The sequence below is a fragment of the Sphingopyxis granuli NBRC 100800 genome (assembly GCF_001591045.1).
Taxonomy (GTDB): domain Bacteria; phylum Pseudomonadota; class Alphaproteobacteria; order Sphingomonadales; family Sphingomonadaceae; genus Sphingopyxis; species Sphingopyxis granuli.
Genome location: NZ_BCUA01000016.1, coordinates 1 through 56,656 on the forward strand (window position 1 = coordinate 1; position 56,656 = coordinate 56,656).

At 63.3% G+C, this 56,656-nt stretch carries 50 protein-coding genes and 4 tRNA genes (1 of these 54 cut by a window edge); 18 read left to right on the forward strand and 36 right to left on the reverse strand.

Features of this window, described 5'->3' with window-relative positions:
- Positions 1-183: 183 nt before the first annotated feature.
- The 5 genes from SGR02S_RS05900 to tkt all read right to left on the reverse strand — a co-directional run bounded on the left by SGR02S_RS05900 (position 184) and on the right by tkt (position 6,183).
- Positions 184-840, reverse strand: coding sequence for an O-methyltransferase (locus tag SGR02S_RS05900; RefSeq protein WP_067106656.1), 657 nt, complete (start codon positions 838-840; stop codon positions 184-186).
- A complete protein-coding gene (locus SGR02S_RS05905) occupies positions 840-1,730 on the reverse strand; it encodes a fructose bisphosphate aldolase (protein ID WP_082796980.1) in 891 nt (296 codons plus the stop codon). Before SGR02S_RS05905 ends, SGR02S_RS05900 begins: the two co-directional genes overlap by 1 nt.
- Positions 1,731-1,805: 75 nt before the next feature.
- On the reverse strand, positions 1,806-3,002 hold the full coding sequence (locus tag SGR02S_RS05910; RefSeq protein WP_067106659.1) for a phosphoglycerate kinase: 1,197 nt from the start codon (positions 3,000-3,002) through the stop codon (positions 1,806-1,808).
- A gap of 166 nt (positions 3,003-3,168) precedes the next feature.
- Positions 3,169-4,176: a type I glyceraldehyde-3-phosphate dehydrogenase gene (gene gap, locus SGR02S_RS05915; RefSeq protein ID WP_067106661.1), complete on the reverse strand. Its 1,008-nt coding sequence runs from the start codon at positions 4,174-4,176 to the stop codon at positions 3,169-3,171.
- A gap of 39 nt (positions 4,177-4,215) precedes the next feature.
- Positions 4,216-6,183: a transketolase gene (gene tkt / locus SGR02S_RS05920; protein WP_067106665.1), complete on the reverse strand. Its 1,968-nt coding sequence runs from the start codon at positions 6,181-6,183 to the stop codon at positions 4,216-4,218.
- A 145-nt stretch (positions 6,184-6,328) separates the two neighbouring features.
- On the opposite strand from tkt, the gene SGR02S_RS05925 reads away from it, so the two are divergent.
- The 4 genes from SGR02S_RS05925 (at position 6,329) to SGR02S_RS05940 (ending at position 8,020) form a co-directional block, all read left to right on the forward strand.
- Positions 6,329-6,538, forward strand: coding sequence for a hypothetical protein (locus SGR02S_RS05925; protein WP_067106668.1), 210 nt, complete (start codon positions 6,329-6,331; stop codon positions 6,536-6,538).
- The gene (locus SGR02S_RS05930) at positions 6,531-6,968 is read left to right on the forward strand and encodes a cell division protein ZapA (protein WP_067106671.1); all 438 of its coding nucleotides are present in this window, start codon (positions 6,531-6,533) and stop codon (positions 6,966-6,968) included. The genes SGR02S_RS05925 and SGR02S_RS05930 overlap by 8 nt, the downstream gene beginning before the upstream one ends.
- A 234-nt stretch (positions 6,969-7,202) precedes the next feature.
- On the forward strand, positions 7,203-7,796 hold the full coding sequence (locus SGR02S_RS05935) for a 5-formyltetrahydrofolate cyclo-ligase (RefSeq protein ID WP_067106675.1): 594 nt from the start codon (positions 7,203-7,205) through the stop codon (positions 7,794-7,796).
- A complete protein-coding gene (locus SGR02S_RS05940) occupies positions 7,793-8,020 on the forward strand; it encodes a DUF2842 domain-containing protein (protein ID WP_067106677.1) in 228 nt (75 codons plus the stop codon). Before SGR02S_RS05935 ends, SGR02S_RS05940 begins: the two co-directional genes overlap by 4 nt.
- Positions 8,021-8,108: 88 nt before the next feature.
- Here SGR02S_RS05940 and SGR02S_RS05945 read toward each other — a convergent pair.
- Together SGR02S_RS05945 and SGR02S_RS05950 are read right to left on the reverse strand one after the other, a co-directional pair.
- Positions 8,109-8,185: transfer RNA gene (locus tag SGR02S_RS05945), tRNA-Asp, on the reverse strand.
- 43 nt (positions 8,186-8,228) lie between these two features.
- Entirely contained in the window at positions 8,229-9,428 is a 1,200-nt protein-coding gene (locus SGR02S_RS05950; protein WP_082796981.1) for an AI-2E family transporter, read from the reverse strand.
- A gap of 284 nt (positions 9,429-9,712) precedes the next feature.
- Here SGR02S_RS05950 and SGR02S_RS05955 point away from each other — a divergent pair, with 284 nt between their 5' ends.
- The 4 genes from SGR02S_RS05955 (at position 9,713) to SGR02S_RS05970 (ending at position 17,443) form a co-directional block, all read left to right on the forward strand.
- On the forward strand, positions 9,713-10,627 hold the full coding sequence (locus SGR02S_RS05955) for a DUF11 domain-containing protein (RefSeq protein WP_255211402.1): 915 nt from the start codon (positions 9,713-9,715) through the stop codon (positions 10,625-10,627).
- A gap of 11 nt (positions 10,628-10,638) precedes the next feature.
- Complete coding sequence (locus SGR02S_RS05960) at positions 10,639-11,100, forward strand: DUF11 domain-containing protein (protein ID WP_156482984.1); 462 nt, start codon at positions 10,639-10,641, stop codon at positions 11,098-11,100.
- A gap of 71 nt (positions 11,101-11,171) precedes the next feature.
- Positions 11,172-12,230 (forward strand): DUF11 domain-containing protein, encoded by a 1,059-nt coding sequence (locus tag SGR02S_RS05965; protein ID WP_067106683.1) that lies wholly within the window; start codon positions 11,172-11,174, stop codon positions 12,228-12,230.
- Positions 12,231-12,295: 65 nt separating this feature from the next.
- Positions 12,296-17,443 (forward strand): DUF11 domain-containing protein, encoded by a 5,148-nt coding sequence (locus SGR02S_RS05970; protein WP_082796982.1) that lies wholly within the window; start codon positions 12,296-12,298, stop codon positions 17,441-17,443.
- Positions 17,444-17,453: 10 nt separating this feature from the next.
- Here the strand turns inward: SGR02S_RS05970 and SGR02S_RS05975 are convergent, their stop codons facing one another.
- The 4 genes from SGR02S_RS05975 to thyA all read right to left on the reverse strand — a co-directional run bounded on the left by SGR02S_RS05975 (position 17,454) and on the right by thyA (position 22,109).
- Positions 17,454-18,752: a dihydrolipoamide acetyltransferase family protein gene (locus SGR02S_RS05975; protein WP_067106685.1), complete on the reverse strand. Its 1,299-nt coding sequence runs from the start codon at positions 18,750-18,752 to the stop codon at positions 17,454-17,456.
- A 5-nt stretch (positions 18,753-18,757) separates the two neighbouring features.
- Positions 18,758-19,762 carry an alpha-ketoacid dehydrogenase subunit beta gene (locus SGR02S_RS05980; protein ID WP_067106780.1) on the reverse strand — a complete coding sequence of 335 codons (1,005 nt, stop codon included), beginning with the start codon at positions 19,760-19,762 and terminating at the stop codon, positions 18,758-18,760.
- Between the two features lie 20 nt (positions 19,763-19,782).
- Positions 19,783-21,078: a thiamine pyrophosphate-dependent enzyme gene (locus tag SGR02S_RS05985; RefSeq protein ID WP_067106688.1), complete on the reverse strand. Its 1,296-nt coding sequence runs from the start codon at positions 21,076-21,078 to the stop codon at positions 19,783-19,785.
- 95 nt (positions 21,079-21,173) lie between these two features.
- The gene (gene thyA, locus SGR02S_RS05990; protein WP_255211401.1) at positions 21,174-22,109 is read right to left on the reverse strand and encodes a thymidylate synthase; all 936 of its coding nucleotides are present in this window, start codon (positions 22,107-22,109) and stop codon (positions 21,174-21,176) included.
- Between the two features lie 134 nt (positions 22,110-22,243).
- Between thyA and SGR02S_RS05995 the strand changes: the two genes are divergently transcribed.
- The gene (locus tag SGR02S_RS05995; protein ID WP_067106690.1) at positions 22,244-22,669 is read left to right on the forward strand and encodes a JAB domain-containing protein; all 426 of its coding nucleotides are present in this window, start codon (positions 22,244-22,246) and stop codon (positions 22,667-22,669) included.
- 97 nt (positions 22,670-22,766) lie between these two features.
- Positions 22,767-22,843, forward strand: a tRNA-Pro gene (locus SGR02S_RS06000).
- Between the two features lie 145 nt (positions 22,844-22,988).
- On the opposite strand, the gene SGR02S_RS06005 is transcribed toward SGR02S_RS06000, so the two are convergent.
- Both SGR02S_RS06005 and SGR02S_RS06010 read right to left on the reverse strand, forming a co-directional pair.
- Positions 22,989-23,609 carry a thermonuclease family protein gene (locus SGR02S_RS06005; RefSeq protein WP_067106692.1) on the reverse strand — a complete coding sequence of 207 codons (621 nt, stop codon included), beginning with the start codon at positions 23,607-23,609 and terminating at the stop codon, positions 22,989-22,991.
- Positions 23,590-24,735, reverse strand: a complete 1,146-nt coding sequence (locus SGR02S_RS06010; RefSeq protein WP_067106693.1) for a tetratricopeptide repeat protein — start codon at positions 24,733-24,735, stop codon at positions 23,590-23,592. Before SGR02S_RS06010 ends, SGR02S_RS06005 begins: the two co-directional genes overlap by 20 nt.
- A gap of 202 nt (positions 24,736-24,937) precedes the next feature.
- Between SGR02S_RS06010 and SGR02S_RS06015 the strand changes: the two genes are divergently transcribed.
- On the forward strand, positions 24,938-26,263 hold the full coding sequence (locus SGR02S_RS06015; RefSeq protein WP_067106694.1) for a HEPN domain-containing protein: 1,326 nt from the start codon (positions 24,938-24,940) through the stop codon (positions 26,261-26,263).
- A 55-nt stretch (positions 26,264-26,318) separates the two neighbouring features.
- Here the strand turns inward: SGR02S_RS06015 and SGR02S_RS06020 are convergent, their stop codons facing one another.
- The 8 genes from SGR02S_RS06020 to SGR02S_RS06050 all read right to left on the reverse strand — a co-directional run bounded on the left by SGR02S_RS06020 (position 26,319) and on the right by SGR02S_RS06050 (position 38,191).
- Positions 26,319-29,381 carry a DEAD/DEAH box helicase gene (locus SGR02S_RS06020; protein ID WP_169799646.1) on the reverse strand — a complete coding sequence of 1,021 codons (3,063 nt, stop codon included), beginning with the start codon at positions 29,379-29,381 and terminating at the stop codon, positions 26,319-26,321.
- A 46-nt stretch (positions 29,382-29,427) separates the two neighbouring features.
- A complete protein-coding gene (locus tag SGR02S_RS06025; RefSeq protein WP_156482985.1) occupies positions 29,428-30,243 on the reverse strand; it encodes a Hachiman antiphage defense system protein HamA in 816 nt (271 codons plus the stop codon).
- 256 nt (positions 30,244-30,499) lie between these two features.
- A complete protein-coding gene (locus SGR02S_RS06030; RefSeq protein WP_067106697.1) occupies positions 30,500-31,702 on the reverse strand; it encodes a GIY-YIG nuclease family protein in 1,203 nt (400 codons plus the stop codon).
- Positions 31,695-33,767: a DEAD/DEAH box helicase gene (locus SGR02S_RS06035; protein WP_067106699.1), complete on the reverse strand. Its 2,073-nt coding sequence runs from the start codon at positions 33,765-33,767 to the stop codon at positions 31,695-31,697. Before SGR02S_RS06035 ends, SGR02S_RS06030 begins: the two co-directional genes overlap by 8 nt.
- Positions 33,764-34,111, reverse strand: coding sequence for a hypothetical protein (locus SGR02S_RS06040; protein ID WP_067106703.1), 348 nt, complete (start codon positions 34,109-34,111; stop codon positions 33,764-33,766). The genes SGR02S_RS06035 and SGR02S_RS06040 overlap by 4 nt, the downstream gene beginning before the upstream one ends.
- Positions 34,108-36,954 (reverse strand): class I SAM-dependent DNA methyltransferase, encoded by a 2,847-nt coding sequence (locus SGR02S_RS06045; RefSeq protein ID WP_067106706.1) that lies wholly within the window; start codon positions 36,952-36,954, stop codon positions 34,108-34,110. Before SGR02S_RS06045 ends, SGR02S_RS06040 begins: the two co-directional genes overlap by 4 nt.
- A gap of 125 nt (positions 36,955-37,079) precedes the next feature.
- Entirely contained in the window at positions 37,080-37,505 is a 426-nt protein-coding gene (locus tag SGR02S_RS19990; protein WP_156482986.1) for a hypothetical protein, read from the reverse strand.
- An 11-nt stretch (positions 37,506-37,516) separates the two neighbouring features.
- Positions 37,517-38,191: a hypothetical protein gene (locus tag SGR02S_RS06050; protein WP_156482987.1), complete on the reverse strand. Its 675-nt coding sequence runs from the start codon at positions 38,189-38,191 to the stop codon at positions 37,517-37,519.
- A gap of 340 nt (positions 38,192-38,531) precedes the next feature.
- On the opposite strand from SGR02S_RS06050, the gene SGR02S_RS06055 reads away from it, so the two are divergent.
- The gene (locus tag SGR02S_RS06055; protein ID WP_067106712.1) at positions 38,532-38,825 is read left to right on the forward strand and encodes a DUF7673 family protein; all 294 of its coding nucleotides are present in this window, start codon (positions 38,532-38,534) and stop codon (positions 38,823-38,825) included.
- Between the two features lie 29 nt (positions 38,826-38,854).
- Here the strand turns inward: SGR02S_RS06055 and SGR02S_RS06060 are convergent, their stop codons facing one another.
- The 8 genes from SGR02S_RS06060 to SGR02S_RS06090 all read right to left on the reverse strand — a co-directional run bounded on the left by SGR02S_RS06060 (position 38,855) and on the right by SGR02S_RS06090 (position 47,478).
- Positions 38,855-39,619: a hypothetical protein gene (locus tag SGR02S_RS06060; RefSeq protein WP_067106714.1), complete on the reverse strand. Its 765-nt coding sequence runs from the start codon at positions 39,617-39,619 to the stop codon at positions 38,855-38,857.
- Between the two features lie 87 nt (positions 39,620-39,706).
- Entirely contained in the window at positions 39,707-40,216 is a 510-nt protein-coding gene (locus SGR02S_RS06065; protein ID WP_067106716.1) for a hypothetical protein, read from the reverse strand.
- An 87-nt stretch (positions 40,217-40,303) separates the two neighbouring features.
- Positions 40,304-41,182: a 3'-5' exonuclease gene (locus SGR02S_RS06070; protein ID WP_067106718.1), complete on the reverse strand. Its 879-nt coding sequence runs from the start codon at positions 41,180-41,182 to the stop codon at positions 40,304-40,306.
- A gap of 117 nt (positions 41,183-41,299) precedes the next feature.
- The gene (locus SGR02S_RS06075) at positions 41,300-43,207 is read right to left on the reverse strand and encodes a hypothetical protein (protein WP_156482988.1); all 1,908 of its coding nucleotides are present in this window, start codon (positions 43,205-43,207) and stop codon (positions 41,300-41,302) included.
- On the reverse strand, positions 43,198-43,350 hold the full coding sequence (locus tag SGR02S_RS19995; RefSeq protein ID WP_156482989.1) for a hypothetical protein: 153 nt from the start codon (positions 43,348-43,350) through the stop codon (positions 43,198-43,200). The genes SGR02S_RS06075 and SGR02S_RS19995 overlap by 10 nt, the downstream gene beginning before the upstream one ends.
- Positions 43,343-44,332, reverse strand: a complete 990-nt coding sequence (locus tag SGR02S_RS20000) for a hypothetical protein (RefSeq protein ID WP_169799647.1) — start codon at positions 44,330-44,332, stop codon at positions 43,343-43,345. Before SGR02S_RS20000 ends, SGR02S_RS19995 begins: the two co-directional genes overlap by 8 nt.
- The gene (locus SGR02S_RS06085; protein ID WP_156482991.1) at positions 44,332-46,296 is read right to left on the reverse strand and encodes a site-specific integrase; all 1,965 of its coding nucleotides are present in this window, start codon (positions 46,294-46,296) and stop codon (positions 44,332-44,334) included. The genes SGR02S_RS20000 and SGR02S_RS06085 overlap by 1 nt, the downstream gene beginning before the upstream one ends.
- 306 nt (positions 46,297-46,602) lie before the next feature.
- On the reverse strand, positions 46,603-47,478 hold the full coding sequence (locus tag SGR02S_RS06090; protein WP_067106726.1) for an N-formylglutamate amidohydrolase: 876 nt from the start codon (positions 47,476-47,478) through the stop codon (positions 46,603-46,605).
- Positions 47,479-47,614: 136 nt separating this feature from the next.
- On the opposite strand from SGR02S_RS06090, the gene cpdR reads away from it, so the two are divergent.
- Complete coding sequence (gene cpdR / locus SGR02S_RS06095; protein ID WP_067106729.1) at positions 47,615-47,992, forward strand: cell cycle two-component system response regulator CpdR; 378 nt, start codon at positions 47,615-47,617, stop codon at positions 47,990-47,992.
- Positions 47,993-48,065: 73 nt separating this feature from the next.
- Positions 48,066-48,140, forward strand: a tRNA-Val gene (locus tag SGR02S_RS06100).
- Between the two features lie 54 nt (positions 48,141-48,194).
- Here SGR02S_RS06100 and SGR02S_RS06105 read toward each other — a convergent pair.
- The gene (locus SGR02S_RS06105) at positions 48,195-48,983 is read right to left on the reverse strand and encodes an SDR family oxidoreductase (RefSeq protein WP_067106732.1); all 789 of its coding nucleotides are present in this window, start codon (positions 48,981-48,983) and stop codon (positions 48,195-48,197) included.
- A gap of 115 nt (positions 48,984-49,098) precedes the next feature.
- On the opposite strand from SGR02S_RS06105, the gene SGR02S_RS06110 reads away from it, so the two are divergent.
- The gene (locus SGR02S_RS06110) at positions 49,099-49,965 is read left to right on the forward strand and encodes an alpha/beta fold hydrolase (protein ID WP_067106735.1); all 867 of its coding nucleotides are present in this window, start codon (positions 49,099-49,101) and stop codon (positions 49,963-49,965) included.
- A 45-nt stretch (positions 49,966-50,010) separates the two neighbouring features.
- Positions 50,011-50,754, forward strand: coding sequence for an energy transducer TonB (locus tag SGR02S_RS06115; protein WP_067106737.1), 744 nt, complete (start codon positions 50,011-50,013; stop codon positions 50,752-50,754).
- Between the two features lie 15 nt (positions 50,755-50,769).
- Here SGR02S_RS06115 and SGR02S_RS06120 read toward each other — a convergent pair.
- Positions 50,770-50,862: transfer RNA gene (locus tag SGR02S_RS06120), tRNA-Ser, on the reverse strand.
- A 246-nt stretch (positions 50,863-51,108) separates the two neighbouring features.
- On the opposite strand from SGR02S_RS06120, the gene SGR02S_RS06125 reads away from it, so the two are divergent.
- Positions 51,109-51,882, forward strand: coding sequence for a DUF1134 domain-containing protein (locus SGR02S_RS06125; RefSeq protein WP_082796983.1), 774 nt, complete (start codon positions 51,109-51,111; stop codon positions 51,880-51,882).
- A 372-nt stretch (positions 51,883-52,254) separates the two neighbouring features.
- Here SGR02S_RS06125 and SGR02S_RS06130 read toward each other — a convergent pair whose 3' ends face one another.
- The 5 genes from SGR02S_RS06130 to petA all read right to left on the reverse strand — a co-directional run bounded on the left by SGR02S_RS06130 (position 52,255) and on the right by petA (position 56,249).
- Positions 52,255-52,827, reverse strand: coding sequence for a nucleotidyltransferase family protein (locus tag SGR02S_RS06130; protein ID WP_067106739.1), 573 nt, complete (start codon positions 52,825-52,827; stop codon positions 52,255-52,257).
- A gap of 145 nt (positions 52,828-52,972) precedes the next feature.
- The gene (locus tag SGR02S_RS06135) at positions 52,973-53,527 is read right to left on the reverse strand and encodes an adenine phosphoribosyltransferase (protein ID WP_067106741.1); all 555 of its coding nucleotides are present in this window, start codon (positions 53,525-53,527) and stop codon (positions 52,973-52,975) included.
- A gap of 26 nt (positions 53,528-53,553) precedes the next feature.
- A complete protein-coding gene (locus tag SGR02S_RS06140; RefSeq protein ID WP_067106743.1) occupies positions 53,554-54,366 on the reverse strand; it encodes a cytochrome c1 in 813 nt (270 codons plus the stop codon).
- Positions 54,367-54,397: 31 nt separating this feature from the next.
- Entirely contained in the window at positions 54,398-55,678 is a 1,281-nt protein-coding gene (locus tag SGR02S_RS06145; RefSeq protein ID WP_067106745.1) for a cytochrome b, read from the reverse strand.
- Positions 55,679-55,691: 13 nt separating this feature from the next.
- On the reverse strand, positions 55,692-56,249 hold the full coding sequence (gene petA, locus SGR02S_RS06150; RefSeq protein ID WP_067106747.1) for a ubiquinol-cytochrome c reductase iron-sulfur subunit: 558 nt from the start codon (positions 56,247-56,249) through the stop codon (positions 55,692-55,694).
- Positions 56,250-56,476: 227 nt separating this feature from the next.
- On the opposite strand from petA, the gene SGR02S_RS06155 reads away from it, so the two are divergent.
- Positions 56,477-56,656 carry the 5' end (the start) of a tRNA (cytidine(34)-2'-O)-methyltransferase gene (locus SGR02S_RS06155; protein WP_067106749.1) on the forward strand. 279 nt of this gene lie beyond the right edge of the window, so only the first 180 of its 459 coding nucleotides appear in the window; the start codon lies at positions 56,477-56,479; the stop codon falls past the right edge of the window.

The window sequence follows — 56,656 nt, forward strand, 5'->3', positions numbered from 1 at the left end:
CGTTCCCACGCAGGCAATCGGTCGGAACGTCGGCGCTCGTTCCCCGGCGAAAGCCGGGGTCCAGATGGCATAGCCCTACCTCGCGTGGACCCCGGCTTTCGCCGGGGAACGATGAGTTGCCGAAAGGGGAGAGTTGCCAAGCGGCATCAGCGCGCCCGGGCCCTCGCCTGCTCCGGCGAGACGTCAGCGCACCCTCGCCAGGATGAACCCGTCCCATTTCTTGACGCCGACCGTCTGCACCGCGGTCGCGTCGATGCGCGCGTCGGCGTTCAGCATGTCGAACAGCGCCCGCGTGCCGTCGATCCGCGGATCGCCGCTGTCCGGATCGAGCACACCGCCTTCGCGCACGACATTGTCGACGACGATCGTGGTACCGCTGCGGCCGAGCCGGATCGCTTCGGCGACATAATGGGCGTTGCCCTGCTTGTCGGCGTCGATGAAGACGAAGTCGAACGGCGCCGCGCCGGTCATCGCGGCGAGACTGTCGCTCGCCGGCCCGACGCGGATATCGACCCGATCCGACACCCCCGCACGATCGAGATTTGCGCGCGCGACGCGGGCGTGCGCCTCCTCGATCTCCAGCGTCACCAGCTCGCCGTCTTCGGGCAGCGCGCGCGCGAGCCAGATCGTCGAATAGCCGCCGAGCGTCCCGATTTCGAGGATGCGGCGGGCGCCCGCGATCTGCGCGAGCAGGAACAGCATCTTGCCCTGCGCCGCCGAAACGTCGATCGGCGGCAGGCCATTGGCCTCGTTGTTCGCAAGCGCAGCGGCGAGCGCGTCGTCATCGCCGAGCAGTTTCCCGGCGATATAGGCATCGACGGCTCGCCAGCTGTCGCTCATCAAGCCACCGAGGCGGCGTGGATTTCGTCGATCGCTCCGCCCAGCGAGGCGTCGAACGCCGCGTCGTCCATCGAGGCGCGCAGGTCTTCGAGCAGCGCGCGGCTGAAGCTCGCGATGATGCCGGGGTTCTTCGCCAGTTCGACGCAGGCTTCGGGGCGCTTGTAGCCGCCCGACAGCGCGACGACGCGCAGCACCTTGGGATGGTCGACGAGCGGCTGGAACAGGCCGGGCTCGGTCGGCAGCGACAGCTTCAGCATCACCGGCGCGCCGTCCCAAGCATCGAGCGCCGCAAGCGTTTCCTGAAGCAGCAGGCGATCCGCCGCGGCACGCTCGGCGCTCTTGATGTTCACTTCGGGCTCGATGATCGGAACCAGGCCGTGCGCCGCGATGCGCTTTGCCTCGGCGAACTGCTGCTCGACGATCGCCTTGACGCCCGCCGGGTTGGCGAGGTTGATGACGCTGCGCATCTTGGTGCCGAACACCCCCTTGGCGACCGCACGCTGGCACAGCGCGTCGAGATCGGGCATCGGCTTCATCATCTGGACGCCATCGGCCTCGGCCTCCAGTCCCTTGTCAACCTTCAGGAACGGCACCACGCCGCGCTCCCACAGCAGCGCCGGCACCGGCTTGCCGCCGGCCTCGCCGTCCATCGTGCGTTCGAACAGGATCGCGCCGATCACCTTGCCGCCGCCGAAGCAGGGCGCGGTGACGATGCGGCTGCGCATTGCGTGGATCAGCCCGAACATCTCCTCGTCGTCCGACCAGGCCCCTTCGTCGATGCCATAGCCCTTCAGGGCCTTGGGCGTCGAGCCGCCGCTCTGGTCAAGCGCGGCGATGAATCCCTGACCCGATTTGATCTTGTCCAGCATCTCGGCATTGGCGGCAGTCATGTCATCTCCATTGGGCTGCATAGATTGGGGGAGCGATAGCCCGCGCCCCGACAGGAAGCAAATCGCAGGGCCGCGTCAGACCCTCAGCGCATCGACGCCCGGCAGCGGCTTGCCTTCCATCCATTCGAGGAAGGCGCCGCCGGCGGTCGAGACGAAGGTGAAGTCGTCCGCCACACCCGCGTGATTGAGCGCTGCGACGGTATCGCCGCCGCCGGCGACCGAGGTCAGCGACCCTTCGCGCGTCAGCGCCGCCGCAGTTCGGGCGAGCGCGACCGTCGCGGTGTCGAAAGGCGGCGTCTCGAAGGCGCCGAGCGGCCCGTTCCACACCAGCGTGCGGCAGGTCTTGAGCACATCGCCCAGCGCCTCGATCGCCGCCGGGCCGACGTCGAGGATCATCTCGTCGGCCGCGACCTCGTGGACGTTGACGGTGCGCGTCGGCGGATTGGGCGCGAACTGCTTCGCGACCACCACGTCATAGGGCAGATGGATCGTGCATCCGGCCTTGTCGGCGCTGTCGAAGATGGCGTTGGCGGTTTCGACCAGATCGTGCTCGCACAGCGACTTGCCGACATCGACCCCGCGCGCGGCGAGGAAGGTATTCGCCATGCCGCCGCCGATGATCAGGTGATCGACCCGGCCGACAAGGTTCCGCAGCACGTCGATCTTGGTCGACACCTTGGCGCCGCCGACGACCGCCGCGACGGGATGCGCCGGGTTGCCGAGCGCCGCGTCGAGCGCCTTGAGCTCGGCTTCCATCGCCCGCCCGGCATAGGCCGGCAGGCGATGCGCGATGCCTTCGGTCGAGCCATGGGCACGGTGCGCGGCGGAGAAGGCGTCGTTGACATAGAGGTCGCCCACTTCGGCCAGCGCGTCGGCGAAGGCGGGGTCGTTCTTCTCCTCGCCGGGGTGGAAGCGCGTATTCTCCATCACCGCGACGTCGCCGGGGGCGAGCACCGCGACGCCGGCCTTTGCGCCCTCGCCGATGCAGTCGGGGATGAACATCACCGAATGGCCCAGCACGTCGATCACCGCGTCGATGACGAGGCTCAGCGACTGGGTGGGATTCTTCGCGCCCTTCGGTCGCCCGAAATGCGCGAGCAGCAGCACGATCGCGCCCTTGTCGGACAGCTCGCGGATCGTCGGCATCGCCGCGCGGATGCGCGTGTCGTCGGTGACCGCGCCGTCGGACATCGGGACGTTGAGGTCGACGCGCACCAGCACTTTCTTGCCGGTAACGTCGCCGATGTCGTCGAGGGTTTTGAAGCCGGCCATATTCAACTCCATTCGCCCCGATCGCGTCGAAGCATCTTCGCGTCTCTATATCCCGTCGTTACGAGATCCCGAAGGGGCCGCGGCAATCTCCAGCGGGTGGCTCATGCGCCATGGCTGGAGATTGCTTCGTCGCTGCGCTCCTCGCAATGACGATATGCGAATTGCCTTACAGCAGCCCGGCGATCACGCCCGCAGTATCGACCATGCGGTTCGAGAAGCCCCATTCATTGTCGTACCAGCTGACGACGCGAACCAGCTTGCCTTCGAGCACCGAGGTTTCGAGGCTGTCGACCGTCGAGCTGGCCGGGCAATGATTATAGTCAATCGACACCAGCGGCTCGTCCGAATAGGCGAGGACGCCCTTCAGCGCGCCTTCCGACGCATCCTTGAGGATCTTGTTCACTTCCTCGACGCTCGTGTCGCGGCCCGGCGTGAAGGTCAGGTCGACCAGGCTGACGTTCGGGGTCGGCACGCGGATCGCCGAACCGTCGAGCTTGCCCTTGAGCTCGGGCAGCACCTCAGCAACCGCGCGCGCGGCGCCGGTCGTCGTCGGGATGATCGACATGCCGGCGGCGCGAGCGCGGCGCATGTCGCTGTGGATCTGGTCGAGAATCTTCTGGTCGTTGGTATAGGCGTGGACCGTGGTCATCAGGCCGCGCTCGATCCCCAGCGCCTCGTGAAGCACCTTGGCGACGGGCGCGAGGCAGTTGGTGGTGCAGCTGGCGTTCGACACGATCTTGTGATCGGCGGTCAGCTTGTCATGGTTGACGCCATAGACGACGGTCAGGTCGACGCCCTTGGCGGGGGCCGAGATCAGCACGCGCTTGGCGCCGGCGGCGAGGTGCTTGCCCGCGCTTTCAGCGTCGGTGAAGAAGCCCGTGCATTCGAGCGCGATGTCGACGCCGAGCTCGCCGTGCGGCAGGTTCGCGGGATCGCGTTCCTTGGTCACGCGGATCGCCTTGCCATTGACGATCATCTGATCGCCTTCGGCCTTGACATCGCCCGGGAACGGGCCGTGGACGCTGTCGCGCTTGAACAGCAGCGCATTCGCCTTCGCATCGGCGAGGTCGTTGATCGCGACCAGTTCGAGGCCGCAGTCCGGCCGTTCGAGGATCGCGCGGGCCACCAGGCGGCCGATGCGTCCAAAACCGTTGATTGCGACTTTCACTGCCATGTCGAAACGTCCTTTCTGCGGAAGAGGTCGGGCGGGTCCTTATTGACCGAGCCGGGCCAGGATCTGGGGAGCGATAGCATCGGCGGTCAGGCCGAAATGCCGGTAGAGATCGTCGATCGGCGCCGAAGCGCCGAAGCTGTCGATGCCGAAGCGCAGACCGTCGCGGCCGGTATAGCGTTCCCACCCGAAGGTGGTGCCCGCCTCGATCGAGACGATCAGCGCGTCGCGCGGCAGGACGTCGGCGCGATAGGCGACATCCTGTTCGTCGAACAATTCGGTCGAGACCATCGAAACGACGTCGGCGCCCTGCCCCGCCGCTTCGAGCCGCTCGGCAACGTCGAGCGCAAGCGACACCTCCGAACCCGTCGCGACGAGCACGACGCGGCGCGCCGCCGCTGCGTCGCGCAAACGGTAAGCGCCTTTCAAACAAAGATTTTCGGTGACGTCATGCCGCAACGGCGGCAGGTTCTGGCGGGTCAGCGCGAGCAGCGTCGGGCGATCGTCCTGCGCGAGCGCGATGGCCCAGCATTCGGCGGTCTCCACCGCGTCGGCGGGACGCATGACGAGCAGATTCGGCATCGCGCGCAGCGACTGCAGATGCTCGATCGGCTGGTGTGTCGGACCATCCTCGCCCAGTCCGATGCTGTCGTGCGTCATCACATAGACGACGCGCTGGCGCTGGAGCGCCGACAGGCGGATCGCACCGCGGCAATAATCCGAAAACACCAGGAAGGTGCCGCCATAGGGGATGACGCCGCCGTGCAGCGCCATGCCGTTCATCGCCGCCGCCATGCCGAATTCGCGGATGCCATAATAGATATAGCGGCCCGAATAATCGTCCTTGGTCAACGGCTTGGTCGACGACGTTTTGGTATTGTTCGAACCCGTCAGGTCGGCGCTGCCGCCGACGAGCGCCGCGATATCGGCGGTGAGCGCGGTCAGGGCGTTTTCCGACGCCTTGCGCGTCGCGACCTTCGGCGGTTCGGCCACCAGCGAGTCGAGATAGGTACGGAAGGCGTCGCCCGGCGCGACCTTGCCGCTCAGACGATCCTCGAATTCCTTTTTATTCCCGTTCGTTGCAAGCCGATCATTCCATTCGGCATGAAGCGTCCGGCCACGCGCGCCGAACCCCCGCCACGCTTCGGCGATTTCGGCGGGAATCACGAAGGGCTCGGCCGTCCAGCCGAGATTGGCGCGCGCCGCGGCGATCTCGTCGGCGCCGAGCGGCGATCCGTGCGTCGCCGCGGTGCCCTGCTTGTTCGGGGCGCCGAAACCGATCAGCGTCCGGCAGGCGATCAGCGACGGGCGGCCGTCGGCGATGGCGGCGTCGATCGCGCGGCGGATATCGGCGGGATCGTGCCCGTCGCAGCTTTCGACGTGCCAGCCGGTCGCCGCATAGCGCGCCCGAACATCCTCGCTCGTCGACAGGTCGGTCGAGCCGTCGATGGTGATGCGATTGTCGTCCCACAGCACGATCAGGCGGCCGAGCCCCAGATGCCCGGCCAGGCCGATCGCTTCGTGGTTGATGCCCTCCATCAGGCAGCCGTCGCCGGCGATCACCCAGGTGCGGTGGTCAACCAGCTCGTCGCCGTAGATCGCGTTCAGATGGCGCTCGGCGATCGCCATGCCGACCGCGGTCGCGAGCCCCTGCCCCAGCGGCCCGGTCGTCATCTCGACGCCCGCCAGCTCGAAATTCTCGGGATGTCCCGCGCACGGGCTGTGCAGCTGGCGGAACGCGCGGATTTCGTCGATCGTCGGGTGCGCATAGCCCGCGAGGTGCAACGTCGCATAGGCGAGCATCGAGCCATGCCCCGCCGAAAGAACGAATCGGTCGCGATCGGGCCATGCCGGATCGCTGGGATCGAACTTCAGATAATCCGAATAAAGCACCGTCGCGACATCGGCCATGCCCATCGGCATGCCCGGATGGCCGCTGTTCGCGGCCTGGACGGCGTCCATCGCGAGCGCACGGATCGCGTTGGCGAGCTGACGTTCGGGCAGTGTCATCATTCCCCCGGAGTGGACAGGCTGGTTGCGCGACAGCCCTTTGCGGGGGCAGTGCCCAGAGTCAACCGCTCGCGGCAGAATTTCGCCCGCATTTCGGCGTGGAGAGGCGATTGCACCCCCTTCGCGGCGCTGCTAACCCTTGGTCATGGAACTCGATCTCGACGAATCCAGCCTGGCCATCGGCCGCATCGAGCGGGCGCTGAGCCGGATCGAAAAGGCGCTGGCCGATCGCGAAAGCAGACCGGCCCCCGCCCCCGCACCGTCCGAAACCGCCAGTCAAAGCGCCCTGAAAGCCGAGGTTGCGGCGGTCATCGGCGAACTCGACCGGCTGATCAACGAGGCGAAACATGGCTGACGTCAAGCTCCAGATCGCCGGCCGCCCCTATGACGTGCATTGCGCCGACGGGCAGGAAGAGCGGCTTCACCAGCTCGCGGGGATCGTCGACACCAAGGCGCGCACGATCCAGGGTGGAACCGAGGTCCGCCAGCTGCTGTTCACCGCGCTTCTGCTCGCCGACGAGGCGCACGAGGCGCGGGCCAAGGCCGAAAAGGCCGAACCCCAGTCCGATTCGCTGCGCGCCGCGGTCGCGCTCGCCGAAAGCCGCGAGGCGGCGGCGCGCGACGCCCTGCGCGAAGCCGAGGCGCGCGAGCAGGCGCTGCGCGCCGAACTCGACGCCGCGCGGCAGGCGTCAGCGCCGCCGCCGCGCAACGCCCACGACCGTGCCCTGCTCCAGATCGCCGAGCGGATCGAAGCGCTCGCCGACCGGGCCGAGCGGATGCCCTGACGGAATGGGTTGAGACCGGGCGCCGGCATCCCTAGATAGGGGGCGGCGGGCACTGCCCGGCACGAGCCGCTGCGAATATCCCTGAGGCGATACATCATCCAAGGGAGCTGTCCCTGCCCGGACCCTGGTCCGACGTACATGGCCCCCACCTGACGTTACTGGCGTCAGAGGATTTTCCGGCAAACGACCACGGTGGTCCCGCCACCCACCGCGCAAGAGAGGCTGCGACAGGCGATGACCGACCCGGCCCCCGACCTGGCGCAGCGAAAACAGGAACTGCGCGACAGGCTGCGTTTCCGGCGCCGGCATTTCGCGGCGAATCTCGATCCGATGGCGCGGCTCGCCGCCTTCCGCGCGCTGCCCGCCCCGCTCGCCGAGCGGCTGGCGGAGGAGCCGCTGGTCGGCGGCTATGCGCCGTGGGGCGATGAACCCGACATCCTGCCCGCGCTGGCCGGCATCGCGGCGCGCGGCGCGCTTGCGCTGCCCCATCATGCGGCGCGCGACGCCGCCATGGCGTTCCGGCACTGTCCGAAGGGTGCGGCGCTGGTGCGCGGGCCGTGGGGCTCACCGCAACCGGGCCCCGACACCGAAAGCGCGATCCCGTCGATCCTGTTCGTCCCGCTCGTCGGTTTCGACCGGCACGGCGGCCGCCTCGGGCAGGGCGGCGGGCATTACGACCGCTTCCTTGCGGACCACCCGTCCCTCCCCCGCATCGGCGTCGGATGGTCGGTGCAGGAGGTGGACGCGCTTCCCGTGTCGGCGCTCGACGCGCCGCTCGATGCCATATGGACCGAACAGGAATTCATCCTGTGTGGAGACCGTCTATGACCGCTGCCCCCGATCCCCAGCCAAGCTGGCGCAAGCCCGCCGGAATCGCGCTGATCCTGCTGCTGATCGTCGCCTGGGCGACGATCGTCGTCGCGCTTTCGCCGTGGGTCGGCACTTGGCCGGTGCTGGTGCAGGGCCTGTTCTATCTGGTGGCGGGGATCGTGTGGGTGCTGCCGCTGAAACCGCTACTGCGCTGGATGGAACTCGGCCGCTGGCGCGGATAGATCGAGGCCGAACGGCTTCGGTCGACGACAGCGCAACGGTTTTTCCAGATATTTTCGGGAGGGGCGCCTTCCCGCCTTGGGCAGGGAATGGCGCGAGTGACGGGACTCGAACCCGCGACCTCCGGCGTGACAGGCCGGCGCTCTAACCAACTGAGCTACACCCGCTTGCGCTTGGGAGCCGCGCCAATATGGCCCCCGTCCCGACCTGTCAACCGTCGCTTTCCATCTCGGTGCGATTTAACCGGTCGCGCATCTCCTCCACTGTCGTCAACGTGCCGCGCTCAAACAGGAAACCGGCCAGATCGGGGGTTCCCGTCGACTGCAGTACCGTCTGGAGAATCAGCAGCAGCGGCACCGCGAGTAGCGCGCCCGGCGCCCCCCAGACCCAGCCCCAGAAGCTGAGCGAGACGAGGATTAGCAGCGGATTGACCGTCAGCCGCCGTCCAAGGACCAGCGGCGTGATCAGATTCGCCTCGACCAGATGGACGCCGACGAAGATCAGCGCGGGCAACAGCGCGAATCCGACCGCGTCGAACGTCATCAGCCCGCCCAGCCCGAGCAAAGTCGCAGCGACGATCGGGCCCAGATAGGGTACGAAGTTGCACAACGTGACGATCCCGCCCCACATGAAGGGCGACGGCATGCCCAGCGCCCAAAGCAGCAGCGCGACGACGAGGCCCAGGATCGCGTTGATCATCGTGATCGTCGCCAGATAGTCGGCCGTCGCATCGACGACATTCTGGATCACGCGCGCCGTCTGCATCGCGCCGTCGAAGCTGCCGCGGCGCCGGATCGTTCCCTTGCGCAGCCGTGTCCAGCCGGCGAGGAAGAAAAAGATCACCAGCACCGCGAAGAAGAGCTGGATCGCCGCCGACGGCGCGGCGGAGATGAAATAATCGACCACGGAGGTCGGCGCGGTCGCCGCGACCGCCTGCGACGCCGCTTCGGTCCCGCTCGCGACCGAGGTCAGCGTCCGGTCGACGAACTTCTGCAACGTCGAATAGAAGTCGATCAGCGGCGCGAGATTGCTCTGGATGCGCGGGATCGATTCGGGGAGCCGCGCGAACCAGCCGGTCGCGGGAACGACGATGATCGCCAGCGCGGCGTTCACCAGCATCAGGAAAGCCGACAGCGACAGGAAGGACGCGAGCGCCGAAGGCACGCCGCGCCGTTCGAGCCATTCGAGCAGCGGCACCAGCGCGATGGCGATCACGATCGCGGCGGTCAGCGGCAGGAAGAATTCGGCGCCGGCCTGAAGCGCGAAGGGCAGCCCGAGGCAAAAGGACGCGCCCAATATCAGCGCCAGCGCCGCGAGCAGCCGATCGCGGCGAAAATCGTCGATCTCGATCTGCTGCAGGGGATTGCCGCGCGCCGGGCGCGCGCCCTTCCTCCCCCTGTCCTCGCTCACGTGGGCCTCCTGGTTAACCGCTTCGTCTTAAGCGAGTTTCCCGGACCGCGCCAGCCGGCCGCTGAGGCGAGACGCGAAAAACCATCCTGTCCTGTTTCGAGCCAGAATGCCGCGTCCCTACCGGCAATTTAACCAGAAATTTTCCTTTTTCCGCGATGACCGTCGGCACGGACCAGCCTTCGGAGTCACATATCATGGTAAAAGCGCCTGTGGGGGGCGCGCAGCGACCGCTTCGTACACCCTTCCCTTATTCCCTCGTCCTGCTCGCGGCACTGGCCGTGCCGATGCAGGCCCAGGCCGCCGGCACCCGTGCCGGTTCCACGATCAGCAACACCGCGACCGCCAGTTTCGACAATGGCGGGGGACCGCAGACGATCGATTCGAACAAGGTCGACCTGCGCGTCGACGAACTGCTCGACGTCACCGTCGATTCGAGCGACCCGGGCGACGTCGTCACGACGCCGGGCGCGACCGAGCAGCGGCTCACCTTCTCGGTGACGAACAACGGCAATGGCGAGGAGGCCTTCGTGCTCGGCACGGTCGCCAACGGCGGTGGCGACGATTATGATCCGGCCGTCACCCAGATCTACATCGACAATGGCGACGGCGTCTTCGATGCCGGCACCGATACGCTCTATACGCCGGGCGCGAACGAACCGCTGCTCGACCCCGACGAGAGCGTCATCGTCTTCGTGCTCGCAACGACGCCGGGCACCGTCAGCGATGGCCATCGCGGCATCGTCAGCCTGACCGCGGCCGCCAAGACCGGAACCGGCGCGCCCGGCACCAGCTTCGCCGGCCTGGGCGAAGGCGGCGGCGACGCGGTCGTCGGATCGACCGGCGCCGACGGGCAGGATGCCGGCGCGTTCAAGGTCTCGTCCGCCACCGTGGCGCTGGTGAAGGTCGCCACCGTCGCGGACCCCTTCGGCGGCAGTGAACCGGTTCCCGGCGCCACCATCACCTATGCGATCACCGCCACGGTCAACGGCAGCGGATCGGTCAACGGTCTCGCTATCACCGACACGGTCCCGGCGGACACCAGCTATGTCGCCGGCTCGATCAGGCTGGGCGGCACCGCGCTGTCCGACGCCGCCGACGGCGACGCGGGCGATTATGACGGAACGCGGGTCCATGTGGCGCTGGGCGCCGTCGCCGGGGGCGAAACCCGCACCGTCACCTTCCAGACGAAAATCAACTGATGGAGAAGTCCATGCGCACCGCCATTCTTCTGTTGCTCGCCGCGGGCCTGCCGGGCCAGGCGCTCGCCGCCGACCAGGTCGCGCTGGCCAACAGCGTGTTCGTCGAACGGGTGACCACCGATGCCGCCGGCAAGCAGCGCGTCTCGCTGGAGGAGCCCAAGGTCGTCACGCCCGGCGACCGGCTCGTCTTCGTGCTCGACTATCGCAACGCCAGCGCGCGCCCGGCCGAGCGCTTCGTCGTCACCAATCCGCTCCCCGATGCGATCAGTTTCACCGACGCCGCAAGCAGCCCGCTCGTTTCGGTCGACGGCGGCCGGAACTGGGGACTGCTCGCCGATCTGACGGTCGCGCTGCCCGACGGCAGCCGGCGCGCCGCTCAGCCCGCCGATGTCACGCACATCCGCTGGGCCTTTCAGAAACCCATTCCGGCCGGTGGCGGCGGCAAGCTCATGTTCCGGGGGGTTGTCAAATAACCCCCTGAAACAAACCGCTTAACGGTCGCGGCGGTGGGGACAGCGACCAATCAAGGCCTAGGAGTTCAGCTATGACCAGCAAGCTGACGACCACGGGCGCCTTCGGTTTCGCGGCGATCGCAAGCATCGCCGCCACGCCGGCCCTTGCGGCCGGCACGACCGCGGGCACCCCGATTACCAATATCGCAAGCGTCCAATATCAGGTGGGGGGCGTCGATCAGGGCACCACGACCGCGTCGGACGAGTTCGTCGTCGACCGCAAGATCAACCTGCTCGTCGAAGAGGCCGGCAATGCGACGACCGAAGTTGCGCCGGGAACGACCAGTGCCGTCACCACCTTTCAGCTCACCAATTCATCGAACGAGGTGCTCGACTTCGGCCTGACGGTGACGCAGCCGGCCGGCGGGTCGGCGCCGCACGGCGGCACCGATTCGTTCAACGCGACCAATGTCCGCATCTATCGCGACAGCGCCGGTGGAACCGTCGGCGCCTTCGATCCGTCGGATACGCTCGTCACCTATATCGACGAACTCGCGACCGATACGCCGATCACGCTGTTCGTCGTCGCGGACATCCCCGCCGGGCTTGCGACGGGCGCCAAGGCGGTCGTGCAGTTGCAGGCTACCGCGTTCGAGGGCAATACGCCCGGCACGCAGGGCGGCGCGATCAGCCAGACGACCGGAGCCAACACCGCGGCCAAGGACACGGTGTTCGCCGATACCAGCGGCGTCATCGACGGCAGCCGCGACGGATCGCACAGCGCGGCCGACGACTATACGGTCAAGACCGCGACGTTGACCGTCACCAAATCGAGCCGCGTCATATCCGACCCCTATAATCACGGGACGAATCCGAAGCTGATCCCGGGGGCGACGGTCGAATACTGCATCGCAGTCGCCAACGCGCCGGGCGGTGCGGAGGCGACATCGGTGGCGATCACCGATCCCGTTCCGACGCAACTGACCTTCGTCGCCGATTCGATCCGGCTCGACGGCACGGTCAGCGGCGGCGTCTGCAATGCCGACGGCAACGCGAGCGGCGGCTATTCGGAACCGAACGTGACCGGAACGATCCCGACGATCGCGGCGGGCGACACCCGCACGCTCGTCTTCCGCGCCACGGTCAACTGACGAAAGCAGAGGGGGCGCAGGGGTGCCGGCGCGTCCGGCGCCCCTGCCTTCCCTACGCACCGCCGATGACATCGATCGCGAAATCCCTGAGCCTTGCGGGCGCTCTCGCCGCAGCAGCCATGCTGTGCGCGGCCCCGTCGGCGCGCGCGCAGGATGCCCCGAGAATCATCTCGAACACGGCTTCCGCCCAATGGCATGATGGCATCGGCGATTCCGCACGGATCTCGTCGAACCGGGTCGATATCGCAGTCCGGCCGCGTTCCCCCGAAAAGCCGACGATCGCCACCTATCGCCTGACCGATGGCGGTGGCGGCAGATCGATGCCGCTGATGCCGACGCCGTGCGACGGCGGCGCTTCCAACGGAGCCTCCGCCGCGCGAGGCGGTGCGCATCTGATCCAGGTCGCGGGCGCCTATGCCGGCCTTTCGACCGATCCCGCGGCGCTCGAACAGAGCGGCACCTTCCGCGCCGGCGAATTGCTGGTGGTCGGCGTGACGCTCGCTTCGGCCAATCGCGATCCGGCGCGACGCGATACGCTCCCCGTCGTCCTGGCGCTGGAAAACGGCGACAGCGAGCGCATCACCCTCACCGAAACGGCGCCGGACAGCGGCGAGTTCGTCGGTTTCATCAACACCATCGGCACGCCGCCGGCGATTGCGGCGGGCGACTGCCGCCTGTCGGTCGCGCCCGGCGCCACGATGACGCTGCACATATCCGACCAGGCCGGCGCGGGAATGACCGCGCTCGCGACAATCGATTTCCTCGTCGATCCCTTCGGCATCGTGTTCGACAGCGGCGACGGCGCCCCCGTTGCGGGCGCCCGCGTGACGATCGTCGATGCGACGACCGGCAATCCGGCGCCGGTGTTCGGCGACGACGGCGTGTCCGCCTATCCCTCGTCGGTTGTCACCGGCCAGTCGGTGACCGACGCGGGCGGCACCGTCTATCGCTTTCCCGAAGGCGACTATCGCTTTCCCTTCCTCGCGCCCGGCCGTTATCGCCTGGTCGTCGAGCCGCCGGCGCCCTACGCAGCCCCCTCGGCTTCGAGTCCTGCCGAACTGGCCGGTCTCCGCCGTCCCGATGCGGATCGCCCCTTCACGATCGGCGATGCCAGCTATGGCCGGGCCTTCATCCTCGCCAGCCCCGCGCCGGTCCGGGTCGATATTCCGGTGGACAAGCCCGGCCTGCCGCTGGCGCTGCGCAAGACGACCTCGACCGAAGTCGCGGTTCCCGGCGACATCGTCCAGTATCGCATAGAGGTCGCCAATGGCGACGCGCGGCGCACCACGGGCGCGGTGACGGTCCGCGACACGCTGCCCGCCGGCATGCGCCTGCGGACCGATAACGTCCGCGCCGACGGTGAACGCGTCGAGGCACAGGTTGCGGCGAACGGCCGCGACTTCGCGGTCACGCTGCCCGGCGTCGCGCCCGGCCGTTCGGTGCTGCTGACCTATCTGGCCGAGGTGATCGTCTCGGCGCAGCCGGGACGGGCGCTCAATCGGGCATCGGCGTCCGACAACCGCGGGTCGGCGAGCAATGTCGCGGAGGCCGCGATTGCGATCAAGCGCGACCGGCTGGGCGATCGAATGACGATCATCGGCCGCATCGCCGATGGCGGCTGCGGCGTCGATCCGGGCAAGGCGGCCGGCGTCGCCGGCGTGCGCGTGATGCTGCAGGACGGCAGCTATACCGTCACCGACGAGGACGGCCGCTATCATTTCGAGGGCGTACGCCCCGGCCTTCACGTCGTCCAGATCGACCCGTCGACGCTGCCGCTCGATCGCGAAGCCGTCGATTGCGCGCGCTCGACGCAAAGCGCCGGCAGCCCCATCTCGCGCTTCGTCGAGGGGCGCGGCGGGTCGCTGAAGCGCGCCGACTTCCGCGCCGCTCCCGCCGCCCCGTGGATCGCTCCCCGGACCACGGCCCCCGAAGCGACAGCGATACCCGGCGATGCAGAGGCTGCGGGCGCGCATCGCGACTGGCTGGCTGGCCAGGAACCGGGCATCGCGTGGCTCTTTCCCGCCCCCGATCACAATCCGCGCGCCAAGTCGGTGCGGGCGGCGATCAAGCACCTGCCCGGCCAGAGCGTCGCGCTCCGCATCAACGGCAAGCCCGTCGACCCGCTCGCCTTCGACGGCATGACAAAGTCCGCCGACGGCCGGATCGCGGTCAGCGTCTGGCGCGGGATCGAGATTCGCGAAGGCGACAACAGCCTGACCGCGGAAATCCGCGGTGTTGACGGTGTCATCATCGAAAGGATCGAGCGCAAGGTCCATTATTCGATTACCCCGATGCGCGCGACGCTGGTGCGCGAACGGTCGGTCCTCGTCGCCGACGGCGTCACCCGTCCCGTCATCGCGGTGCGGCTGACCGACCGCGACGGCAAGCCGATCCGCAAGGGGCTGACGGGCGATTTCAGCGTCCCTGCCCCCTATTATCCCGCTGTCGAGGCCGATGCGCAGCAGGCCCGCCAGCTGGCCGGGCTCGAACGGGCGCGCCCGCTGTGGAAAACCGCGGGCGACGACGGCATCGCCTATATCGAGCTCGAACCCACCACCGCCTCGAGCACGCTGACGATCGATTTCGCCTTTCGCGACGACAAGGTCGAGCGCAGGCAGACGCTCGACATGTGGCTCGACCCCGGCGACCGCCCGTGGACCGTAGTCGGCTTCGCCGCCGGAACGCTCGGCTACAATACGCTCGACGACCGCATGGAATCGGTGGCCGAAACGCTCGACGACCTTCACACCGACGCGCGGCTCGCACTCTATGCCAAGGGGCGGGTGCGCGGCAAATGGCTGATGACGCTCGCCTATGACAGCGACAAGGAGCAGGACGACGCGCGCTTCGGCGGCGTGATCGACCCGCGCGCCTATTACACCGTCTACGCCGACCGCAACGAGATGCGCCATGATGCGGCGTCGGTACGCAAGCTCTATCTGCGGCTCGAACGGCCGCAATTCTATGCGATGTTCGGCGATTTCGAGACCGGCATCTCCGATCCGCAGCTCGCGCGCTACAATCGGGCGCTGAACGGCGGCAAGGCCGAGTATCGCGGCCGCACGCTTGCCGCGACCGCTTTCGTCGCCGACACCCCCTACCGCTTTCGCCGCGACGAGATCCAGGGCAACGGCCTTACCGGCCCCTACCCGCTCGGCGCCCGCGATATCCTGCCGAACAGCGAGCGGATCACGATCGAAACGCGCGACCGCCTGCATAGCGAGCGCATTGTTGACAGTGTTACCATGACCCGCCACGTCGATTACGATATCGATTATCTGGCTGGAACGCTGCGGTTCCGTTCCCCCATTCTCAGCCGCTCGTCGAACCTCGATCCCCAATATATCGTCGCCGAATATGAGGTCGACGGCGTCGGCGAGCGCGTGCTCAACGCGGGCGGCCGCGTCAGCTATCGGTCGCGCGACGAAAAGCTGCGCGTCGGCGCAACCTTCATCCACGACGAGGATAGCGACGCCCGCACCGACCTCGGCGGCGTCGATGCGCGCTATCGCCCCGGCGCCGATACCGAGATCCGCGCCGAACTCGCCCTGAGCGACGCCAGCACCCGCGCGGGCGGCAAGGCCGCTCGCGGCACGGCCCGCGCGTGGCTGGTCGAGGCCGAGTATCACAGCAGCCGCGCCGACCTGCTCGCCTACGCCCGCGAGCGCGAGGCGGGATTCGGCACCGGCCAACTCAGCGGCGGAGAGGACGGCACGCGCAAGATCGGAGTCGATGCCCGTCTGCGCGTCGGTTCGGCGCTGTCGATGACGGGAAGCGCGTGGCAGGAAAGCTTCCTCGACGCCGGCACCCGCCGCCGCGCCGCGCGCGCGCTGGTCGAATATGATCGGAGCGCGGGCGGGAGAACGACCGTCGCGCGCGCCGGCCTGACCCATGCCGACGACCGGCTGAGCGACGGCACGCGCAACCGTTCGGACATCGTCCAGTTGGGTGCGACGCAGCGCCTGTTCGAAAAGCGGCTTGAACTCGACGCCCAGACCGAATTCGCGCTCGGCGGCCGGGATGCGAGCGTCGATTTCCCGAGCCGACACCGCCTCGGCGCACGCTTCGCGGTGACGCGCGACGTCAATCTGGTCGGCAGCTACGAGATTGCCGACGGCGACACGGTGAAGGCGCGCACGGCCCGCCTCGGCTTCGATCTGACGCCGTGGGCCGGCGCTCGCCTGCTCGCCGCCGCCAACCAGCAGCAGATCAGCGAATATGGCCCGCGCAGTTTCGCCGCCTATGGTCTGTCGCAGTCGCTGCGGCTCGGTGAGCGCTGGTCGGTCGACATGGCCGTCGACGGCAACCGGACGCTCGGCGGTATCCGAGCGCGCGATGTTATCAATGTAAACACCCCGGTCGCCTCGGGCGGTTTCCTCGGCAATCCAGGCACGCTGACCGAGGATTTCGTCGCGATCAGCAGCGGCGCCACCTATCGCGCCGACCGCTGGACGCTGACCAGCCGCGCCGAATATCGCGACGGCGAACTGGCCAACCGCTATGGCCTGACGCTCGGCGGTCTCCGCCAGCTCGGCGAAGGCCGGGCGCTCGGCGCGCTGCTCAGCTGGACGCGGGCGAGCGGCAGCGGCGCGATGCCGAATACCGAAACGATGCAGTTCGAGGCGAGCTGGGCGCATCGCCCCGCGCATTCGCGCGTGTCGTGGCTCGACAAGGCCGAATATCGGTCGGATCAGGTGCGCGGCGCCGTCGCGGGCCAGCCCGGCCCCGTGGGCAGCGCGCCGCTGATCGTCAGCGGCGACGTGACGAGCCGCCGGCTGCTCAACAGCCTGTCGGTGAACTGGAAGCCGCTTGCCGCTCGCGACGCACGGCAGGCCGACGACCGTATGTGGTACGAACGCGGCGAATTCGGCTTCTTCTGGGGCACGCGCTACAATTTCGACCGGTTCGGCGCCGACGATGTGAAGGGCTGGTCGAACCTGTTCGGCGCCGACCTGCGCCTCAACCTCGGCACGCGGGCCGCGATCGGCGCTTCGGGCACGTTGCGCGTCGGCACCGACGCCAATACCGTCGCCTGGGCCGGCGGTCCGACGCTGACGATTGCGCCGGTTGACAATGTCAACATTACCCTCGGCTATAATTTCGCGGGCTTTCACGACCGCAATTTCGAGGAAGCGCGCTTCGCCCGCTCGGGCGCCTATGCGACCTTCCGGCTGAAATTCGACCAGACGAGCTTCGCGGGGCTCGGCCTGTAGGGCAAGCCTATCAGTCGGCGAACAGCAGCACTGGCGTTTCGACCAGCCGCTTGAGCGCCTGGACGAAGCTCGCGGCGTCCCAGCCGTCGACGACGCGGTGATCGCAGCTGATCGACAGGTTCATCAGCTTGGCGCGGCGGATGTCGTCGCCCCCTTGAGGATTTTTGGCGAACACCGGGCGCTCGACGATCTTGTTGGGGCCGATGATCGCGACCTCGGGCCGGTTGATCACCGGCGTCGTCGCGATGCCGCCGAGCGGGCCGAGCGAGGTGACGGTCAGCGTGCCGCCGGTGAGTTCGTCGACCTTCGCCTTGCCGGTACGCGCGGCTTCGGCCAGGCGGCTGATTTCCGACGCCAATTGCCAGACATTCTTGTCCTGCGCGTCACGGATCACCGGGACCATCAGCCCGGCGTCGGTCTGCGTTGCCATGCCCAGATGCACGGCGCCGTGCCGCGTCACCACGCCCGCTTCGTCGTCGTAGCGCGCGTTGATCATCGGAAATTCGGGAATCGTGCGGCAGATCGCGACGATCAGGAAAGGTAACATCGTCAACTTCGGCCGATTTCCGCGATTTGCGTTCAGATCGGCGCGCATCGCCTCGAGCGCGGTGACGTCCATTTCCTCGACATAGGTGAAATGCGGAATCGCGCGCTTCGCGGCGGCCATATTCTCGGCGATCTTGCGGCGCATGCCGATGACCTTGATCGGTTCGTCGGCGCGGGCGCGCGATGCGCCCGGCGCCTGATAGCCCTGCCCCGCGCCATAGCGCAGATAGGCGTCGAGGTCGGCGTGGCGGATGCGGTCGCCCTCGGCCTGGACCTGCGACAGGTCGACGCCGAGATCGCGCGCGCGTGCGCGAACGGCGGGAGACGCCAGCACCGCCCTGTCCTCTTTCCCGCCCGCGGGAGTGGCCGCGGGCGGACTTGCTTCGGCAACGGCGGGGGGTGCTTCGGCCGAATCCTCGACAGAATCTTCGAAAGTCTCTGCAACTTCTTCTAAAACCGCAACTTCATCGGTCGATTCGCTACTTGAACCATCCGCCGGCGTATCGGACGCTTCCGCGTCGGCATCGGTTTCGATAACCGCGAGCGTCGATCCGATCGGCACCATGTCGCCGACCTCGCCCGCCAGTTCGACGATCACGCCCGACACCGGCGATTCCATTTCGACGGTCGCCTTGTCGGTCATCATGTCGGCAAGCTGCGCATCTTCTTCGATGCGGTCGCCGACACCGACGTGCCAGGCGACGATCTCAGCCTCGGCGATCCCTTCGCCGATATCGGGCAGGCGGAACGAATAGCGGGCCATGGCGGTCAGTCCTTCATCAACTTGTCGAGCGCGGTCGCGATGCGCACCGGGCCGGGGAAATAGGCCCATTCGAGGCTGTGCGGATAGGGCGTGTCGAAACCCGTCACGCGCTCGACCGGCGCCTCGAGATGATAGAAGCAGCGTTCCTGCACCAGCGCGGCGAGTTCGGCGCCGAAGCCCGACGTGCGCGTCGCCTCGTGGATGATCAGGCAGCGTCCGGTCTTCTTCACCGACGCCTCGACCGCCTCGATGTCGAGTGGCAGCAGCGTGCGCAGGTCGATGATCTCGGCGTCGACCCCGATCTCCTCGATGATCGTCTTCGCGACATGGACCATCGCGCCATAGACGAGCACCGTCACCGCCTCGCCCTCGCGTACCGTCGCGGCCTTGCCGAGTTCGATGCGGTAATAATCCTCGGGAACCGCGCTCGCCGCATGCTTCGACCAGGGTTCGACCGGGCGGTCGTAATAGCCGCTGAACGGCCCGTTGTAGATGCGCTTGGGTTCGAGGAAGACGACGGGGTCGTTATCCTCGATCGCCGCGATCAGCAGCCCCTTCGCATCATAGGGATTGGACGGAATCACCGTCTTCACGCCGCAGATATGCGTCATGATGCTTTCGGGCGACTGGCTGTGCGTCTGCCCGCCGAAGATGCCGCCGCCGAACGGCGTGCGCACCGTCATCGGGCAGATATAGTCGTTGGCAGACCGGTAGCGCAGGCGCGCCGCCTCGCTGACCAGCTGGTCGAGACCGGGGTAGATATAGTCGGCGAACTGAATCTCCGGCACCGGCCGCAGGCCATAGGCGCCCATGCCGACCGCGACTCCGATGATGCCGCATTCGTTGATCGGCGTGTCGAAGACGCGGGTCCGGCCATGCTTTTTCTGCAGCCCCGCGGTGGCGCGGAAGACGCCGCCGAAATAGCCGACGTCCTCGCCCATCACGACGGTGGCGGGGTCACGTTCGAGCATGATGTCCATGGCGCTGTTGATCGCTTCGATCATGTTCATGGTCTTCACGGGCGCGCTCATCACTCGGGCTTCCAGTCGGGGCCGAACTTGGCCCGTTGTTCGGCAAGCATCTGTTCGCATTGTTCCTGAAGATGCCAGGGCATGTGCTCGAACACATCCTCGAACATGGTTTCGAAGGGCTGGTGCATGCCGTGCCCCAAAATTCCAAGTTTTTCAGACTGTTTCTGGGACGTCTTTATCAGATCGTCGAGTTCCTGCTTCAACGCTTCGTGACGCTCGCCGTCCCATTCGCCGAGCGTTTCGAGATGCTGGCGCAACCGCATGATCGGATCGCCGAACGGCCAGGCGCTGGCCTCCTGCGCCGCGCGATAGGCATTCGGGTCGTCGGAGGTGCTGTGCCCCTCGGCGCGATAGGTGAAATGTTCGATCAGCGTCGGGCCGTTGTTCGTCCGCGCGCGGTCCGCGGCCCACTGGGTCGCGGCATAGACCGCGAGCGGATCGTTGCCGTCGACACGCAGTCCGGCGATGCCATAGCCGACCGCGCGCGCCGCGAAGGTGGTGCGCTCACCGCCGGCGAAACCCGAAAAGCTGGAGATCGCCCACTGATTGTTGACGACGTTGAAGATGACCGGCGCATTGTAGACGGTCGCGAAGGTCAGCGCCGAGTGGAAGTCGCCCTCGGCCGACGATCCCTCGCCGCACCATGTCGTCGCGATGCGGCTGTCGCCCTTCGAGGCGGACGCCATCGCCCAGCCCACCGCCTGCGGATATTGGGTCGCCAGATTGCCCGAGACGCTGAAGAAGCCGTAGTCGGGCGCCGAATACATGATCGGAAGCTGGCGCCCGAGCAGATGGTCGCCGCGATTCGAATAAATCTGGTTCATCATCTGGACCAGCGGATAGTCGCGCGCGATCAATATGCCCTGCTGGCGATAGCTGGGGAACACCATGTCGGCGCGGTCGATCGCCATCGTCGAGGCCACCGAGGTCGCCTCTTCGCCGGTCGATTTCATGTAGAAGCTGGTCTTGCCCTGCCGCTGCGCGCGGAACATGCGGTCGTCGAACGCCCGCACCGTCATCATGTAGCGCAGCATCGTGCGCAGCCGCTCGGGCGCCAGCTTCGGATCCCACGGTCCTTTCGCCTGCCCGTCGAAGTCGAGCACGCGCACCAGGCCGTAACACAGGTCGCGCATCGCGTCGGGTTTCGTCGCCTCGCCGGGGCGCGGCGTGGCATCGACGGCAGGAACCGGAACGTCGCTGAAGTCGGGGGTATCGCCGGGGCGATAGCACGGTTCGGGAATATGGAGCGACAGCGGCGGCAGATTGCCCGCCGGGCGCCGAGGCGTCTCAGGCATGTCTTCTTCCCTTCGACGCGAATCACGCGCCTTTTAGTTATATTTCAATGCGGCGACATATTATTACTGTCGCCGATCCATTGCAATGCCTGCGATCAGACCGCGACGGGCGCCGGAATATGCGCCTGCGGCGCATAGGCCTCGACCGCGAAATCCTCGAAGCGATAGGCGAAGATGCTTTCCGGCCGCCGCAGGATGCGCAGCTTCGGCGCGCCGGCCGGGGTCCGCCGTAACTGCTCTTCGACGAGTGCGGCGTGGTTGAGATAGAGATGCACGTCGCCGCCGGTCCACACCAGTTCGTGCGCGTGCAGGTCGCATTGCTGCGCGATCATCCGCGTCAGCAGCGCCGCCTCGAATATGTTGAACGCGAAGCCGAGCCCCAGGTCGCACGAGCGCTGGAACAGCAGGCACGATAATCCGCCGTCGCTGCGCACATGGAACTGATAGGTCATGTGGCACGGCGGCAAGGCCATGCGATCGAGGTCGGCGACGTTCCAGCCGGTGAAGATGTGCCGCCGCGACCCGGGATTGCTGCGCAGCGAATCGATCAGCGCCGCAATCTGGTCGTGCCCCTTTTCGGCCCGGCGGAACAGACCATCCCCCGCGGGCTCGTAGCGCGGCCAGTTCACCCATTGATGGCCGTAGACGGGACCGAGGTCGCCCCACGCCGCCGCGAAATCGGAATCCGAAAGGATGCGCGCTTCGAAATCCTCCGCGCCGATATCTTCGCCGGTCTCGCGGCGATAGCGATCGAGCGGCCAGTCGGTCCAGATCCGCACCCCCTGCGCGACCAGCGGGCGGATGTTGGTGTCGCCGGTCAGGAACCACAGCATCTCGCGCAGCGCGGTTTTCCAATAGACCCGCTTGGTGGTGAGCAGCGGGATCGCATCGTCGGCGAGCGAGAATCGCATCGTCTCGCCGAACAGCGAGCGCGTGCCGACGCCGGTGCGGTCGACCCGCTCGTCGCCTTCGACCCAGATTCGGCGCATCAGGTCGAGATATTGCAGTTCATAATGGATGGAATCGGGCAAGACCTGCTCCTGTGTTGCGGGCTCCAGTGCTAAGCGCCCGACGGGGGGACGGCAAGGGCGGCAGCAGCCATGACCCTCCGTTACGGCGCAGATGCCGATTGGAGCGCCGGACGCCGCGCCGCATAGACGGCGCGATGAATCTCTCCGATCCGCTTGGCAACGGGGCCGACATGGCCGCGACCGGCTTCGTGCAATGCGCGGACGAGGACGATGTCGCGCGCCACCTGCTGCGCCCGTCCTTCAGCAGCGACGGCGAAACCGTCCAGTTGCTGGCCTTCGATGGCCATGCGCGGCTGATTTCCGCCGAACGGATCGAAGCGACACTGTCGGGGCGCTGCACCATTCCCCCGATGCGTTGGCGAAGGCTGCTCGGCCCGGCGGTGACCGGCGTGCTGATGGCGCACAACCATCCCTCGGGCGTCGCCTGGCCCAGCGAAGGCGACCTCGCCTGCACCCGCGCGGTTTCGCGGCTCCTTCGTCCGATGGGGATCGATCTGTTCGACCATCTGATCTTCGTCGACAGCGGTCATTTCAGCTTTCGCCGCGCGCACCTGCTGTAGGTGCCGATTCTGGTGCGATTGCCGCTTGCAGTTCCTGGGCGGCGCGTCTAGAGGACCGCCCTGCCTTCGCGCCGCTTCGTCGGCGCTGGAGATCGGTCGGGGAGTAGCTCAGCCTGGTAGAGCACTGTCTTCGGGAGGCAGGGGCCGGAGGTTCGAATCCTCTCTCCCCGACCAGTTTCTTTAGAGATTGCAAAGTCCAGAAAAACCAAGATTTTCTGCGGCCTGGGGCCGTTTGTGCCATACAGTTGTGTGATAGTCCAGTGTTAGACGAATCGCGCGCCTTAACCGCCCAATTTTCGTTCCCGGCGCAGGGGATGACTTAGATAAGTCGGGGCTGCCCTTCCGAATCTTTGCGTCCCCGTTTTTGACGGTGCTTGAAGAGCCAAGGCGGCTCCGGATTGTCCATTGCCCACAACCCTCGCCGGTCACGCCGGGCATCGTCTTGCGCCGCGAAATATTCGGCCTCGCGATCAAACGCATATTGCTCGGTCACCCAAGCCCACCCGTTCACGATCATCTCGAGCTCGATATTGCGCGTGACAGGGCGCGCGCGCTTGACTGAACCACCGCCCCGCTTGCCTGCGTGATAATAGTCGACCGTGCCGACATCCATTTGCTCGGTCAGAAATGCCATGCACAAAATCCGCTTGTAAGGATCGATGGGCCGGTAGCCAGTCGACTCTTTGCCAACTGGGTCCAAGCGAAGCTCCTTATTTGCGATAAGGCCTAGCAAAAAATCTCGGGCTTCCGGTCCGAACGGTTGCCCCATTTCGGGGGCGTCGATAAACGCAAAGCGGAAGGAAACGCGTTCCACCCAAGCCTGCCGATAGGGATGCCAGACGTTTGCCAAGAAGCCGTCGCCGTCGAAGACCTTTCGGACGGCTGCCTTCAGCACCTCATCTGGACCTGCAGGGCCTGGATCATCGGGAACGATGATCATGCTGGCCTTCCCGGGCCATTGCGGCGCGACCCTTATTCTGCGGCGTTTGCGCGGGCTTCGAGCGCGTCGCGGATGGAGATTTTACAGGCCAACGCCGCAGCCAAGCAAAGCGTTCGGGATCCTGTCGAAGCAGGAATTCACGAATACGCTGCTGTTCCGGAATGGAAGCGTGCATCAGCAACCCTCGCAATTCACCATCGATCGCATGGCGCGACGCTCCGAGGCTCTCAGCCTTTGCATACCATTCGTGCCCTGCAGCGAGGTCTCCAAGCTCGATGTGGACCGCGCCCAGCAAAGTGCACGGTCTATAGTTGCTTGAGGTCAGTCGATGCGCTTCGCTGGCGAGCGCCTTGGCCTCGTCGAGGCGGCGTAGGTCACGCATTGCTCCGCCGCGCGTCGTTGCCAAGGCCGACCTGATTTTAGGATTTGACCCGACCTTTGCCAATGCCGCATCGGTCAGGCGTAAGGCTCGCTCCGGTTCGCCAGCCTTACGCCAATGCCCGCTCGCATTCACGGCATTCCACGTATCACCACTGTCTTCCCAAGCTTTGGTCAGGGCTGCGGCTTCCAATGCATGCCAAGCTCTCTGCAGCTCGTCGGTCCAGCAGTAATCGGCCTTTGCCTTGAGCCATGCGAGGTCCTTGGCTTCGAGGCGTTGGCCATTGGCGACTTGCCTTAGAAGAGCCATTGCGCGCGGATAATCTTCGCTTTCGATATATCCCACGCCGAAGCGCTGTCGCAGCTCCTTGGCCTCTCGCTTTCGACGGAGTGCCGGATCGTTCGCCATGGCGGCAAAGGTCGCCTTAACTGCTGCCGCCCTGGCCTCAGTGCGTTCCGCCAATTCTGCCGCATCCTTCACGGCCTTGGCCGAAGCCTCCTCAATGCGCGCTGCCTGTTCCGCTCCGGCTTGGGCCCGAAATTCTGCCAAGGTTGCCTTACCTTCGGCCCAATTGACGAGTGCATGCAAGCCCGTCGCGGCGAGATATTCTCGCTGCAAGGCCGTCACCTGCTCCCCAGCCTCAATTTTCAGAAGAATCCCATTCAACCGGGCGCCCAACTGAGCCGCGCCGGGGAGGTCCTCCAGGAAATAGCGTTTTGCCAAAGCGGCGTGCAGAGTTCGTGTCATGGCCCATTTTACATTCGTGGTCCGGCGCGACGAGAAACTCTTCGCTCCGATATCGTGCACCGTTCTATGTAACACGTTGGCCTAATTCATCTCTTAACGTTTCAATGGTCTGGGGGGCAGCCTGACTGAACTCATCTCGGCGTCCACCAATCCGGCAGCAGGCCACCTTGCTTTGTCCCACTTCCCGCTCCATCTGCAAGCAATGACCAGCATTGTCCATCGCGGCCACGTGGAACTCGGTGACACCGAGCTCGGCGCCACTCTCACTCTTGAGCCGGGACGCGTTACGCTAGATATCGCAAGCACCAATCAGGCACATACGATGCCAGAGAGCATTGATATCATTCGATTCAGAAGTAACACCGGCTATTTCACGTTAACCGATCTGTTCCGTCTGAATCACAATATGCGACTCGGTGTCGGCGGACTGTCCACCTACAGTGCTAGGCTCGCATTCGAGAGCGCTCACTTTCAGGATGAGAGCGAAATCAGGTCTCGCACCTGGGCTATAATCGTCGGCGATGTTGCGAAGATTTTGCACGTCAACGGGGTCGTCCAACAGATGACCTTCCCCGAGGCTGGTGGCATGATTGTGAATTATACGGTTTCAGCTCCACCAGCTGTAGTCCTTGATTGTCCATCGGTCGGGCTCACTCTTCGGCTTTGCCAGCACATTAAATCGGGCGGAGATATGATCAACGGGCCGACCCTTACGCTCACCTATCCTATTGAAATTCTCTTCCAAGAGGAGGTGAGCGTCGATGTCGCCATCCAAAACATGCATAGGGTGCGGCAGGCATTTTCGTTAATCATGGGCCGCGTGCTGCCTATTACCAGCGCGTCCATTAGAATTCCCACTGAACGCAATCCGCACGAAGTTCCCATCCATGGTCTCGCGACAATCCACGTGGAAGAGAAGCCTGCGGAGCCCATCTTGTCGGCGATCACGCCAGAAGTTGTCGAAACGATCATCGACCGTTGGCTGGCAAGATACGACGAGTTAGACGACGCAATCCGCCTGCACATGAGCGGCCTTGAACTACAAGACATCCCGAGCGAACTTCGGTTCCAGATTTTTGTTCAGGCATTGGAGGCGCTGCATCGGCGCACCGCGCCGTCATCCGCTGCGGCAATCGACAGCGCTCCCATCCTCGATACCCTCCGCGAACGCGGCGTTCCAAACGATGTCGTCGACCGGGTAAACGGCGTTCTGGCTCATGCGCACGAGCCGGGCCTGAGGCAGAGATTACGATACTACTGGGATAGCTTCACTTCGGAGCTAGCAACGCTGCGCCCCGCCGAGGGTCGTAGTGCGTTCATCGGTCGCGTGGCGGCAACCCGGAACCATTATGCACATCGAACCAATCGTGACCACCAAGTACTGGAAGGCTCCGACCTCTGGGACGCCACTGAGACTGTAAAGGCGATCTCCCACATGGCGCTTCTCAGCCAGGTCGAAGGGAACACGGTAGGCATTGGGCAAACGATGCTAGACCGTCGCTTTGTGCAATATGTCATCCGGGGATAGACGAGCGATACAGACTAACTATTTCGGGGCGCACTAGCCATTATACTATAGGCAATTATCCCCATCCTCCAAGCTCGGCAGCGACCCCAACGAAGTAGCTTGGCATGTGCGCCAACACAGCGCGCATGAGTTCCTCTTGTTGGCAGGCCGCCCGGACGCCTTGGCGGTCAATGACATCTCCCCAGACGACGCCCAGAAGGCTGGCGACATGCCGATCAGCAAAGCCAGCTTCGTGAAACGCGATCATGGCGCGTTCGGTCAGACCGTATTTAACTTGCTTTTGAAGCAGTCCAACTCCCCCATGCAGGGCTTCGTCCACCTCCTCGGTTAGATCAGCGATCGATGCAATAATCATCGCAACATCAAAGCCGAATCCGCTTTCGCAAAGCGCAACAGCATCTTCGACAGTCACATGGTCGCGCCCGACCCGCACATTTGCCTCCACCAAAGCATCGAAGATTACGGCGTAAGATCTGCCCGCCACCCACTCCCGCAGAGCGCGGGGAATGATAGTCTGAACGCTAATGGCCTTAATAGCACGGGAGGTGGTGAAACGGAGCGCCAATGGAAAGATTTCGGCGAATAGACGGTTCTCTTGTAGTGCCGTCTGCAGGATCGCGAGATTCTCGTTGAGCCAGTTTTTGAGCTCGGCAATCGCAGCTGGTGGTAAAGGCGACCTTCGAATGAGTGCGCGCTGGTCGCCATCGGTGTTGGCCGCGATGGAATCTCCAATCGATCGAAATACTTCGATGAGACGAACACGCGTTTCCTCGTCAGCGAGATGATAGGCCAATGTATTAGCTGCAAGTTCACCGGCTCTTGCCGCAGCGTCCTCCCCTTGGGAGAAGGTCATATTGGCGACGAGAAAGGCGGCAACGTTTTGGACAGCTCGCGCTCGACCTTCGATGAACCTACGGAATTCCCTTTCACTAATGTTAGGTTGCGCCGCAAGCGCTGCGGCTACCACCTCATTGATCCGGGCGGCATCGGCGAAGGCGAGATCAAGCCACTCAGGATGGATCTCTAGGGCGATAGGAGGCTGGCGCTGCTGATACGCATCGAAAACCGCAAGGATCGAGCTACGAGACGGCTCGGCGTTTTGAGCGTCGAGTAGATCGACAGCACGGTCCCACGCCCACCGGCCTCCAAATTGCTGCCGCTGCTCATAAAGAGACGGTGTCGAGAAGATGACGCTCCCCTCGGTATGCATTCCTGCGCGACCAGCGCGGCCTATCAGATTGTGGAAGTCGCGCACCAGTATCTGATCGGCGCCTTGGCGCGTCGTTGTGACGATCAGATATTTGAGCGGAAAGTTAACGCCCTGCGCCAAGGTCGAAGTGCAAATAACGAACTTAGCTAGCCCCTCTTTCATGGCGTATTCTATCGCGAGGCGGATGCCGTGGGGCGTGTCGGCATGATGAGCGAATATACCAAGCGCCGCTGCCCGCGTCGCCGACGCGCTTGCGCCAAGCTCAATTTCGCTGAGCGCCCGAATCTTCTCAACCTCGGCGGCATCCGATCCCTCGATAGGCCAATCGAGGTCCACGCCACGATCAACGATATCGACGGCACGCGAGCAGATTTTCGTAACGCTGGCTTTTAGGCCGCAGAAGATCGCAACGCTGCCGTTGCGAACGAGATGCAGGCCGAGAAAAAGACCAACGTCGCCGCCCGTTTTCTCGGGAAATTTGCGCTGGGTAGTTTCCTTGCCGCGTAGGGGCAATGCGATTTCTCCGATAATGCGCGGCACGAAATATTCTCGCTCGGCCGGGTCCTCGGGTTTCACATATTCAAGCCGCCCGCGCTGGTCCTGCCAGCTCGCAAATGCGATGCTCTTGGTAGTCGGCAGCAAGCCCTCGGCGCCAACAACTGCATCGGCATCGCCGATCAACCATGCTGCAACATCCGGCGCGTTGCCAATCACAGCAGAGATGAGGATGATTTGGGCCGCGGGGGGGAGTGTCATGCGCAGCGAGGTGAGAAGGAGTTCGTAGGTTGGCCCCCGCGTCATTCCGTCAAATTGATGCCCTTCGTCGTAAATCACCAGACCGATTCTCTCGGCGAGATCGGGCGCCCGGCGGAGCATGTAGAGCAGCTTTTCGGGCGTTACGATCAGCACCGAGTCGTTGGCGAACAGCGCATCAAGCGCGAGGTCGAACTGATAGGCGTCCGAAGCTTCGTCCAACCGAACATTCTCGCCGGCAAAGGCAGCGACCAAGTCGCCTCGGATGTCGTGGCATAGAGATCGATATGGGGCGACGATAACGGCGAGGTGCGCTCGGCCCGATAGAAATGCCGATCGGATGATAATTTCGGTGGCGCGAGTCTTGCCGGCGCTCGTCGGCATCTGAATGACCACGGAGCGACCCGCAAATACACCGGCATCCGCAATCCGTTGCTGGGCGGGCCAAAGCTCGATTGGAAAATGTGGCTTGCCGAGCGCCGGTTGCCAAACTGCCGGGGCCAAACCTGATGCTAACGGCAAGATAGTGCGCGCAGCGTTTCTGAGCTTTAGCGCACACAATGCCCCCGCGATATCAGCGTAGAGCAATTCACGGGGCGAGCCCGATCGGTGGAAATACTCACGAAGAGCGCGGCAGACCGCGGCAACGCCATCAGCTTCCGTCTCAAAAGAGAAATAGTCGCTCAATGCCTGCAACAGGTCCCTTGTCATCGCTTGATGAGCGTGAGGCGCCTCAACGGGAACAAAACGGTTCTTAAGGATACAGTAGACCAGATGGCCGAGGCCGCCCGCCAGGTCGAGATCGGGCTCCGCCATTTGCCGTATAATCACGGTTGCACTGCCGACATTCCCGGCAAGGTAATAGGCCGCAGCGCACAGGAGCGAAAACTCGATATCCAGATCAGAATCTAGCTGCGCGTTAAGGTAAGCATCGAAGAAGATTGAGGCGAAGCGCAGCACGTCTTGTGGATCTTCGTCAAATTCGCCCCAGCCGAGTGACTGGGGAAGAGCAGCCGGTGCAGCGGCCTCCGCTCCAAGTGTGTCGGCGACGGCGGCCGCAACGTCTCCAAGTATGCCGATCGCCAACGAGAAGAGCATCGACGGGTCGCGCGGCAACGCATTGAAATCCGCCGGAGCGACGCGGAATTCGTGCATCTTTGCCCGTGCTCGCGTAGTGGACAGTATGGTGAGCGCAGTCGCCTCAGGCCTCATCAGCGGCCCTCTCGTAAAGGGCGTGCACCAGCTTCATCAGGGACGGCCCGCGTATCACAAGGAGGCGCAGATTCTCTTGGTTGAAATGTGCCGCGCCGTCGGTCGCTCCAAGATTGGTTTCGGCGCAGACAACCTCGTCGAGAATTGCGGCCGCGCCGTTGATCCGGCGAAAGGGTCGGTCGGCCTGGTTCTGAAATCGCTCGACCTTGCGGGCATCGCCAATCGCGCCGCGATCGAAGAAGCGCCGTTTTATGGCATTGAGGCTCATGCTCTCGCGCAGCCTGTCCTTTATGCTGTCGTCGATCGCGTCTTGGAGCCGATTGGCTCCGCTCGCGGACATTCCGGATTTTGACTCGAAGACAAAAAGCTCGTCCGCGGGACCGGGATTATCCTCGTCTGCGAATTTGAATCCAATGACATCACACCCCTTAGTCGAATCATTACGGTTCCAACGATCTTGGTAACGCAGTTCGCGAGGACACCAATATCCCAGGAAATACTCGATGAAGTCTGCGACGATAATCTCGCCAAAATCTCCTGATCTGAGGCTCGGCCCCGGTGCCACCTTCGCATCGGGGAAAAGAATTGTGCGCAGGTAGTCTGAATGACCAAGGCCCGTTCCGCCCGCCATGAATGGCAGGTCGGCATCAGTTATGTAATGTGCACGAAAATGCCTCGCCCAATCCGCCAAGATTTGAGCATCATCTTGCGGATTGAGCTCCCAAATTTCGATTTCCCGGCCGCAAGCGCTCACCTGACGTTCGCCAGAGTCAACTAGCCAGTTCATATGGCCCGGTGTTGCCATGATCCTCACCCCCTCCCACAACCGATGGACTAGAGCGCCACTTGGCCTAAAGACAATAATAGCAGCATGTTACGAAAGAAACTCAGGGAATAACGCGACAGTCAACTCCCCGAACCAGCTTCGAATTCGCGCAAACCGAACGGCTTCCACACTGCACGCGACCGTGGTGGTCGCATCGCAAAAAGATTACTCCCTTACGTGACAGCAATTGACCAAGTGTCCTTTCTCACGGGCTCGACCGTCGTCCGCTCCTGGCTTAGTGGGGGTCCTGCGGGACCAGTCGAGCGGCTTCGCGATCGTATTTCATCCCGGTTAAAGAGCCATCTCCTATACGATCGACAATTTGGTCGATCACTCCAAGGGGAACGAGAAACCATTCGCGAGGGCGGCTCATCTTACCGAAGCGATCTGGAATTTCAGCGTCAAAACGAACGCTATCAAGGACGCGGTGAATCAGGCGCTCCAGTGCCGGCCGGTCCACATCGAAAAGTTTGTAGGTTGCTACGATCTCGACATCCGCAAGTAAGAATGTCGTGTCGTCAGCGGCGCCGGCGATGCGCGTCTCCACCGAGCCGCCGGTGATGCCAATCTTATGGATCAGGTTCCGGTGCGCGGCGATGGTCGGATGGGTGGAACGGCTACGCAGGACGTAGAGGGTCCCCGTGGGAAGATAGTCACACTCGTCGGCGACGTCCGAAACCGCAGCGAAAAGCGGCCCGGCGGTAGGTTCAGATATCCGTCTGCCGCCTTCGTCCTTGTAAAGCGCGCGCTGTAACGACCAGCGCAGCAGGTCGCTCTCGGTTCCGTTCGAATAAATTACCCGCAATCGGGCATCATTCTGTCCGTTAGCCGCCTTAATCGGTTCGCCGATAATTTCGGCCACATATGCGAGTTGGCCGCGCAAGATGAAGAAATCCCTGACATCAATGCTCGCATCGCGACCAAACCGGCGCGACGCACGGATGCCGTCCTCCAAATCCGCTTGAACCTTTTCGAACAGGGGCCTGAAAGTCTCGAAATCCTCGCACCGCTTTGCAGTGGCAATTTCCTCGGCCGCCTTACGTTCGGCATTCGACCGGACATTGCGCAACTGCGTGATGTTGGCTTCCGGCCCCGCCTCAACGGCCAGCTCGGCAAGGAGGTCGCTGTCGTCCAGCGCCTCAACCGGAGTTGCGTTGTCATCCACGCCCTCCAGCAAACCGTGCACATCAATGTCGGCTAGGAGAACGTGGAATTCCGGTTGGGCGCGCAAGCGATCGAGCCGCACGGCATAAAGCCGTTCGAATATATCGCGATCTTCGCCGTGCTGGGGCACACGACCGTGCTCCTCGCGAAACTTCACGATATCCTCGAAACCGGCGATCACGCGCTCTTCACGCGGTGTGCGCGCACGAACCTTCTTGGGCGCAAGATCGACGCCGAGTTCAGCAAGAATGTCATCGTCGGACATCTCAGCCATTGGTAGCCGCCTTCGCCTTGAAGCGCGCAAACGCAGCGACACCATCCGCCAACTGACGCTCCCACGGATCCTGCGACGTGATCTCGGGCGAGCGCCCGCGCTCGCGCTTCCACTGGACCGCGCGAACCGCGAAAGCCCTCGCCTCCTCTTCAGTCAGCGTGCTTTTACGAGCGGAGATCGCTGCCTGCACTTGCCGCAACGTTCCCTCATTCATAGCCCTAGCGAGAATGGCGTATGCTGCATCGAAGGGGTTGATCCGATCGATCAGGTCGATGTCGAGCTCGCGCACATTCATAAATTTGCGAACGCCATCGACGAACGAGGTGTTCACCTTCAGCTCGCCATCATCGCCCTCGGTCACGCTTTCGGTGACGATTTTTGCCGCTTGTTGCGTGATGTTCAGCGCGGCGATCGCGTGCTGGCGAATGGCTTCCTGATCGGTTTCGCTGAGCTCAGGATAGCGTTCGCGCACGATCTTGCCCATCCGAACCTGAGTCAGTTCCTCTGGCACGACCTCTGGATCGAACAGGCCGCGCTCGATCGCCTGCTTATCTTGGATGAAGCTGGTGATCACCTCGTTGATGTCCTCGGCGCAAATGCGCTTAGCCTCCACCGAGCTGGGCTCAACCAGATCCTTGAGTTCAAAGTGGAACTGCCCACGCTCGTCGTTGAAACCTACGTTGGTTTTGCCTTCCTGATAGCCGTCCGGGCCATAGTCGTATCCATCCTTCGGCCCGACATCCTTCGGCGTGAACTCAAAGCGCGGCGCCAACACCTGCTCCATCAGCAGGCTGGCGGCGATGGCCTTCAGCGTATCGTTAACAGCCTCGGCGACCACGTCATCGGCGGCAGCCGGTTCGGCGATGAGGTTGGTGAAGCGTGCGACGGACTTGCCGGGTGCATCACGCGTGGCACGGCCGATGATCTGGATGACCTCAGTCAGGCTCGATCGATAACCAACGGTTAGCGCATGCTCACACCATATCCAGTCAAAGCCTTCCTTCGCCATGCCCAGGGCGATGATCACGTCGACATAATCACGGTTCTTGCGCGCCTCCGGGCTTTTCAATGCCGTCGATACGCGGTCGCGTTTCGACGGCTCGTCGTCGACTAGATCGGCGACGCGGATGATCTTGCCTTCCGCAGTTTCGATCAGGTGGAAGCCGGTCGCATCATCCGTGCCTTTCCAAGTGCCGAGATGATCCATTATCTCCTCGACCTCGCGGTGCTTGTCCTTGGTGCTCTCCCGGCTGTTCACGCTGGGAATATGAACGATCGTCTTGACCGCCGGATCGAGCAGATCGTTGATCTTGTCGATATAGCGGCCGGTGTAGAAGCTGTAGGCGATGTCCAGTGTCTTCAGCCACTGATAGCCGTTGAGCTGCTCATAATAAGTGTAGGTGACGGTGGTGAACTTCGCCTCGTCCTCGGGCGTCAGCACCGCCACGGAATCGCCGCGAAAATAGCTGCCAGTCATCGCGACTAGATGCACCTTGTCTCGTGCGATCAGCTGGCCGAGCTGCGCTCCCAACCTGTTGTCCGGATTGGCGGAGACGTGGTGGAATTCGTCCACCGCGATCAGCCGGCCGTCGAATGCCTCTATTCCGAGTTCTTCGATAGCAAAGCGGAAGGTGGCATGGGTGCACACTAGCACCTTGTCGTCACTCGCCAAGAACTCGCCAACCGCCTTTACCTTGGACTTGGCGACCTTGACGTCGTCGGCGCCGGGGACGTTGCACAGGTTCCAGTGCGGCTTCACCTTCCAGTCCGCCCAGAAGCCGTATGTGCTCAGCGGCTCGTCGGCGAAGCTGGCGCCGATGGACCGTTCCGGCACGACGATGATCGCTTGCTTCACGTCCTGATTCGTCAGCTTGTCGAGCGCGATGAACATCAAGGCTCGAGACTTGCCCGATGCCGGGGGTGATTTGATCAGCAAATACTGCTCGCCGCGATGTGCATAGGCACGCGCCTGCATCGGCCGCATGCCGAGTTCGTTGGCACTTGTCGAGGCACCAGAATGTGCGGTGACGAGACGGACGGCCGGGATGGGGCGGTCTTCAGTCATTGAGACCCCAGCTCCGTCTTCTCGCGCACGACGAATTGATAGACCTCACCATCCTCCAAGTCTTTCATGTAAAATGTTGCTCCCAAGTCGAGCGCAATGCCAAAGATTTGCATCTCTGAAACACATTCTTCGCGGTCATCCTCGGGGTCCTGGCCAAAAAGCACCGTGCCGTCTGGCTTGAAGACAACAGGGCGTAGCCACGCATTTCCCTTAAGTGTGCCCCACCAACCCGCGAATGGAATGTGCATGGCAATTTGGGACTTTGCATCCAACGGCGCTGTTACGATCAAAGGCGCAGGATCTTCGTAATGAATTTGATCGAAGCGGATACGATACCATTTCATGCGACTTTACTCTTTTTTGTAGCCATGCCCTTGGTCCCGGCGTTTGCGGTCATTTTAGTGTAGAGGTCGAACAACCTTTCTAGCCGTTCGGTATCGTTGCGGAAGCGGCGGCCGATAAAGATGCGTTCCAGCACTTCGTCATTTTCCTCATGCGCGCGGCGCAGGTCGTCGGGCATCGCGTCGGGATCATAGAGGTCGGCGATGGTCGCGGGGAAATGCGCCTCCCGCGCCAGCAGGATATTTTCCGCCGTGCGGGTGAGGTCGGCCTTGTCCTGCTCGGTCAGCTTCGGGACTGGGAAGGTGTTCCAGCCGAGGGTGTTGGAGTAGGAGAACCGCATTTCTAGTCGAGCGCAGACTGCACCAATCCATACCCAGTGCAGGCGAGATGCAACTAATGCGAGGTTCCAGAGCGGCGCATCGTGGATGGCGAAGCACTTGAAACTGACTACGGCGGGCGCCGCGATGAGGTCACACGGCAGATATGGACGGTTCTCTGAACTGGTCTGCGGAACAGCGATAAAATATTGTTTAGACTCGACTTGGTCGCGAAAGCGATATGGGAATGAAACCAGTGCGCTCGCTGAGGAGTCATCCGGCTTTGCAACGCGATCGGCGCGAACGGAATCGAACCGACGTTGCAACGTCGGAATAGCTGCCGCCTGTTCGGCGTCGGCATCATTTACCCATATGCAAATCCGGGGCGTTCCGTAAATCACTTCAGTCGAGCCATAGTATGGCCGCAAGAAAGCGGCTACTCGACTGTCCTCAATCACCAGCGCGCGCGCTTCTTGCTGGGAAAGAATCAAATCGGCGGCATAATATGGATGATTGCCGAAATTCATCTTTGCCAAGTTGGACACCGCCACAGACGACGGTTTTACGAATATATCCCGCGCTGGTGCCAGATACCCATTGATGTTATCGATCCGGCGTACCGTCGTTCCCTCCGGACCTTCCTCAAAGAGAATGGCAGGTGCTGCGGAGACCGGTCTTATTCCGACGATGATAACAGTTATTCCTGCGTTGTGTGCCGCAAGATTAGACCATTTGAATGAGGTGTGCGCGAAGCCGATCTGCTGACGAAGCGACAATATAAGTGGCCACAAAACGGGCACCTGCCCACCCTGACTAATCGTGTTCGTCGATACGAACGCTGCACCGCCGCCCGTGTGATCCAAGTAGCGTGCGGCATTTGCAAACCACCCAGCGACATAATCGAGGTTTCCCCAACGTTTGATCAGGGGGGAAAAGACGTGTGCCAAATCTTCCTTTTGAGACGAGGACTGTTTATTATAGCCCGCATAAGGCGGGTTCCCGCAAATATACGTCTCAACCCGCCCGCCCTCATCCAGCCCATTGTCCTCCAGCGCCAGCCGCCCGGTCGGCCCGGCCAGATCGACTTCCTCCGCCAATGTCGCACCGACCGGCGGGCACACCTCCAGCCAGTCGAGTCGCAGCGCGTTGCCGATGGTGATCTGTCCGGTCTTGTGCAGCGGGAGGACCATCGCGCGCGCCTCCTGCTGACTCAGATACAGGCAATCCGCCTGAAACTCCGCGATCAGCAGCGCGAGCCGGGCGACCTCGGCCGCGAAGCCCTTAATCTCGATGCCATAAAAGTTGCTAAGCGGGATAGCGCTGCGGCGCTCGGCCAGCTTCAGGCTGGCTTCGCCGCCCAGCCGCGTGACGATCTCCGCTTCGATCGCGCGCATTTGTTTATACGCGATCACCAGGAAATTGCCCGATCCGCAGGCCGGATCGAATACGCGAATATTGCCCAGTCGCTTGCGCAGGTTGCGCAGCTTTTGCTTGCTGTCGCCTGCCGCCTCCAACTGCTCGCGCAGATCGTCGAGAAACAGCGGGTTCAGCACTTTCAGGATGTTGGGCACGCTGGTATAGTGCATGCCCAGCTCGCCGCGCTCGTCATCTTCGGCCACCGCCTGGATCATCGATCCGAAAATATCCGGGTTGATCTCTTTCCAGTCGAGTTCGCCCGCGCGCAGCAGATAGGCGCGGGCTGTTCGGCTGAAGCGCGGTGCGTCCACTGCGCCGGTGAACAGCCCGCCGTTCACATAGGGAAAGGCATCGGCATAAGGGCGAATGTTCGCCGCTTGGCGATAACGGGGGTCTAGATTACCCTCATGCGTGACGGGCGTATCCATTGCACGGAATAGCTCGGTCAGCACCTCATGCGTGTTGCCCCACTGTTCTTCGCCGCTGCCGTGGGCGGCGTGGCTCATCTGGGTGATGGTCTCGGTGAACTGATGCTCGCGGAAAATGCCAGTGTCTTCGGCGAAGAAACAGAAGATCAGCCGTGCCATGAACTGGTTGAGCTCGTGCCGCCGATCCTCGGTTGCCCAGTCCGGATTGTCCTTCAGCAACTCGACGTAGAGCTTGTTGAGCCGTCCCGTAGCCTTAACGTCGATGGGGTTGTTCTTGATCTCCTTGACCGTCGAGATTCCAGCGAGCGGCAGGAACATCGCGAAGTGGCGTGGCAGATCAGCATAGGCGCAGGCGACGACGTCGCCGCCGATCAGGTCCTCGGCCTCGACCGTTTCGCCATCAGTGGCGATGAGGAACTTCGCCTTTGCACTCGCCGTCTTGGGGCTGGCGCGTAGCCGAGCGAGCGTTTCGGCAACCTCGCCCGCGGGCGCGATGCCGATATGGATGTTGTTGCGCTGGAGCACGCCGCCGACGTCAGACTGATTGGTATCGCCCTTGCGCAGGCGGTCGACGGTCGCCTTCTTGGCGCCGAACGCAGTGATGAACTGGAATGGGAACTCGGCCGCGTCAAACGGCTGTAGAACGAGGTCTGATACGGCTTCTTCAATTTCTACAGCGTTCATAAGGGCTCGATCGACGAATCAGAAAATTCTCAGCGCGGAGTGGACGGGCTAGGACTACCCTGTTGGAAAGGCCTCGTCACGCGGTGACGCTGCCATTGGCGGCAGCAGAATTAGATCGAGATTTATCACGCAATTTCAATCCAGTTTGGCAACAGTGTCACGATTAATCCAATGTAATCATTCTCCACCTCGAGGATGGTGCCGCAACCTTTAAGAAAGTCATTTTTCTCGCCAAATTCAATCAGATCGTTCAACGCTTTTCCTGCTCCGGCAATATCAGAGCATGCCACCTCCGGAATGGAAACATTTGGCAACCAGAAAATGGAATCTCCAAGCATGTTATCATAATAGGAGAAATCTGCTCGCTCTATATTGATATAAATGCATCCATTCTCTGACGTAAATTCAGCCTCAAGCGTTCCAACATTGTCGTATATCGATATGCTGGAATTCATTTCTTGAGCGTTGATAAATGCCAAGCTCTCGACGAACTTATTTAAATCCACACCTCTAACGCTGAGGAATCTAACAGAAACTTCAGAAATTTTCATAATGCTGCCTTTCACGTTAATGACGTCGCGCTGAAATCAAGCTGGCCGTTGAAGATGAAGGGTCGGCAAAGCGACAGAATCGTGCGTTTAAGTCGCCGCCGACGAGTGGCGAGCTCGCGCTCTGAAAGGCCAAGCAAGCGCATCAACTCTGCTCCGCGTAGTCCGTCGAGTGCAGCATCAAGCAGCGTGGCCTGAACGGGATCACCGTCGGCAGCTTCAGCAAGGATGTATGCAACGGCCTGCTGGCGTAGCCTGCGTTCCATCTCCTCGTCCGGAGGAAGAAATGCGCGCCCCCAAAGATGGTCACACTGATCGTCCGGATCGGTAAAGCCGGCGAAGCCGTTGGCCGCAGCACGCGCCTGCGACCTTGCCGCAGTCGATGTGATACTGGACACGCATGCCATCAACCGATCGGCAGGATTCTGCCCCCCGCTGCCGTATTTCAGAACCCGAACGATCGCTGCGTGAAAGGCGTCGTCAGCGTCTGCGCACCTCCGGGCGGCAAGGCGCTTCACAACGCGGCGCAGGCGTGGATCGCGATAGCACTGCTCAATTTCGGTTCGCCGCCGCTGATCGCCGGTCGTCGCGGATGGGCGCCCCATATCTGGTTGCGCCGCAATGACGGAATTCGGACATTCAGAACGGCAATTCGATGAATTTTTTGAACTGGGATTTGCTTTGCGCACGGCGAATACCTCGCTGACGCGCGAGGCCACTAACCGTGGTGAGGTAAAAATCGCGAACGTGCATTCGTGACCTCGGACGCCGATCGGGCCGGCACAACGTGCAGGTCCGAGAGTTGGCGCGGGTCACAATAAAATTCACCGGCTTAGGCTGCTTGCCCTGCCACGTGTCCGCAGATTTGGCTGCGCTTAAGCCAGAACCGTTAAAATTTCGTAAACGGCATAGGTTGGTCGGAATATCCCAGAGGTAAATGTCCGCAGGGCTGTCCGAATTTCAAGCGACCGGCGCAAATGACGACTTGCATGACCGCAATGGGCGGTCTCCACAGCAAGGAATGATCAGATGCCCTACTCGGAAATGCCCGAAAACGTTCGCAATGCCTACGACCGAGTCTATTCCCTCGCCAACGACTGGACCGGCGGCGCCAAGGTCTGCGAGGATTTTCTCTTCGCCTGGTATAATGTGAGGGCTTGGGGTGGGTGGGCGCCACAGTCGATTACCGAACTCGACCGAGAAAACGCCGCAGCGATCCTCATCTTGCTTTCCTCAATTCAGCATCGAACCTGGTATCCGGACCCCGCCGACATGGACAAACTGGCGGAACGTAAGGGACGCGAACCGTTGTCGCGAGCTTAGCCGACGACCGGCCGCGCCCCCTATTTCTCTTACGCCGCCAGCTTGTCTGTGTGCAAAATATCCAGCTCGAGCGCGCGGCAGGTGTCCGCGATTATCGCCAGCTTGGCCTCGGTCAAATTTCCATTGCGGCGCAGCCAGTCCAAAACGGCAAGTGCCGCGATGGTTGGGTCAAGGCAGGCTTGGCCCTGTGTGCGCTGCCAAGCTAGGGTGGCGATCGCCAGCAACGCGGTGTCGAGCTCGACATGAGCCCGCAAGTTTCTCCAGCTCTCTGCCGTCACCGGAGCCGACCCGGTAATCTTCCCTTTGAGGAGATCAACCGGGATGCCAATGCGCAGGCAGACCTCGGAAAGATGGTGCCACGTCTTGCCGCTGCCCTTCAAGGCGAGACCGAGATCAAGGTGCATTCGCTGTCCGCTGCGAAAAGCGCCGGGCTGCGGCGGAAGAAACTGGGACGGAAGCATCAGACCAGCTTCCATCGCCGCGAGCGTAAGGATGGGCAGATCGTCGGCGACGCTGCCAAATCCGACCGCGATCCTGTCCGGCCGCGCGCGCAGGTGATCGAACAGGCCGCCCACGATCGCTGGCTCGTCGCCGACGTCATATTCGGTCCAGCTCTTGATCGCCTCACACGCGATGTGGCCCTCGGCCGAAATTTCGACATCGAATGCGGCTGCCGCAATGATGCGCTTGGAACCGATCCGATGCGATCGCTGGCGCGGATCAATCGATTGATAGGCCTCGTGGAGTGTCTCATCCCACGTAGCTTCGGTATCGTAGAAGGTAAATTTCGTCATTGTCAGATGCTCCAGATGCGCCAAGGGCCGCACTTTAGCGGCCCTTGGCGATGCTTGTGATTTGTGGCTGAGCGGAACGGGGTCTCGTTAAAACCTCCCCTTCCCCGCTTTCGACATTTCCGAACGAGCCTGTAGAACGACCCCATCGATTTCGGCTGCGGCAGCGCGAATAAGGTCCAGCGCAAGGGACATGCCGGCGTCCAGATCGTCAGTCGGCCGTAGGCATTTGCGCAGGCGCCCGTTCGGCTTCATCGCATAGGCGTTGTCGCCAGCTGCTTCGACCAGGATGACAGGGCGCCCCTGCCCTGCAGTCCACGGGATCAGTCCCCTCGTCAATTCGACCGCCCCCGTCTTGGGCAGGAAGGCATCGGTCCGTAATGGCAGATAGCCGAAAGAGCGATCCCAGGTCAGATAGACCAAGGGCTTTGACACTTTGGCGGCAAAAAATGCCAAGCTGGCGATTTGCACTTCGTTCAACTCTTCCCCAGACGCGAAACAGGTCGATTTCTCGGCATTTTCAATGCCTGGAGGGCTCATAAGGCGTTTGAGCGCCGCAGCCCAACAGTGGAGACGGCGCAGAAATTCTTCGGTGTCCATTCACAATTTCCTTCAACGATGGCGAGGCGCCAGAGCTTTTTTCCGATCCATTGCGGTGCTCAATCTTCCCGCTCTCCTGCTGCGTTTTCACCGAAACCGCGTGCGCGCGGTCATGACGGTCATCACGGGGTTGCGACATCCGATCTCGAATTCGAGCCACCGGCGTTCTTCGTCCACTTCATCTTCGCACACTGCGATCCACCAGGCTTTTCCGGCCGGATCCCAGCGGTAGCGGCGATCGCGCAGGCGGTCCTTGACCGCAAAGTCCGTGCCCTTCGCATCGATACGAACCGTGTCGCACGCAGCCTTTTCCAGAAGCTCGCTCATCAGTGTTCGCCCGTTCGCATCGCGGTGCGCGAGGAGATGGCAGAGGCTGATCACGTCGGCGGCAGCACGGTGGCCGCTGTTGAAGCGGCCGATCTGCATCAGAAGATGGCCGAGTTTTGCTCCATCGAAGCCGTGATCCAGCCACCCGATCTGACGCATCGAACAGGCCCATGCTTGACCCACAATTTCTGGCAGAAACCGCTCGACGATGGGAACATCGTAGGAAGCATTATGGGCGACCAGAAGATCGCACCCGCTCAAGAGCCGCGCCCATTTTTCCTGGTTCAGAATACGGCCGGCCACCATTTCATTGGTTATACCGGTCAATTTGGTGACTTCGGCGGGTATAGGGCCACCAGGATCGCGAAGTGATTGCAACGTTTTCTCGACGCCGATGAGTTCGCCCGCGGCGTCGACAAGCAGCACCGCAACAGCGATGTCGAGCAGCTCGGCGCTTCTGGCATTCGTCGATGTCGCCTCGGTGTCGACAATACCGATCCGACGCACACGCCCCCGCGTTGCCCGCTCCGATACCAGCCGGTCGATAGGGCCGACCCGGCGTAGCACACGGACATCCGGTTGCTGCGCACACAGCGAAAGCGCCGCCTCGAGCGAGGCGGTCCCGTTCTGATATTTCATTAGTCATACTCCATTGGCCTGTGTGCCAGGCAGCTTTTCCTTGCTTCCACCTGGCCTACCAATGGCCGTTCAGGCCTGATGCTCTGCACATTGCGGGTCTGTGTGCTGCCGCGCTGGCTACATCTGCGGATGCGAAAATAGAAACGCCGCTCTGGCAGCGGCCATCACGGGGCGTGTGCGATCTGTCATGCTATCTTGGCGCAGCCGCTCGTCGGCAAGCGCGGATTGCGCAGCCGTGCGCGCGACCAGCGTCTCGACTTCTCGCTCGGCGCCTGTGAGCTCAGTCGACAATATTTTCCCGAGGGCAGATATTTCCGCCTCGCTATCCGCCCGAATGGCGGACAGCTTCGACATTGTGGGTTGAAGGTCGCGGAGGCACTCGGCCGCTTCCGCGCAGACTTCATTGGCGAACGCAACCTTGTCAGACCGAGCTGGCGTCGGCTTTTTCCGTTCAATCTCAGTCAAGATCCCCGAATAATAGGCTTCCGCTGCGTTGGGGCCGCTCACCAACATTTCCCGCAGGACGGCCGCGTCGGAACCAACCTGAAGCAGGCGTTCGATTTCTTCCAGCCTCCCTTGGCATGCGTCGAGCGTGTCGAGAACGGAGTCAACTTGAGCAGGAGGAAGCGTTTCGAGTCGCTTATCACGGCTCAGTCGATCATAGCGGCCCCTCAATTTGCGGACCCGCTCGGCAGCGGCCCGGCGTGCGCGCTTCTTATAGTCCGCCCAGCTGTCCAATATTTGCTCGACGTCGCTGGCCGTAAAATAGCCTTTCTTATGGAGCGCCTGCCGGCCGGGACTGTAGCGCGTCTGGGCTTTCGGCAACCCGCGGGCGCGGTTCGTCTCATTAGTAAAGGAGATTTCCAGGCCCTCATCTTGCGATCGCCTATTTACGATGTCGCGCCAGCGGGCTTTCAGATTCGGCACCCAATCTGCTGATGCGATTTCCTCGCTGCGTCCCAGCCGTTTGAGCGGCACCCATTCGTTGGTCCGATATTTGTTGCGCCGCCATTCCCGCTCGAAGCTCCAGCGACCGCCTTCCAGCTTTTCGGCCGGACCCGCATAATAGATCAGGTGAAAATGCCAGTTCTTTGCGGAATTCTTGGCTGTCGGCTCGTGGATCACCGCCTGCCATGGAATCTTCCGCCGCGAAAATTCTTCGCCGAAGTCATCAAGGCAGCTGCGCATGCCAGCCTCGGACATGGTGTGCGGAAATTGTCCGATGATGGAATAGCCCACACGGCCATTTTTTGGCCGTTCCAATTCGACCCGGTCGCGCAATTCTGCCGGAAAGCGCCTGTTGCCCTTCAGCCATCGCACAATGATCCCGGCGTCATTGACCACCCGCTCCGCTGACCCTTGGTTTTTGAGGGCATCGGCGAGCGTCGCGCGCAGTTCTGTCGGCATCGACGGATCATGGGCCGCCTTGGCCCAGGCCGCTTCGGCACCGGTCACGGATACGCGGACCTTATGCTCGCCGACAAAATGGGCGTTCTCGTTCGCGAGCGCCCAGAAGCGCACCCGCTCCTCGTTGGTATCCCCGTTGGTGCCGGCGATATAAACGACGCGTTCCGCCTCGGAACTCGTAGTTCCCTCAATATATTCGGCGGCGATCGTCGCGCGGACCTTGGCTTCAATGACGCCATCGGCGGCATTGAAAGCGAGGGTGTAGGCTCCGCGCGCTTCCGCGACGGAGACCGAGCCCTTTTTTGAGGCGAGGATCGTCTTGTGCTCGAAATGATGGGCACGAACGTTGCTCTGCGGTCTCGGCGCCCAACGGGGCTCGGACACGCGAACCATCCGCGGCACGCTGGCGGGAGCTCGCGACGATCTTGCGGGCGCTGTCGATGACTTGCCGCCGACCCGAGCAGGCGCCTTCTTCTGCGCAACAAGATAGCCACTAGTCCGGCGCGGACCGCCGATACCTTCTGTCCAACCGCCGCTGGCCATCTCCTCGATCTCGAGCAACCATTGCGCAGCATTCTCCAGATGTGTGCCCCGATATTTGGAGCGGCTCACTGGCATGGGACATCTCCCCATTCTGCGCGCACAATGTGGGCGACACGCCGTTCAGCGCTGCGCGCACCACAGGTTTTCATCTGCTGCGCAGAAGAAAACAGGTATTGAACATTAAAATATTCAGACGCACCCGCTTCAGGATTAGCCATGGGTGCCTCCCTTGACGAGACTATCCCAATCGAGCTGCCGAACCTCGATGGGTACCTTGCGCGCATATTGGAGAAACGCCTTGATGTGCGCAATTCTCGCGCGCTCGCCGCGGTGTGTCAGCGGATAGGCCTCGATATATTTGGCGAACTTCGACAACGAACTTGGCCGAAGCGATGCGAGGCTCTCGGCCGGCAAATCGGTCAGACCCAATGCGGTTACGAGGTGCCGTGCCGAAGTTCCCTGACGCGATTGCTCGGCTCGGCTCAGCTGTCCCTTGCTTTGCAGCCATTCGATGATGAGATCTCCGCACGTCTTGCCAGCGATGACACCGGGTCCTTCGCCCGGCTCAGCGTTTCCGCCGCGCGGCTGATCCCGGATTTCAGCCGGCATTTCGAGCTCGTCGTGAGGGTTTGCGGACGGCATTGCTGCCCTGACAAAGGATGTTTCACTGGAACCAGCTCGCTCGGGACGCACGCGACGATGCGACAACAGGGGCATATCCTCTACGTTATCGCTCTCAAATGGAGGCAGGACATGGCGACCTCCCAACAAAAAGGCTTCGAGCGACAATGCGGTATGCGTGCGGCCGTCGTCATCGCCGTGAAAGATGGCATCCGCGGCTTGCGCCACGCCGAGCGCAATGCCCTGCATCCAGCCAAACTGAACGCAGGATTGGAAGCCCAAAGCATCGAAGCGCTCGGTAACCTTGCGCTTGTGGTCCAGAAAGAACGACCGAGGTAACGCCGCGAGCGCAGCTACCGTCGGCGTTTCGCTTAGCGCAGAAAGCAGTCTAGCCGCTTGGCTGCCGAACGCGGAAGCATGGGCGTGGCAGATTGCTGCCCGGGCATAATGCTTTATTTCCCGTTCCGGGTTCTGTGCCAGATCGTCCAGCACCAGCTGGCGACCATAGTGAATGGCGTCACGATATAAGGTGTTTTCGTCGTAATCGATCGGTGGCAAGTTGGGATGGAAAACTTTCATCATCGGCTCCTCAGTTTGATGGGAAGAAGACGGGGCGTCTGTCGCGCGACACCCGCCGCGAAGTCAGGCAGGCGCAGGAGAGCGCTGAGCCGCTCCCCCAGCACTTCGTCGAGCCCGCCACTCGCCTCGAGATCCTGGTAGGTTTGCGCCGTGACCCCCTCGCGGGAATGCCCCGCGATGTCCTTGACGATGTTCTGATTGATCGAGTCGCGGTCAAGCAGCGACAGCACCATGCTGCGCAGCGAATGGAAATCGGCCTCTTTGCCTGTGTTGCCAACCGGAATGGCCAGCCCGCGCCGCCGGAACCTATCGATGACTTTGTCCCACACCGTTGCACGATATTGATCCCCGCCGCGTTTGACGTCGTTGATCCAGAATTCCGGGAACAGCTCGATCGCCCCCTCAGCCTTGAGGCAATCGACATAATCCAGAAATCCGAGCGAGATCAGGCGCGGATGGATTGGGAGCACGCGTTCGCGGGCCTCGCGCTTGAGAGTCCGCAGGTGATTTTCCTCGATAATCAGATGGGGTAGAACGCCTTCCCGGTAAACCACGTCTTTTGCCAGCAACCCGCAGATTTCTCCTTGTGTCGCTGCGGTGTAGATCGCGATCAGGAAGACCCAGTAGGCGCCGTCTTGGTGTATATACCGTCCGGCTTTGAGGCGACGCTTTGCACCCCCATTTCCTACATATATCGGAGATGCCAACATCTCCTCGATATGCGCCGGCTGCCAGGGCGACTTTGCTTTCGTCTTTTGACGGACAGTTACCTTCCGCGAAAATTTGAGCGGATTGATCTGGCCTTCGACCCACAGGCCTTCCGTGACCATGCGAGCGGCGAACGTCGAAAGGTAGGCTAGATCCTTGTTGAACGTAACCGCCTTGCGCGTGTTTGCGGCTGTCAGCGGCGGGAACTTCTTCTTCGCCACCTCATAAGGCTCGTGCCAAATTTTCTGCACGCGCACCGTCTTCGGCATCGCCTGCATTGCACGATCAAAAGCGGCAAGGTGTCGTTGGCCATAGTCATCGACGGGGAAGTCGCCGACAATCCAGCAAAATTGTTTGACCAACCGCAAAGCATCTTCGGCTGTGCTGCCTGGGCCGTCTTTCCAATGGCCCTGACTCACAATTCCGTCCACGACTTCGTCGATCACCTCGCTCAACAATGGCGTCGGCTTTTGAGGCGCTGGAGCGCCATGATCAGTATCGCGGACCGATTGGACTGACGGTTGCGATTCACCGGCCTCTTGCAGGTCCGATTTCGGCGGCATCGAACGCGCTCTTTCAATTTCGTCACGCGGAGCGTTCAACAGGAACTCGATCGGCGAAGACTGGCTCTGCACAAGGGGCGTATTGAATATCGCGGCCCGAAACTGGGCGTCGGCCCAGGCGGTGAGCATGGTGCGACGGTCATCATCGGCATAGCGCTTGTTGAAGGACAGCCCCAATTGCTCGCACTGCAACGACAGTTGCACGTCGGACAATGCATTGGTGCCGGCATTATGCCGCACCAGCAATTCAAGCTTGTGCATATGCCGCTCTGACCGCCCCTGTGCGCGCAGGCTTTCGCGCGTCGCATCGTCAAGAACGGCGGTGCCGTTATGCCGCGCGGCAAGGACATAATAGTCCCCGAACACACGCGCGGCTTCTTCGGCATCCGGATTTGGACCGTGCAAATGCTCCTGGATTGCCAATCCAAGTTGCACATCGGTCGCCTTGCGAGCGATTTCGGCAAGCACGGATGCGGAGCGCGCGCCGCCGTTTAAGATGATATCGTGTCTGATCATAGCCACAACCCTATCGAGGGCTGCGCAAGCCGCGGCAGCCCGAAAGCGGGCCTCGGACAATTCTTTCGTCCAAAGCGATAAGGTTATGGGATGAGGTTTATCGCTCAAGAAGCGGATTTTTCGCCGGAGCGCATAAATTCCGCTGCGCCGACGATAGGTGTAAGGAATGGCTCCCATTTGAAAAAATCTTCTCGTGCGACTCGCCTGTGCGATACCCCCGTGGCATGCCTCGGCGAGGGCGCAGAAAGAATTTAGCTTTTACAGAGACTTATCTCTAAACTCGGCGGGAATCCTCTCTCCCCGACCAGTTTTCTTTCGCAACATTATTTCTTTCCGCTTCTTGTAACGCGGCGCGGAACGTCCTAGATTGTCGGTACGCCGTCGTGGTTGCCCCCTTTCCACTGCGGCGAGTGCCCCGTCCCATGACGCGGGTGCGTCCTCCCTGGACCCTGGCCACCTCGTACTTCGGTACGAGGTGGTTTTTTATTCGGCCGCTTGCGGCAGCCCTTCGTCGCCTGAAAACAGGCTGTTCGCGGCGGCGACCAGTTCCGCCAGCCAGCGCGAGAGCCGCGTCACGCCCGCGGCGTCGGGTCTGCCCATCCCGTCCAGATACAGGCGCCGATCGATCTCGATCTGAACCGCATGCCGGCCGTCCGCGGGACAGCCGTGGGTCCGGATGATATGACCGCCGGCATAGGGCTGGTTGCGCGTTACCGGCTCGCCAAGCCCCGCCGCCGCATCGACGACCAGATCGACCAGCGCCGGATCGGCCGTCGCGCCGAAACGGTCGCCGACCACGATCCGCGCGCCATGCCCCGGCTGACCCGACGGAATCGGCGGCATGCTGTGAAGGTCGATCAGGATCGCGTGGCCGAAGCGCGCACGCAGGGCAGCCAGCTCGGCCGCGAGCGCGGCATGATAGGGCCGGTGCAGCGAATCGAGTCGCCAGCGCAGGCCGGCCGCATCCATGGGGCGCTTCCACAACGGCCCGCAATCGGCGAGGCGCGTCGGGACGACGCCCAGCCCCGCCCGCTCCTTGCGGCCGGGCGCCGAGAATTGCGGGCGCAGCGTCACCGCGACCTCGCCCGGCGCCATCTGGCCTTCGCCGCGATTGCAGTCTGCGACCGCGCGCGCCCACAGGGCCTGGACGACCGTGCCGCCCGCCGCCGTCACCCCGGCCGCCAGCAGGTCGCACCAGCCATCCTCCAGCCGCTCGAGCATCGCGCGGTCGACGCGCGCCGCCGCCAGTATCTCGGGCGGATAGAGGCGTCCCGCATGGGGAACCGAGACCAGAACGGGTCCGCTGGCCGCAGGTCGATTGACAGCGATGGCGGCGCTCTGGAAGATAGGCTGCGGCATGCGGCCAAGGTGGCAAAATTCGCCCGGCGAATCCAGCGTCACCGAATTTGTTAAGCCTCTGCCACTATGGCGGGCTTCGCGACGACGGCAGGGTCCCATGGGGCGACGCCGCAGGACCAGGGGGCGAATTGACAGCATGATCCGGATTTTGCTGGCCGAAGACGATGACGTGATGCGCGAATATCTGGCGCGTGCGCTGACCAGCGCCGGCTATCACGTGACCGCCGTCGACCGCGGCACCGAAGCGGTGCCCTATATCGATTCGGGGACGTTCGACCTGCTGCTGTCCGATATCGTGATGCCGGAGATGGACGGCATCGAACTCGCGCAGCACTGCGCGAAGGCGGCGCCGCAGACGCAGGTGATGTTCATCACCGGCTTCGCCGCCGTCACGCTGCGCGCGGAAGAGAATGTCCCGCAGGCGAAGCTGCTGTCGAAGCCCTTCCACCTCAAGGACCTGGTGCTCGAGGTGGACCTGCTGTTCGGGCGCGCCGACCGGTCGCACCAACAATAATCGTCGCCGGGCGCGCGAAAGGCTTGCCAGCCTGCGCCAAGCCCATTAAGGGGCGCGTCACCCCAGAACGTGTGGGCGTGTAGCTCAGTGGTAGAGCACTGTGTTGACATCGCAGGGGTCGCAAGTTCAATCCTTGCCACGCCCACCATCCCTTCCCATCGTCACCGACCGGGCCGTGCCCCACATGGCATCGGCGCGCCCGTTACAGGCCCCGGGCCTGGTCGATGCGCGACGCATCGCCGACCTGGCTGCCCCCGTCGCAATCGAGGATCGTTCCGGTGATGTAGGCTGCCGCCGGCGAGCAGAGGAACACCGCCGATTCGGCCACTTCCTCGACCTTGCCCCACCGCTTCATCGCGATGCGCGCATAATGCGCCTCGCGGGTCGCCGCGTCGGGCGCCAGCCGCTTCATGCCTTCGGTATCGGCGATCGGCCCGGGCGAAATGCCGTTCACCCGTACGTCGGGGCCCCATTCGAGCGCGAGCGTGCGGACGAGCTGGTTGATCCCGGCCTTCGCGGCGCAGGCATGCGCCTGAAGCGCCATCGCGTTGACCGCCTGCCCCGCCGTGATCGCGATCAGCGACGCGCCGGGCTTGTTCAGCAGGTCGTGACACCCCCGGAAGACGTTGAAGGTGCCGTTGAGATCGATGTCAACGACGGTGCGAAAGGCGTTGGCCGACATGCCGAGCACCGGGGCGAGGAAATTGCCCGCGGCGCCCGAAATGACGATGTCGATCGCCCCCAGCCTGTCGGCGACCGTCTCCATCACCCCGCGAATCGCATCATAATCGCGCACATCGCCCGACAGGCCGAGCGCGCCCGCGCCGATCTCGGCCGCCGCGCGCGCCGCCTTGTCGGGATCGCGCCCGGCGACCGCGACCTTCGCCCCCAGTTCGGCGAAGCGCTTTGCGATGCCGAGGTTGATGCCGCTGGTTCCGCCGGCCACGAACGCCGTCTTGCCGGCCAGCAGATTGTCCCGAAACGTCGTCATCCGTGTTGCTCCTCGCTCGATTTTCGCGCGGCGACCGCACCCCGATCCGCAAAGCGGGTTGACGGATCGGAATCGGTCGCCTTTTGAAACGCGACCAGACAGCAAGGACGAACCGATGGCAAGTGGCCCCACATCGCACAGCTTCATCTCGCAGCGGCTCAAGCTGCATTATGTCGACTGGGGAAATGACGACGCGCCGCCGCTGCTGCTCGTCCACGGCGGCCGCGATCATTGCCGAAGCTGGGATTGGGTCGCGGAGAGGCTGTGCGACCGTTATCATGTCATCGCGCCCGACCTGCGCGGCCATGGCGACAGCGCCTGGTCGCCCGACGGCAATTACGACATGGACGCCTTCGTCTACGATCTCGCGCAGCTCATCCACCAGCTCGACCTCGCGCCGGTGACGATCGTCGCGCATTCGATGGGCGGCAATGTCGCGCTGCGCTATACCGGCCTCTACCCCGACAATGTGCGCAAGCTGGTGGCGATCGAGGGGCTCGGCCCCTCGCCCAAGATGCTCGCCGAACGCGCCGCGAAACCCGTCGTCGACCGCTTCCGCCAATGGATCGAGGACAAGCGCCAGGCCGCCGGGCGCATCCCAAAGCGTTATGCCACGCTCGACGACGCGCTCGCGCGGATGATGGCGGAGAACAGCTATCTGACGCCCGAACAGGCGCGCCATCTGACCGTGCAGGGGATCAACCGCAACGAGGATGGCAGCTGGAGCTGGAAGTTCGACAATTATCTGAACGTCTGGTCGGGTTTCGACATGCCGCAGGACGACATTGCGTCGCTGTGGGCGGCGATCGCCTGCCCCACACTGCTTCTCTACGGCGCCGACAGCTGGGCCTCGAATCCCGAGAAGGACGGGCGGATCGAGCATTTCCGCACCGCGAAGGTGATCGAATTCGAAAAGGCCGGCCACTGGCTGCATCACGACCAGTTCGATCGGTTCATGTCCACGCTAGAGGAGTTTCTCTAGAACGTCGTCACGGCGCACGCGGGTGCGCGGAAGGAACGGCGCACGATGGTCTATTCGGGGGTCTATTCGGGGCAGGCATCGAAGGGCGAGCGGGTCGCGGCCGGCACGGCGTCGCTGCTGGTCGCGGCCGCGATCGGACTCGGCCTCGCGAGCGGCCTCGATCTTGCGGTCGTGCGCCGCGCCAGCGAGACGATCGCGGCCATAGCGATTCCTGCACCCCGGCCGGAACCGGAGGTCGCCCCCACCCCGCAGCCGACCCCGTCCCGCAGCGCCAGCGGCAAGGCGTCTCCCGCCAACAAACAGACGAAAGCGGCGGCGGTCACGGCCCCGAAACCGCTGGTTCCACCGCCGAATCCTCCGCCGATCGCGGCCGCCCCGCGCCCCGGCGAGGGAAGCCAGGCGTCGGCGGGTGCCGCCCCGGTCGCCGGACCGGGCTCGGGCGCCGGAGGGCGCGGCGACGGCACCGGCGCCGGCGGCTCGGGGAACGGCACCGGCGGCGGGACGCGGCCGGTCTGGCGCAGCGGCACGATCCGCGACAGCGACTATCCGAAGGCGGCCAGCCGCGCGAAGATTGGCGGAGAAGTCGAGGTCCGCTTCACCATCCAGCCGACCGGGCGCGTCACCGCCTGCCGCGTCACGCGGTCGAGCGGCGACCCCGCACTCGATTCGACCACCTGCCGGCTGATCGAAGAACGTTTCCTCTTCCGCCCCGCCACCGACGCGGCGGGCCGGCCAATCGCCAGCAGCTATGGCTGGCGCCAGAACTGGTGGCTCGAACGCCGGCGTTGACGAAATGGGAAAAGGTGGCGGAGACGGAGGGATTCGAACCCTCGGTACCGGATTTACCAGTACGACGGTTTAGCAAACCGTTGGTTTCAGCCACTCACCCACGTCTCCGCATGGCCCGCCGCAAGTGCGACGGTGTTGGCCTGAGCGGGGCCTATAGCCAGCCCCGTGCCAGCCCGCAACGCCTAAGATTCGGCATTTCACGGCTCGTTCGGCGCATTTGACGGCCCGCGCGATTCGGTCCAACGCAAATTCGACTCGGGTCATCGCCGGTTCATTGCCCGAAGACCAAAGCGAGTCATGATTAACGCGACCTTCGGCCCGTCGATGCGGGCCGGACAGCTGTTGGGGGAAGAAATGCGCCGGACGCTCACCACCTTTGCGACCATGGCCCTCGCGTCGATCGGGATGGCGCTCGCGCCGTTGCCGGCGGCCGCGCAGATGACCTCGGTCGATCCGAACACCGCGATCGATTCGGACCTCGACAATCCCGCCCCGCCCCCGCCCGTCGATACGCCCTCGACGGCGCCGGGAAGCGAATCCTACGACAGCGACCTCGCGACGGGCAGCGAGCAATATGGCACCACGCCCGACACGACGACCGCAACCACCGATCCGGCGACGGCGGCGACCAGCGCCCAGCCCGGCACGACCTACAAGCAGGACGACCTGATCGGCGCCGCCGAAGGCGTGTTCGGCAAGGGCGCGCAGGGACTCGCCGCGATGATCGAGGACATTTTGCGCAAGCAGGGCGAACCCAACGCCTATATCGTCGGGCGCGAAGCCAGCGGCGCGCTCGGCATCGGGCTGCGCTATGGGTCGGGGACGCTCTACCACAAGGTCGAGGGCGAACGCCCCGCATACTGGACCGGGCCGTCGATCGGTTTCGACGCGGGCGCCAACGCCGGCAATACCTTCGTGCTCGTCTACAATCTCTTCGACAGCGAAGATCTCTACAAGCGCTATCCGGCGGGCGAAGGCGCCGCCTATCTGCTCGGCGGCTTCAACGCCTCCTATCTACGCCGCGGCGACGTCGTGCTGATCCCGATCCGTGTCGGCGTCGGGGCGCGGCTCGGCGCCAATGTCGGCTATATGAAGTTCCGCAAGAAGCAGAGCTGGCTGCCCTTCTGATAGTCGGAGCAATGGCGAAAAAGTGAGGATCGCGCCCTTGGTGCGACCCTCCTGATCCCACGCCGCTGGCACGGGATGATGCGCGTTCCAAAGCATCTCCTGAACTTGCTTGGCCTATATGCCGATCAGGCAGACAGGAATTCGTCCCTCTGGGAAAGCCGGAGTCCAGAGACGAACCTGGGGCATGATCGTCCCGAGATGCAAAACCGAGTGCACCCGCGAAGGCGGGAGCCCGGAGCGGACAAAGCCAAGGTCGGCATCATACGGCTCCGGGTCCCCGTCTGCACGGGGACACGATAGGGTTCATCCAAAGGCGGTCAGGGTCTAGCGCCGCCGAGCGTGAACCCCGGGCTTCTGCCGGGAGACGACTCCTTACGGCGAAGCGGGAAGAGACGGGATCGTCAGCATCGGATAGCGCTTCAGCCACTGCTTCGATGCCACCCGCCCATCGAAGATCGCCCGCCTCTCGCCGACGAAGGCCGGCGTTGGCCGCAAGCGTAGCGCGAAAAGATCGTCCAGGCCGAAAGGGGCGTTGATCTCCACCGTTCCGGCATGCAACCGCGCGGCAACGGCGGTCGCCGTCTCGGGCCAATGCATCATCGCATCTGCCGCCGACTCATAGGCGCGGTCGCCATTCCGATGATGCATTCGAGCCTGATTCTTCACCGACCATGCGAATTTCGGCAGAACGGCGGACAGGCGCCATTCGATGTCGCGGTCGATCGCCGGATCTGCCCGCGTGCGCGAGAACCAGATCACGTCGACATCCCCGGTGGGAGGCGATCGAAGGCGGCCGTGCAGATGGTCCCAGACCGCGTCGCGAACGAAGCCCGCCCCGATCCAGCCGTCGGGCAGCGTCAGCGCGGCGACGGCCGCCAGAGCCTCCAGTCGGACCGGATCGTTCGCAAGCAATGCGCAAAGGGCGGAGAGCCGATTCGGCTCCATCCCGAACCTAGACTCTGATGACTTTGGGTTGACCCAAGTCGGCATTGCGAGCGGAGCAAAGCAATCCAGGGCGCTTTATGCCTGCTCTGGATTGCCGCGCGGCTTCGCCGCTCGCAATGACGAGTCCGTCTGATGTCATCATGCCCTAATCCCCGTCGAAGGCGATCAGCGTTTCGCAAGCCAGCCCGGCGGCCGCCAGCCGCGCCGAACCGCCGAGGTCGGGCAGGTCGATCACGAACAGCGCGGCGGCGACTTCGGCCCCGGCGCTGCGCATGAGCTGTGCGGTGGCGAGGATGGTGCCGCCGGTCGCCAGCAGATCGTCGATCAGCACGACACGATGTCCCGGCAGCACCGCGCCTTCGTGCAGTTCGAGCCGATCGACGCCATATTCGAGTTCGTAATCGACCCCGATCGTCATGCCGGGCAGCTTGCCCGCCTTGCGCACGGGAACGAGCCCCAGCCCCATCGCGGTCGCCATCGCCGCACCGAACAGGAAACCGCGCGCCTCAACCGCCACGATCAGGTCGGGGCGATGGATCGCCGCGCGGTCGCAAAGCCGGCGGACGCTTTCGGCGAAACCGGCAGCGTCGCCAATCAGCGTCGTGATATCCCGAAAGGAAATCCCCGGCTTCGGAAAGTCGGGGATCGTGCGGACGAGCGCCGCGAGGTCGAGATCGGGACGGGGCGGAAGGGCGATCATGCAAGCGGCCGCCCTTCCGTCACCGATCAGTGCTCCTTGTCGGCCCAGATGTTCCGATAGGACAGATAGGTCAGCGTGCTGAAGATCAGCAGGAAGATGAAGGCGCCCCAACCCACCTGCACGCGCTTCACCAGCTTCGGTTCGGCGGTCCAGACCAGAAAGGCCGTCACGTCGCTCGCCATTTGGTCGACGGTCGCCTTGGTGCCGTCGGCATAGGTGACCTGACCGTCCGCGAGCGGCGGCGCCATCGCGAGGTTCAGGTTGGCGAAATAGGGGTTGTAGTGCAGCCCGGTGCCGGGGCGCAGTTCCTTGGGCAGGTTCGCCGGCGGGTTCTGGAAACCGGTCAGCAGCGAATAGATGTAATCCTTGCCGCCTTCGCGCGCCTTGGTGATCAGCGACAGGTCGGGGGGCAGCGCGTTGTTGTTCGCCGCACGCGCCGCGACCTCGTTGGCATAGGGCGCCGGGAAATGATCCGACGGCAGGCCGGTGCGCGTCGCCGGTTCGCCCGTGTCCGGGTTGATCGACGGGATATTGTCATAGCTCTTGGCGAAGCTCTTCACCTGGCCTTCGGTATAGCCCAGGTCCTGAATGTTGCGGAACGCGACGAGGTTAAGGCTGTGACAGGCCGAGCAGACTTCCTTGTAGACCTGCATCCCGCGCTGAAGCTGCGCCTTGTCCCAGTGCGGCACCAGGCCGTCACTGGCGAGCTTCAAATGCTTCGGATGTTTATGGAACTCGTGCGAGGCATTGGGCTCATTGGTGAGCGGCGTCGTGAGTATCGCGAGCACCAGCGCGGCAATGAAACCCAGGCCGACGAGAAAACCGAGCGGACGAACCATGGCTGTATCAGCTCCTATATAAGTCCGGCGCTCAGGCCGTTGCCGCCGACGCGGCGTCGGCATGTTTTGCAAGGACCGCTTCCGTGATCGAATTCGGCATCGGTTCGGGACGTTCGATCCGCGAAACGATCGGCAGAATGATCAGGAAGTGCGCGAAATAATAGATCGACGCGAGCTGGCTCATGATCACATAGGGCTGCTCGGCGGGGCTCATGCCGCACCAGCCCAGGATGAACACGTCGAGGACGAGCAGCCAGAAGAACTTCCGGTACAGCGGACGATAGTTCGACGACTTCACGGGCGAACTGTCGAGCCAGGGCAGGAAGAACAGCAGCGCGATCGCCGCGAACATCGCGATGACGCCCCACAGCTTCGCGTCGATCCACAGGAAGTTGAAGGTGAAGGCGCGCAGGATCGCGTAGAAGGGCCAGAAATACCATTCGGGAACGATATGCGCGGGCGTCGAAAGCGGGTTCGCGGGGATATAGTTGTCCGCGTGACCCAGCATGTTCGGGACGAAGAAGGTCAGCGCGACGAACACCAGCAGGAAGATGCCGAGTCCGAACCCGTCCTTCGCGGTGTAATAGGGGTGGAAGGGCACCGTGTCCTGTTCGTCCTTCACCTCGATCCCCGTCGGGTTCGACGAACCCGGGATATGCAGCGCCCAGATGTGGAGGATGATGACCCCCGCGATCACGAACGGCAGCAGATAGTGCAGCGAGAAGAAGCGGTTGAGCGCGGCGTTGTCGGGTGCGAAGCCGCCGAGCAGCCAGACGCGGACCGGCTCGCCGACCACCGGAATGGCGGAGAAGAAGCCGGTGATGACCTGCGCGCCCCAGAAGCTCATCTGGCCCCAGGGGAGCACGTAACCCATGAAGGCGGTCGCCATCATCAGCAGGAAGATGACGACGCCGAGCAGCCACACCATCTCGCGCGGCGCCTTGTACGACCCGTAATAGAGGCCGCGGAAGATGTGGAGATAGACGACGATGAAGAACATGCTCGCGCCGTTCATGTGCGCGTAGCGGATGAACCAGCCCGCGTTGACGTCGCGCATGATGTGCTCGACCGAGTCGAAGGCGACGCCAGCATTGGCGGCATAATGCATCGCCAGCACGATGCCGGTGATGATCTGGATCGCCAGCGCGGCGCCGGCGAGGACGCCGAAGTTCCAGAAATAGTTGAGATTGCGCGGCACCGGATAACCACCGCCGATGGCATTGTAGACGAGGCGCGGCATCGGCAGCTTCTCGTCCAGCCACTTCATCAGCGGGTGCTGGGGCTGATACTGGTTGGCCCAGGGAAAGCTCATCTTATCTCGCTCCTCAGCCGATCGTCACGACGGTGTCGCTGGTGAAATCATAGGGCGGCACGACCAGATTCTTGGGCGCCGGACCTTTGCGGATGCGCGCCGCGGTGTCGTAGTGCGATCCGTGGCACGGGCAGAAATAGCCGCCGAAATCGCCGCGCGGCTCGCCTTCGGCGGCGCCCAGCGGAACGCAGCCGAGGTGCGTGCAGACACCGAGCGTGATCAGCCAGTTCTCCTTGCCCACCTTGGTCCGCTCCGCCAGCGTTTCGGGGTCGCGCAGTTCGCTGAGCGGCACCTTGTTCGCCTCGGCGATCTCGGCGGGGACGAGGTTGCGGACGAACACCGGCTGCTTGCGCCAGCTCGTCTTGATCGACTGCCCCGGCTGGATCGCCGAAATGTCGATTTCGGTCGACGACAGCGCGAGCACGTCGGCGGACGGATTCATCTGATTGACCAGGGGAAGAACCACCGCGACGGACCCGACTCCGGCAAAACTCACTGCCGCGATATTGATGAAGTCCCGGCGCCGCACGCCATCTTCGATGCCGGCGGAGGTTTCGGTTTCACTGGCCATTCGACTGCCCTTGCATGGGTGAACTGACAAAGTTCCCGGAAAAGGAATGACCCGCCCCTGATGCATGCGCGCGAAACGACGCAGCCCCGGCGGCCCCTCCGGGAATTGCCGGCCTGATAGCCGCACATACCCGCCTTGCCAACAGGCAATTTCCCCTTTTCCGCCAATGCGGCGGGCTTGGCCCCTCGCCTCTCGATTCGCTGCCGGGCCGGCGCTATGGCGGCGACATGGACCTGGCGCTGTTCCAGCCCGAGATCGCGGGCAACGTCGGCACGACGCTGCGCACCGCCGCCTGCCTGGGCGTCGCGGTCCACATCATCGAGCCGTGCGGCTTTCCCTTTTCGGATGCGGCGCTGAAACGCGCCGGCATGGATTACGCCACGCGCGCCAACAGCCGGCGCCACGCC

Coding starts and splice junctions, on each gene's coding strand:
- SGR02S_RS05900 (WP_067106656.1), bottom strand. CDS start 840: ATGAGCGACAGCTGGCGAGCCGTCGATGCCTATATCGCCGGGAAACTG.
- SGR02S_RS05905 (WP_082796980.1), bottom strand. CDS start 1,730: ATGACTGCCGCCAATGCCGAGATGCTGGACAAGATCAAATCGGGTCAG.
- SGR02S_RS05910 (WP_067106659.1), bottom strand. CDS start 3,002: ATGGCCGGCTTCAAAACCCTCGACGACATCGGCGACGTTACCGGCAAG.
- gap (WP_067106661.1), bottom strand. CDS start 4,176: ATGGCAGTGAAAGTCGCAATCAACGGTTTTGGACGCATCGGCCGCCTG.
- tkt (WP_067106665.1), bottom strand. CDS start 6,183: ATGACACTGCCCGAACGTCAGCTCGCCAACGCGATCCGTGCGCTCGCG.
- SGR02S_RS05925 (WP_067106668.1), top strand. CDS start 6,329: ATGGAACTCGATCTCGACGAATCCAGCCTGGCCATCGGCCGCATCGAG.
- SGR02S_RS05930 (WP_067106671.1), top strand. CDS start 6,531: ATGGCTGACGTCAAGCTCCAGATCGCCGGCCGCCCCTATGACGTGCAT.
- SGR02S_RS05935 (WP_067106675.1), top strand. CDS start 7,203: ATGACCGACCCGGCCCCCGACCTGGCGCAGCGAAAACAGGAACTGCGC.
- SGR02S_RS05940 (WP_067106677.1), top strand. CDS start 7,793: ATGACCGCTGCCCCCGATCCCCAGCCAAGCTGGCGCAAGCCCGCCGGA.
- SGR02S_RS05955 (WP_255211402.1), top strand. CDS start 9,713: ATGCAGGCCCAGGCCGCCGGCACCCGTGCCGGTTCCACGATCAGCAAC.
- SGR02S_RS05960 (WP_156482984.1), top strand. CDS start 10,639: ATGCGCACCGCCATTCTTCTGTTGCTCGCCGCGGGCCTGCCGGGCCAG.
- SGR02S_RS05965 (WP_067106683.1), top strand. CDS start 11,172: ATGACCAGCAAGCTGACGACCACGGGCGCCTTCGGTTTCGCGGCGATC.
- SGR02S_RS05970 (WP_082796982.1), top strand. CDS start 12,296: ATGACATCGATCGCGAAATCCCTGAGCCTTGCGGGCGCTCTCGCCGCA.
- SGR02S_RS05975 (WP_067106685.1), bottom strand. CDS start 18,752: ATGGCCCGCTATTCGTTCCGCCTGCCCGATATCGGCGAAGGGATCGCC.
- SGR02S_RS05980 (WP_067106780.1), bottom strand. CDS start 19,762: ATGAACATGATCGAAGCGATCAACAGCGCCATGGACATCATGCTCGAA.
- SGR02S_RS05985 (WP_067106688.1), bottom strand. CDS start 21,078: ATGCCTGAGACGCCTCGGCGCCCGGCGGGCAATCTGCCGCCGCTGTCG.
- SGR02S_RS05995 (WP_067106690.1), top strand. CDS start 22,244: ATGAATCTCTCCGATCCGCTTGGCAACGGGGCCGACATGGCCGCGACC.
- SGR02S_RS06005 (WP_067106692.1), bottom strand. CDS start 23,609: ATGATCATCGTTCCCGATGATCCAGGCCCTGCAGGTCCAGATGAGGTG.
- SGR02S_RS06010 (WP_067106693.1), bottom strand. CDS start 24,735: ATGACACGAACTCTGCACGCCGCTTTGGCAAAACGCTATTTCCTGGAG.
- SGR02S_RS06015 (WP_067106694.1), top strand. CDS start 24,938: ATGACCAGCATTGTCCATCGCGGCCACGTGGAACTCGGTGACACCGAG.
- SGR02S_RS06020 (WP_169799646.1), bottom strand. CDS start 29,381: ATGCACGAATTCCGCGTCGCTCCGGCGGATTTCAATGCGTTGCCGCGC.
- SGR02S_RS06025 (WP_156482985.1), bottom strand. CDS start 30,243: ATGGCAACACCGGGCCATATGAACTGGCTAGTTGACTCTGGCGAACGT.
- SGR02S_RS06030 (WP_067106697.1), bottom strand. CDS start 31,702: ATGGCTGAGATGTCCGACGATGACATTCTTGCTGAACTCGGCGTCGAT.
- SGR02S_RS06035 (WP_067106699.1), bottom strand. CDS start 33,767: ATGACTGAAGACCGCCCCATCCCGGCCGTCCGTCTCGTCACCGCACAT.
- SGR02S_RS06040 (WP_067106703.1), bottom strand. CDS start 34,111: ATGAAATGGTATCGTATCCGCTTCGATCAAATTCATTACGAAGATCCT.
- SGR02S_RS06045 (WP_067106706.1), bottom strand. CDS start 36,954: ATGAACGCTGTAGAAATTGAAGAAGCCGTATCAGACCTCGTTCTACAG.
- SGR02S_RS19990 (WP_156482986.1), bottom strand. CDS start 37,505: ATGAAAATTTCTGAAGTTTCTGTTAGATTCCTCAGCGTTAGAGGTGTG.
- SGR02S_RS06055 (WP_067106712.1), top strand. CDS start 38,532: ATGCCCTACTCGGAAATGCCCGAAAACGTTCGCAATGCCTACGACCGA.
- SGR02S_RS06060 (WP_067106714.1), bottom strand. CDS start 39,619: ATGACGAAATTTACCTTCTACGATACCGAAGCTACGTGGGATGAGACA.
- SGR02S_RS06065 (WP_067106716.1), bottom strand. CDS start 40,216: ATGGACACCGAAGAATTTCTGCGCCGTCTCCACTGTTGGGCTGCGGCG.
- SGR02S_RS06070 (WP_067106718.1), bottom strand. CDS start 41,182: ATGAAATATCAGAACGGGACCGCCTCGCTCGAGGCGGCGCTTTCGCTG.
- SGR02S_RS06075 (WP_156482988.1), bottom strand. CDS start 43,207: ATGCCAGTGAGCCGCTCCAAATATCGGGGCACACATCTGGAGAATGCT.
- SGR02S_RS19995 (WP_156482989.1), bottom strand. CDS start 43,350: ATGGCTAATCCTGAAGCGGGTGCGTCTGAATATTTTAATGTTCAATAC.
- SGR02S_RS20000 (WP_169799647.1), bottom strand. CDS start 44,332: ATGAAAGTTTTCCATCCCAACTTGCCACCGATCGATTACGACGAAAAC.
- SGR02S_RS06085 (WP_156482991.1), bottom strand. CDS start 46,296: ATGGGAGCCATTCCTTACACCTATCGTCGGCGCAGCGGAATTTATGCG.
- SGR02S_RS06090 (WP_067106726.1), bottom strand. CDS start 47,478: ATGCCGCAGCCTATCTTCCAGAGCGCCGCCATCGCTGTCAATCGACCT.
- cpdR (WP_067106729.1), top strand. CDS start 47,615: ATGATCCGGATTTTGCTGGCCGAAGACGATGACGTGATGCGCGAATAT.
- SGR02S_RS06105 (WP_067106732.1), bottom strand. CDS start 48,983: ATGACGACGTTTCGGGACAATCTGCTGGCCGGCAAGACGGCGTTCGTG.
- SGR02S_RS06110 (WP_067106735.1), top strand. CDS start 49,099: ATGGCAAGTGGCCCCACATCGCACAGCTTCATCTCGCAGCGGCTCAAG.
- SGR02S_RS06115 (WP_067106737.1), top strand. CDS start 50,011: ATGGTCTATTCGGGGGTCTATTCGGGGCAGGCATCGAAGGGCGAGCGG.
- SGR02S_RS06125 (WP_082796983.1), top strand. CDS start 51,109: ATGCGCCGGACGCTCACCACCTTTGCGACCATGGCCCTCGCGTCGATC.
- SGR02S_RS06130 (WP_067106739.1), bottom strand. CDS start 52,827: ATGGAGCCGAATCGGCTCTCCGCCCTTTGCGCATTGCTTGCGAACGAT.
- SGR02S_RS06135 (WP_067106741.1), bottom strand. CDS start 53,527: ATGATCGCCCTTCCGCCCCGTCCCGATCTCGACCTCGCGGCGCTCGTC.
- SGR02S_RS06140 (WP_067106743.1), bottom strand. CDS start 54,366: ATGGTTCGTCCGCTCGGTTTTCTCGTCGGCCTGGGTTTCATTGCCGCG.
- SGR02S_RS06145 (WP_067106745.1), bottom strand. CDS start 55,678: ATGAGCTTTCCCTGGGCCAACCAGTATCAGCCCCAGCACCCGCTGATG.
- petA (WP_067106747.1), bottom strand. CDS start 56,249: ATGGCCAGTGAAACCGAAACCTCCGCCGGCATCGAAGATGGCGTGCGG.